A 54,864-nucleotide genomic window follows, 5' to 3' on the forward strand; every position below is an offset into this window, starting at 1 on the left:
GTTCACCGAGCTGCGGGGGCGGTAGCGGGCCACGTAGCCATTGCTCAGGCTGCGAGCTTCGATCTCGGCCTCAGCGCGAGCAGGATCGTCAGCCCCTAAGGCGATGGTGCTCAGCAGGCTGTCGGCCACCGCCACCGTGTCCTCGATGTAGTTACCAGAAAGACCAGTATTTGCAGAGCTACAGGCTGTTAGAGCAAGGCTGAGGCAGAGCACCAGGGCTACGGCCAAGCGTGAAAAAAGCTGCTTCAGCCGCTGGCGGAAGGAGGGAAGCACAGCGGCCATGGGAGAAACGCGAATCCCCCCATCCTAGAAGCCGCCTCAGGGGGCCTTTACGCAGGCAGGCCCATGCGCTGGCTTGCCAAGCAGGGCACCAGGGTCTCAAGCAGCTCAATGGCCGGCAGATCGCGCTTGCTGCAGCTGGAGCGCTCCACCAACTCCACCAGACCATCAGCCGCTCCGCGACCCACCACTACCCGCCAGGGAATACCAATCAGATCGGCATCCTTAAACTTCACCCCAGCCCGCTCGCTGCGGTCATCCAGCAATACATCTACACCTGCTTCCTGGAGACGCAGATAGAGCTGCTCAGCCAAGCCGCTCTGCTCGGCTTCGGCCCAATTGGCCGCCACCACGATCACTTCGAAGGGCGCAATCGATACGGGCCAGCAGATGCCATTGCCATCGTGATGTTGCTCAACAGCCGCCTGGGCCAACCGGGAGACACCGATGCCGTAACAGCCCATCCACAGGGCTTCTTCCGAGCCAGCCTCATTGGTGAAACGGGCCTCAAGGGCCTCTGAATACTTGCGGCCCAGCTGGAAAATGTGTCCCACCTCAATGCCCCGACTGGCCTGGAGCTGCTGGGAGGGGTCGTGTTGGCAGCGATCACCTGGTTGGGCGGCCCGCAGATCAAGGCTCTCAGGGCAGGGGCAGAGGGAGCCCCAAGCCGCGCCTAATAGGTGGATATCGGTGCTGTTGGCACCACACACAAAGGAACTGAGCTCAGCCGCTGTTCTGTCAGCTAGTCGCAAGAAGTGCTTGGTCCAGTGACCGGAATTGCTCAGCAGCCCATCGGCTAAGTGGGGACCCATAAAGCCAAAGGGCAAGGGCAGCAGCCCTTCGCTGGCCGCGGCCTCCTTAGTAATTGGGGAAATGTCCAATAGCGCTCCATGCTCCGCTGAGCAGCGGGCCGTGACTGCATTGGCCAGCTTGACTTCGTTGAGTTGTTGATCGCCCCGCATGCTCACCAGCAGGGGCTGGGCGCTTTCATCTTCAAAACGGGCTAGCAACATCAACACCTTCACGGTCTGACAGGGCTCAATGCCATGGCCGGCGCAGAGATCTTCGATGCTGCTTTGTCCAGGGGTGGCAAATGGTTCACCCTCACCTCCAGCCCGCGGTCCACCCGGTAGGGAAATTGGGTCAGCGGCTAACGAAACAGCCCGCTCCTGGTTGGCGGCGTAGGCCCCATCGGAACTAGCCAGAATCAAATCCTCACCGGCCTCAGCCGTAACCATGAATTCCTGGCTGGCCGAGCCACCAATCGCCCCGCTGTCTGCCTCCACCGCGACAGCTCGCAAACCACAACGGGCAAAGATGCGTCTGTAGGCGCCATCCATAGCGGCGTAGGTTTGCCGCAAGGACTCCTCATTGGCATGGAAGGAGTAAGCATCTTTCATGATGAATTCGCGACCGCGCATTAAGCCGAAGCGGGGACGAATTTCATCGCGAAATTTGCTCTGTATCTGATATAAATTGACGGGCAACTGCCTATAAGAACGCAACAGATCGGTGGCCAGATATGTGATCACCTCCTCATGGGTAGGCCCCAGCCCCAACTCACGCCCCTGGCGATCCTCCAGGTGGAACATGATTCCCTCCCCTGCGGTGTAGCCGGCCCAACGGCCGCTGCGCTGCCACAACTCCGCCGGCTGAAGTTGGGGCAACAGGGTTTCGAGGGCTCCGGTGCCGTCCATCTCCTCACGCACCACCCGGGAAACCTTCTGGAGCACCCGCCACATCAAGGGGAGATAGGCGTAGATGCCCGAGGCAACCCGGCGGATGTAGCCGGCGCGAAGCAGCAGCTTGTGAGAGGGAATCTCAGCCTCCGACGGATCGTCGCGGAGCGTCACCAGCATCAGGCGGGAGACGCGCATGGCAGGAGCTTTCGATGAGGGCGGAACCTATCACCGACACCCAGCCAGGGGAGCCGGTATGGGGGTGACCACCGCTGCTGATTACCTGCAAAACCCCTGCTATGGTCTCGATCTGATCCCGTTAGTCCAAAAGCCGTCTCATGCCACCCCAGCCCAGTTCTGCAAATGGATTGGGGGCAATCGGGCTACCTGCTGGACTTGTTGTCCAGGCCGAACCCGCAGATGCTGGATCCGCCGAGATCGCTGAAGGCCTAATCGGTATTGATGAGGTCCAAAGGGCTCTCAACCGTTCTCGGGCGTCTGTATACCGCTATACAAATACTGATCCCCGCAACCTCAATCCGCCTTTCAACCCGCGCAAGTTGAATCCGGAATACCGCAGCGATCAAAAGGATCCGCTGATGTTCCATCCCAACGAGGTAGCCCGTTTTGCCCGCGACGTGCTGCGGATCAAGGAAGTAACGGTTGAGGTACTCAACTCACCCTCCACTGCCACCCAACAATTGTTGGGTTCGATCCTCGAAGAGTTGCGATCCATCCGATTGCGCCTAGACCATCTCGATGGTCGCCCTACAGACCTGAGTGCCCGCCGTGATCAACACGATCAAGGCTCCCGCCCTGCCGCCTAAAACATTGGCCTTACTAGTTGACCGGTCTTGCAAGTTGCACGGTTCAGTCTTGCTAGTTGCACAAGTCAATAGTTGTTCAATCCCCAATTTCTGAGCCACAGTGCCAGAATTGAAGAAGTCCCTTTGATTTTCTGAGTGGAATCGGTGCCTTATGCGCCCTTTCCCATTGCTATGGATTCTGTTCCCCGAGATTCCCAACCCTCTTCCATCCCCCATCTAGCCGAAGCGACCGCGCCAGAGCGCGATCTTGATGAGCAGGGTGAAGATCCATTCAGTACGGGCCCCCAAGCCCTTTCAGGCCTGCTGGGAAGCCTGATCGCCCTGGCCACGGCGGTGGTGCCGCTAGCCATGGTTGTAGCTGGAAGACCCTTCAGCTATTCGGCCCCGAGCTTCGAGAGCTCAGGGGCGGCGCTGCAGCAGAAAGCCCTCATAGCCGAGAGCCTGAAAAATCCTGGCCGGATCTCCAAAGCCAGCCGCGTTGACGAGAGCCGTTAGCCGCGCTTCGCCAATCGGGTGGAGGCCTTGGGTAAGAGGAGCGAGATCGTCAGGATCAGCGTTGAGGCCACTAGCCCGTTGGAAACCCATCCAGGCTGCCTCCACCTGGCTTTGCAGGGTTGATCGCTCCGGCGCCATCAAATCAATCAGCACGAGTTGGCCACCAGGCTCAAGGCTGCGGGCAAGGGCCGTAAGGAATGCAAGCTTGCTGCCATCGTCTGGCAAGGACTGCAACACCAGCACGGAAAGGGCGCCAGCAAAACATCCGTCGGCGTTGAGGTCCTCGACCGTGGTTTGACGCCAGCTGATCGACTCGACACCCAGTCGCTGTTGGGAAGCGTCGAGCATCTCAGCGGATGGATCGATTGCGGTGAGCTGCCAGTCCGGGCGCTGAGCCCTTGCCTCCACCAGCTCTGCTCCGGTGCCGCAGCCCGCCACCAACACAGCTGCGCCAGAGCTGCTGGCCCGAGGCGAGGCAGCCAGCAAAGCAACCGCCAAGCGAGCCAGGCTGGCGTATCCCGGAATCAGCTGCTGGACTATCAGGTCATAACCAAGAGGCAGGTCATAACCAAGAGGCAGGTCATAACCGAGGGGCGTTGACACAGCTCGCTCGCGAAGGTTCCGATGCTAGGCATTGGGACGGGCGTGACCTAAGTTGGGCGGCGCCCATTCCCCCAGCCCGACCGTGCCCACCATCCGTTTTGAACAGGAAGGCCAGACGGTCGGTTGCATCGAAGGTGCCAATCTCCGCAAGGCCGCCCTGGATGCGGGTATCAACCCTTACAAAGGTCTCAACAACGTCAACAACTGCGGTGGCATAGGCCAGTGCGGCACCTGCGTTATGGAGGTGATCGAGGGCATGCAAAACCTTTCCCCCCGCAGCGATGTCGAGGAGGTTTACCTCTCTGATCGCCCAGCCAATTTCCGCCTCAGCTGCCGCACCAGCGTCAACGGCGATGTCACCGTGCGCACCAAACCGACCAACGCCGTTGGCCAGGGTTCAAACAGCCTGGTGGGCGCCCTCAAGTCCCTAATCGGCATCAAATAAGCGGCCGGTACCCCAATCCGTAGCTCCGGATGAAGCTCTACAGCTATCCCCGCTGCAGTACCTGCCTCAAGGCAATCGCCTGGCTGACAGCCCGTCACCTAGCTGCCGAAACGCTGGACATCACCGAGCAGCCGCCCAGCCTCGCCGAACTTGAGCAGGCCTTTGCCCAGCTTGGCAGGCAGCGCCTGTTCAATACCAGCGGGCAGAGCTATCGGGCCTTGGGAGCCGCCGCGGTGCAGGCCATGGACGATCAGGCCGCTCTAGCAGCGCTGGCCGCGGACGGCAAATTGATCAAGCGGCCTTTTCTGGTCGCAAACGACGGACGCATCCTCACCGGCTTCAAGGAGCCGGAGTGGCTGGATCTTCTGGGCTAGCGGGGCCAGGGGCGGTCATCAACTGGTCGAGCTCCTGGATTAGGGCTTCGATTCCGGCCCTGTTGATCTGGCTGAGATAGGTGCCCTTGGCGCCGTCTATCAAGGTGCACAGCAGCTCCTGGGAGCGCTCCAGGGCCGAGCCGCTCTCGAGTGCCGCGGCCAGCTCCTCCCAGAACCGGTCGATGAACCGCTGCAATAAATCGAGCTGCACGTCATCGCGGCGGGAAAGCTGGTTGCCAGTGCTGCGGGAAAGCTCAAGGAGGCTGTCGACCATGCCGCTCGCTAGTTGGCGACTGATGCCGGTCTCGACCTGGAGCAGCGGCTGCAACTGGCGCAGCGGTGCTGGCACCACGGTGCGCTCCAGACTTTGACGCAGGCTGTATCCCAGCAAACCTTGCAGCTCCGGCGCGAGCTTCGGTGCCACCCGGCTCAGCAGCAGCGGCGCCCAGATCCTCACCAGCTCCACCAGCGCCCGCTCGTCGCTGCTGCTGGCCACGCTCTGATGGCTGCGCAGGGCTCGCAGCCGCTGGGGCCAGCGCCGCGAGCGAATCAAGCCCTGGGTGCCATCGAGGATCTGCAGCGACAGCACTTCAAACAGCTCCACCGCCAGCAGTGCTACTACCCCCCGGCTCACCACGGCCCGCAGCGGCTCAAAATTGACCAAGCCGGAGGTCTGCAGGCGCTCAAGCACCGGTACCAGCCGCAGCCAGCGCCAGAAGGGCAGCAGCAGGGGCAGGTCGCTCCAACGGCGCAACAGGGCATCACCCCAGCTGAGGCCAGGCAGCCGGCGCCGCAGCCGGATCAGCCGCAACAAGATGTCTAAAACAAAGACGCTCTGAAAAAGCAGCAGGTCGATGCGCCAGAAGTGGTCTGTGGGTCTGCCGTTTTCATCGATCGATCGCCAGTAGTTGGTGGCCACCAGCGGCAGCACCTGGTCGTTCCAGAAGCGCCGCTCCTGGCTCCAGCCGCTGGTTCGGATCCGCTCTGGACTCAGCAACAGGCTGGCGGCCTGTCGAGCGGAATCCCGGTCTGCCCGCTGCCGCAAGCGATTTTTGATTTTCTCCAGGGTTCCCGAGGCCTCAGACGCCAGAAAGGGATTGCTATCGATCAGCTGGGCCGTGAGTTGGGCCTGACGATTCAGCAGGAGCACCTGGCGGGGCTGCGGTGCCTGGCCGGCCGGCAGGGTTAGCAGGGCCGCATCGAGTTGGCGAAATTGCTCCAGGTAGGCCTGGGTCTCCCGGTGGGGCTCAATCCCCTTGATCGGATCCACCAGGGGGGTGACATCCGGGATCACGGTGAGGGGCACCACTAGGGGCACCGAGGGGATCGGGTAGAGGTTGCGCTGCAGCCAGAAGGTGCGCAGCGGCACGTAGGTGATGTCGAACGCCACCCACAGCAGGTTGACGCTGGCCCACACCGCCACAAAGCGGTCCCAACCCAGCATCCAGCGGCCTACAGGCTCAGCCGCTGCCGACTTGGTGCGATCTTGCCAGCGAGGGGACGCCATGGGCTTTGGCGGGGTGGTTGTTGTGCCTAATCTGCCCTGTCTGGTTCGGTGAACCTGAACAAAGGAGATCTGCTGTCTTGAGCCCTTCCAACAGTCCAGAGAGTGGTCAGGTTGTCAATGAGGAGGGCGGCAGTCCCAGCCCCTCCCTGATCCAGCCCGAACAGGCACCCCAAGAGAGCCCCTGGGCCTTCTGGCGCAGCGTCTTGATCACCTTGGCTGTGGCTCTAGGTATTCGCCAGTTTCTGGTGGAAGCCCGCTACATCCCCTCGGGTTCGATGCTGCCAGGGCTGCAGCTTCAGGACCGCCTATTGGTGGAAAAGCTGAGCTATCGCCAGCGCTCGCCGCGGCGCGGCGAGATTGTGGTATTCCATTCTCCCCACCGCTTTGACCCGGTGCTGGCAGCTGGATCAAGCTCCAATCCCCTGCGTTGCCTGCTGGTGAATCTGCCGCTCCTGGGCAGCTTGCCAGGGGTTGCCAACCCTGCCTGCGATGCCTACATCAAGAGGGTTGTAGCCCTGCCCGGTGAGAGGGTTGTGGTGGATCCAAGGGGACACGTATTCATCGATGGCCAGCGGCTGGCCGAGCCCTACGTCCAAGGCGATTGCCCCGTAGATAGCCAGGGCATGGGTCCATGCCGAACCTTGAATGCCGTCGTTCCAGCTGGCCACGTGCTCACCCTGGGCGACAACCGGGCCAATAGCTGGGATGGCCGCTTCTGGCCTGGGGGAGCGTTCCTGCCCGAAAGCGAAATCATCGGTCGGGCCTTCTGGCGCTTTTACCCCTTCAACCAAACCGGTGCCCTTGGAGTTACAAGCTCCAGTGATCTGCCGGCTGCAGCCCGGTAGCCCGCACGGCACCGCATACCGACTGGCCCAAGCGAGGCTGGTTGGCTGCCATCGACAAGGACTCACCCCGCTCCCAGCTCCAGGGGTGCTGGGGGTCAAACAGGAGCCAGCGGCGAGTTCCCTGGCTTAATTGCTCGGGGGGCAGCCCCAGCAACTCGGAGCCTCCCCAGCTCAGGGCCTGCCAGAGCAGCTCCACGCTCCAGCCGCGGCGCCGCACCAGCTCTTGCCACAACAGCGGCAGCACAAGCCCATGGCGGGCGCCATGGCCGGCCACTCCGGCCCGCCGCTGATCCAGGGGGAGCAGTTGTTCTTCCGCATCAAGCGGCAGATGGTGCACGGCCACGGCGGTAAGTAGCCGCTGCTCTAGGCCAGCGAGCAAGCCCAGTCGATCAGCGGGAGTTCCCAAGCTGGGCCGCAGCCGCCAGCCCTCCTCGGTGGGGTGGAGATTGCCGCTATCAGCAAGCAGGTGCCACCAGCTGACGCTGGCCAGGGGCCGAGTGGGGGCCTGGGCCAATAGATCCACCCCAGCGGCTGTGGATAGGTTCATCAGCCGCATAGCCACAGTCGAACGAGCCTGAGCAAGGCTGAGCAGGCTCTGCAGCGGCAGGGTTTCGCTGAGCTCCGGATCATGGGGCCAGCCCGCCCTCAGAGCATCAACCCCCTCGCGCACGAAGCCACCGCAGCTAAGGCCGGCATCACGCGGGGCCACCAGCACGGGCCGGCTGCCCATCTCCCCCAGCAGCAGGCCCCGCTCCAGCAAAGCCAACGGTGGCTGCTGTTCAGCGCAGGCCAAACCAATGGCACCGGCAGCGATTTGATCGGCATGGGGGGCCAGCTCCTGATCGGCACCATCCAGGCTGAAACTGCCCCAAAGCAGTAATTGCATCGGCTCGGCCCACTCCAAACCAAGCCGCTCCGGTCGATCACGCCAGGGAGTAGCCCAGGGCAGCAGGGCCACGGTGCCGTAGCCGCCAGCAGCAGCGGCGGCCGCCAAGCTGGCCAGATCTTCCGCTCGCCCGCCGCAAGGTTGCTCCAGCACGCTGTGGGGGTCAACCAGCACTGGGGCCAGTAGCCAGGTATGGGCGTCGGTGGGGCTAAGGCCAAGGGCCTGGGCCCGCTGGCTAGCGCCTTCGCCCCAGAGGAGCAGCTCGCCACCCCTATCGATCAGGGCATCTGCTCTAGTGATCGGCTGACCAGGACCGGTGAGCAGCTGAACCTGGTGAAGCCAGAGGGGGAGCATCAAAACTCAGAGGGCACCGGCGGCGGTGCGATCCAACACGCCCCCAAGATGGGTGGTGAGGTTCATGGCGGCCACCACAGGACGGCCAGCTGGACCCTCGGGGTAATCGATCACCGTGACACCGCCATTGCCCTGCTTGATGGCCCAGATGTCAGCGGGTTGCAGGCCCAGCAGCCCGCACAGGATGGTCTTGTTGACCGCGTCGTGGGCTACCACCAGGGCCGTTTCATCGGCTCGGAGGCTGGCAGCGATGCGAGCCCAGGTCGTTAAGGAGCGGTCCCATACCTCCTGGAGAGTCTCCCCCTCAGGCATCTGCACGGTGTGGGGTGCCCGCTTCCAATCGGCCAGCAGCTCGGGCCAACCGGCGGCAATCTCCTGCTCCAAGCGGCCCTCCCAGAGGCCGTGGCCGATCTCCACCAGGCCAGTGCTGCTGGTGAGGGGCACACCAGGATGGCTAGAGAGGATTGCCTCGGCCGTCTGGCGCGGCCTGGCCATGCAGCTGGTGTAAGCGCGATCGATGCTCACCGGTGCGAGAAAGCTGCCAGCGGCCTCGGCCTGGGAGCGTCCGTTGGCATTGAGGGGAATGTCGATCTGGCCCTGAAAGCGACCCTCTCGGTTCCAGTCGGTTTCGCCGTGACGCACCAACAGCAGTCGGGCGCCTGAAGCTTTAGGGGGCAGGGGCTCCCCAAGGTGGGCCACCCCATTGAGCGACTCCACCTGGACGCCGCCCTTGCTGACATTGAGCACAGAGATGGAACAGTTATCGACCCGCAGCCGGCGGAAGCCGCTGAGGGGCAGCTCCAGCAGGGCTAGTAATAGGCAACGCAAGATGGCGTTATGGGCCACCACGAGCACGGTCTGGGGAGGGGCCTGATCGTCAGCTAGCGCGGCGGCATGACGATCAAACAGAAAATGGCGGAACTGCTGGGCCTGGGCCATCAGCTCCTGCAAAGGCAGGTAAGAGCTGCCATCAGGGCGCTGCAGCTCAAGCAACTCAGGGGCCTGGCGCCATTGCTGCTCCTGCTCGGGGTAGCGCTCCCGCAACTCCTCTCGCAGCAGACCGCTCCAGGGGGCCAGATCAATTTCCAGCAGCCCTTCCGCCTGTTCGGCAACCAGGTCCTGGCCCTGCTCGGCTAGGAGCAGACGGGCGGTTTCAGCGGCCCGCCGCAAAGGGGAGCAGTAGGCAGCGGCGCAGGTCAAATCACGCAGGGCCGCTCCTGTGGCACAGGCCTGGCTCTGGCCAGTTGCCGTCAGGCTCGACAGGTCGTCGCGGCCCTGGATCCGATGCTCCACATTGAAGCTGCTCAGCCCATGGCGCACCAGCACAATCCGAAGGGGCACGGGCTCGTCGCTGCTTAGATCCCATCGTATGGGAGTGGTGCGGGCCAGAATCCCGACACCGGTGCGCCCTGGAGGCCCTGCGTTTGAACGCCAGTCCCCCCCCGCAACCCCGCCAGAACGCTGGATGGACCACTGGACTTGCCCTGCTGAGCCTGGTGCTCAGTGGCCTGCTTTGGATCACTGGCCTGGTGGACAGCCTGCAACGCCCATCTGTGGGCAATTCCCTGGAGCTGCGCCAACTGGAGCTGACCGCCTTGGCAGCACCAGCACTGCCGGCTGGCCTGCGCCAAGCCCTCACCGGCGCCAACCCCCTCGAGGCCCTGCGCCTTGATCTGCAGAAACAGTTGGATGGCAATCCCGTGCCGCCAGCACCGCAGCAAGAGCTGCAACTGGCCCTACTGGAGCTTCAGGCCGGCCAGGGAAGTGCGGCACGCCAGCGGTTACAAGAGCTAAACCACCAGGTGCCACCTGAGCAGCGCCTGCTGCTCAAGGCCTTGGTCGAACCACCATCCAGAGCCGCCAGCCGCGACCCAGAGCAAGCGGCACAGGACCAACTACTTAAGGGCTGGGGCCTGTCTCCCCTAAGCAGCCAACTGGTGTGCCAAGCCCTAAGCGATCCCCAAGTTGCTTGTGGAGATCGCGCCGCCCAGCAGGTAGCAGTGCTGCGCCTACTCGGAACCGCCGTACTTCCGGTGCTGCTGCTACTGCTGGGCTCAGCCCTGCTGCTGCGCGAGCTGTGGCTGCGCTGGCGCGGCAAGGCAGCCCCGCTCGCCCCCCTGGTAGGGCCACCACTCACCCTGGCGGAGGTGACCCTGCTGATCGCTGGCGGGTTCGTGGTGCTGGGCGAGCTGGTGATGCCCCTTGTGCTGGCGCCGCTGCTGCAGGGGCTGCTCAAACCGTTGTCCAGCCAGCCTGCCCTGCAACAGGGATTGCTGGTGTTGGGCCTCTACAGCGGCTTGATGGCAGCGCCACTTGTTTTGTTGTGGAGCCAGCTGCGACCCCACGGACCCGGGCCCCAGGGGGGCTGGTTGCAGTGGCACTGGCGGCCGCTGGCCAGTGCGCTGAGCCGAGCTTTGCTGCAGGTGTTGCTGGTGTTGCCGCTGGTAGCCCTGGTGGGATGGCTGTTGGAGCGTTTGGTTGGCGATCCCGGTGGCAGCAATCCCCTGCTTGAGCTCGTACTCAACAGCGCCAATCCCCTTGCACTGCTCTGTTTCGCCATCACTGCCCTGGTGCTGGCACCCCTATTTGAAGAAACCCTTTTCCGGGGGGTGCTGCTGCCTGTGCTGGCCCAGCGCTGGGGGGGGCCTGCTGCGGTGGTGGTGAGCGCCCTGCTTTTTGGTATCGCCCACCTCAGCCTGGGAGAACTGCCACCTTTATTCGTTTTGGGGCTAGGGCTGGGCTGGCTCCGGCTCCAGAGCGGACGGCTCGGGCCCAGTGTGCTGATGCACAGCCTCTGGAATGGCCTCACCTTTGCCAATTTGTTGTTACTTGCTGGCTAAGCGTCTGCCAGCTATTGCTGCCTGGCGCCAAGGATGGTTCAATCGCGCAGTGCTTTGCCCCTTCCCTTGGTTGCCTCCCTTTCGCCCCGGCAGGCTCCAGAGCGCAGCGTGACTGCAGGGGCTAATCCAAGTAGCAAGCTGCAGAAACGCACGCTCAAGCTGATCCAGGGTTCGCTCTCCGGCCGCAAACTTGAACGCCGCGCACCTTGGATCTCCAACCTGCACCGGGCCACCGATGGCACACTTGCTGGTCTGGGAATCTGCATGCTTGCCCTCAGTGCCCTAACCCTGCACTGGCAAAACCAATGGGGTGTTAGCTATCAGCAGATGGAGTCGTCCCAGGTGCTGGAGCACAAGCTGCAGGAATCAGCTGCCCTGCTGGAACAGCACCACCTCGGCGCCGTGAAGCGACCTGGCTGGCTGGTACCCACCAGCAGCGAAAAACTCATTTACCTGCCGGCCCCGAGCGTGGCCTCAGCTGAACCCGGCTTGCCACTGCTAAGCAACTTGCCCCTGCGCCAGATCAGGACTGGCTACTGATGGCAATAATTTAATGAACAGCAGCCGTCAGCGCGGTCCGGTTCGGGCTCCTCGCAGCTCCCAGCAACGGGTGGTAGCCATCCAACCAGTGCCCGCTGGACGCCTGTTCGCTGTTTACGGCTTGCTCTGTGCCGGTTTAGTTGGCCTGGCGGGTCGGCTGGCCTGGCTCCAGGTGGTGGATGCCACCAACCTGCAGACCCGGGCCCATGCCATCCAGACCCAAACCACCAAGCCCATTGGCAAGCGGCGCACGATCGTTGATCGCAACGGCCGTCTAGTGGCTCTCGATGAGCAGCGCTTCACGCTCTGGGCCCATCCCCGTTATTTCAATTTCCCAGGCGACGACCCCCAGAAGATCCGCACGGCAGATGAGGTGGCCGGAAAATTGGCGGCCGTACTCGCCCAGCCCAAGCCAGCCCTACTGCAAACCATGGCCGGCCGGCCCAGCGGCGTGAAGCTGCGCACCGACCTCGACCCTGAAACGGCAGAACGGGTAAGGCAACTGGGCATTAGTGGTCTTGATCTGGAGGCCTATCCACACCGCATCTATCCCCAGGGCTCCCTTTTCGCCAACGTGGTGGGTTTTCTCAACCTGGAACGCGTTCCCCAGGCTGGCCTGGAGCAAAGCCGCGACAGTGATCTCAAGCGCCAGGAGACTGCCGTGCAGATGCGCCGCGGCGCTGATGGCACCCCCTTACCAGCCGGCCTAACGGCCGGCTCCCTCTACGGCGACGACCTGCGCCTACAGCTCACCCTTGACTCCCGTTTGCAACAGGTAGCCCTTCAGGCCCTGGCAAAGCAGGTGAAGAAGTGGAACGCCAAGCGCGGCGCGGCACTGGTAATGGACGTGCGCAATGGCGAAATGCTGGCCCTGGCTTCCACACCCACCTACGACCCCAATAAGTTCTGGACCTTTAATCCCGGGCTGTTCCGCGAATGGTCTGTGCAGGACCTCTACGAACCTGGCTCCACCTTCAAGCCGATCAACCTGGCGGTGGCACTGCAGGAAAAAGCCATTGATGCCAATGGTCGCGTTGCCGACACCGGCCAGCTCAGCATCGGCGGTTGGCCGATCTTCAACCACGACAAACGGGCTCACGGCTTAATCGATTTTCCCACCGTTTTGCAGGTGTCGAGCAACGTCGGCATGGTGAAGGCCATGGCCCAGGTGAAGCGAGATCGCTTCTGGCACTGGCTGCGAACGATGGGGATTGACGAAACCCCCGACACCGACCTACCAGGGGCGGTGGCAGGCGAGCTCAAGTCGCGCAAGGACTTCACCGGCCAGGCGATCGAATCTGCTGTTGCCGCCTTTGGCCAGGGGTTTTCCCTCACCCCGCTGAAGTTGCTGCAACTGCACGCCATGCTTGCCAACGGCGGCCGTCTGGTGAGTCCGCACATCACCCGCGGACTGCGCTCCGGCGATGCCCTAGCCAGCACACCCGAAGGCAGTGGTCTCCAGTTGCTTGATCCAGGCGTCACCCGCACGGTGATGGCCTGGATGGAATCGGTGGTGGACAACAGCAGCGGCCTGGGTATGAAGATTCCCGGTTACCGCATCGGCGGCAAGACCGGCACCGCCCAGAAGGCTGAACGTGGCGTCTACATCCCTGGGGCCCTGATCACCAGCTTTGTGGGCCACCTGCCCATCGACGATCCCCGCTATGTGGTGCTGGTGGTGGTGGATGAGCCCAAGGGAGGCAATACCTTCGGTTCCACGGTGGCAGCGCCAGTAGCTCGCCAGATCATCGATGCCCTGCTGGTGCTGGAGCGGATTCCCCCTTCCCACCCGAAGGAGCTGCAGAAAGCAGTCGCCAAGCCCCGCGCCTAAGCGCCTGTGGCCGTTCCCTGAAGGAAGGGCATCGCCGCTGGGATAACCCGAAAACACTGGCTAGCGTGATTGCACACCGGGTCGATGCTCCTCCATCAGCCCCCCTCTTCCAGCCAATGGCCAACCTGCTCGATCAACTCGCCGCCATGACCGTGGTGGTGGCCGACACCGGTGACATCGACGCGATCAAGCAGTTCACGCCCCGCGACGCGACCACCAACCCCTCGCTGATCCTGGCGGCAGCCCAGATCCCCACCTACCAGAATCTGATCGACCTCTCCTTGCAGGAGTCGCGCCAGGTGATGGGTGCCGATGCCGGCGCCGATGCGGTGGTTCGCGAAGCCCTCGATGAAATTTGCATCACCTTCGGAAAGGAGATCCTCAAGATCGTGCCGGGGCGTGTTTCCACTGAAGTTGACGCCCGCCTCAGTTACGACACCGAGGCAACGATCACCAAGGCCCGCAAACTAATAGGCCTCTACAACCAAGCCGGCATCAGCAACGACCGGGTACTGATCAAGGTGGCCTCCACCTGGGAAGGTATCCGCGCAGCTGAACAACTGGAACGGGAAGGTATCCACTGCAACCTCACACTCCTCTTCGGGTTTGCCCAGGCCGTCGCCTGCGCGGAGGCCGGCGTCACCCTGATCTCTCCATTCGTGGGGAGGATCCTCGATTGGTACAAAAAGAGCAGCGGCCGTGACGGCTATCCAGGTCCAGAAGATCCCGGTGTGATCTCCGTAACCCAAATCTTCAACTACTTCAAGACCTACGACTACAAAACGGAGGTGATGGGGGCCAGCTTCCGCAACATTGAAGAGATCATTGAACTGGCCGGTTGCGACCTTCTGACGATTTCGCCGGCGCTGCTTGATCAGCTGCGCCACACCGATGGCGAGCTAGAGCGCAAGCTCAACTCCTTCGACCCCGCCCCCACCGACGCCCAGATCCACCTCGACGAAGATAGTTTCCGTCAGATGCTGGCCGCCGATCCAATGGCCACCGAGAAACTCGATGAGGGCATCCGTGGTTTCTGCAAGGCCATCGAAACCCTCGAGGCCCAGCTAGCCCAGCGCCTTGCCGAACTCGAAGGCGCTGCTGCCCTTGTGGGGACTGGCTTAACCGAGGTGGGCCACACTGGCCATTAAGTACAGAATGTTGGCCTAGTGAACGCCCTCGACACCATGCGCGCCTTGGCCAGCAACGGTGAGGTTGTCAAGCTTGAGCCCGGAGAGCTGATTTTTAGCTCTGGAGATGCCGGCGACTGCATGTTTGGCTTACTTGAAGGATCGGTCCAGCTCAGCTGGAACGGCGACCAAGGCCACGAACAGATCAACGCCGGCGATGTATTCGGGGCAGGCGCACTGGTGACGAGTGATCACCGCCGCTACGGCAATGCCAAAGCCCTAACCGCCTGCAAGGTGCTGGTGATGAACAGGGAAAAGTTTTTGTTTGCCGTGCAGGAATCGCCGATGTTTGCGATTGAGCTGCTCGGATCAATCGACCAGCGGCTGCGACAACTCAAGGACTGCACCAAGATCTGACCCGACCTTCAATTGCGCTGAAACAGCAGTCTCCGGATCACACGCTGGGCAATATCGCCATATCCCATCTCGCCGGAAAGGATCTGGGCTATCCGCTGGGGAGCAGTAGGCCGCTTTATGCCGAGTTGATAGCCAACCCGCGGCACCCGGTAGAACACCTGGGCGATGCGCTTGCCCCAGCCCATCGAGGCGCCCCACTCAGCCCGCATCCGATTGGTGTAGCCCACTAGGGCCTGACTATCACCGGCTAGCCAGGGAATCAGAGCTTCGGCGGCCCGGCAGCCGCTGATAAGGGCAGGCCGTAGCCCTTCGGCCAGGAAGGGGTCGCAGAGGGAGGCGGCATCGCCCACCACCACCAACCCGTCATTGGCACCCTGGCCATGCAGGGGGTGGTGGCCATCCCAGATGCGAAGGCGACCAGGCTGGCGAACGCCTGCATGCGGCGGCAGGCCGAGGCTGGGCAGCAGCTGGCTTAGCACCGCCTCGGCATTAGCGGGGTCTCGGCCAATGAAGGTGCCCACGCCAATGCTGTAGCCACCCTTGCGGGGGAAGGTCCAGCAAAAACCGTGGCGCACCAGGCCAAATTCAAAGCGGGCCGTGCTCGGGTCGCTCACCTCGCAATCCACCTCCACCGACACTGTTTCGGCGTAGCGGGGCTGGCTTGGACCAAGGCCATGGCGAGCCGCCAACAGGGAGCCTGAGCCATCGGCGATGACCACGGACCGGGCCTTTAGCTGCAGCGCTTTCCCCTCCGGCCCGCGGGCCTGAAGCTGCCAGCAATCGCCTGCCCGCTGCAGGCTTTCCACCGCTACCCCAGTCAGAAAAGTAGCTCCAGCGGTCTGGGCCTGCTCCACCAAATAAGCATCGAGCACGGAGCGGCGCACGATCCAGAAGGGCGAATCACCGGGCAGGACCGCCGTAACCGGGTCGCCCAGGCACCAGGTGAAGCGCACCTGGTCAATCACCGAATCAACGGCAGGGCTGAGATCGAAGGGAAATAGCCCCTGCATCGAGGCCGCCATGCCACCGCCGCAGGGCTTGGATCGGGGGAAGCTGGCTCGCTCTAGCAGCAGCACCTCTAAACCGCCAGCGGCTAGGTGGAAGGCAGCAGCAGCGCCAGCCGCACCAGCGCCGACCACCGCCACATCAGCCACGCCAGCCGGCGAGCTGGTCACACCTTGAGGATGTCAGCTTCCTTAGTAACCAGAAGCTTCTCAAGCTCAGCGATGAATTTATCGGTGAGCTTCTGCACCTTCTCCTGTTCGTCGCGGCTCTGATCTTCGGAGAGATCGCCGTCTTTTTCCTGCTTCTTTACCCTGTCGATGGCGTCACGGCGCACGTTGCGCAGGGCAACCTTGCCCTCCTCGGCGTATTTGGCAGCCAGCTTGCAGAAATCCTTACGGCGCTCTTCAGTGAGGGGTGGGATGTTGATCCTGATCACCTTGCCGTCGTTGTTGCAGGTGAGACCCAGGTCACTCATGGAAATGGCCTTTTCGATCAGGCCCATCGAACCGCCATCAAAGGGCTGGATCTGAATCGTTTGGGAATCGGGGGTGGAGATGGTGGCGAGGGATTTCAGCGGCGTTTCAGCGCCGTAATACTCCACGGAAATCTTGTCGAGCAGGGAGGGGTTGGCTCGACCGGTACGGATGGTGTTGAAGGTGCGTTGGGTCGATTCCAACGACTTGCGCATGCTGGCTTCCAAATCCATGGCTGGCGTCAGGGGTGAATACGGGTACCAATCGGGTCTCCGGCCACGGCTCGGCCGATGTTGCCAGGGCCGAACAGGTCAAACACCACGATTGGGATGGAGTTGTCCTTGCAGAGGGCAATGGCGGTGCCGTCCATCACCTCCAGCTCGGAGCTGAGCACCTCCAGGAAGGAGAGACTCTCGAAGCGCACCGCATCGGCGTGCTTATTGGGGTCTTTGTTGTAGACCCCATCCACTTTGGTGGCCTTGAACACCACATCGGCGCCGATTTCAGCAGCCCGTAGGGCGGCGGTGGTGTCGGTGGTGAAAAAGGGATTGCCGGTGCCAGCAGCGAAGATCACCACCCGGCCCTTTTCCATGTGGCGGATCGCCTTACGGCGGATGTAGGGCTCGGCCACCTCCTGCATCGAGATGGCGCTCTGCACCCGGGTTGGCACACCGGCCCGCTCCAGGCCGTCCTGAAGGGTGATGGCATTCATCACCGTGGCCAGCATGCCGACATAGTCGGCGGTGGCCCGATCCATGCCAGCGGCCGATCCCTTCAGGCCGCGGAAGATGTTGCCCCCGCCCACCACGATCGCCAACTGGGTGCCACCGGCAACGCAGGCAGCCACATCGGAAGCAATCGACTGCACGATCTCAGGATCGATGCCATAGCCCTGCTCACCCATCAGCGCTTCGCCGCTGAGCTTGAGGAGAACGCGCTTGAAGCCCATTGATACCCCTGATCTGCCGGAGCGTAGCAACGGCCTTGCGAATTAACCTGCCGCCGCGGCCAGGTTCAGAACTCAATCCCCCGTTGAGCCTTGACCCCTTGCTCCCTGAAGGGGTGCCGCACCAGCTTCATTTCGGTCACCAGGTCGGCCCGCTCCAGCAGCTGCGGCGGCGCGCCCCGGCCCGTCAGGGCAACGTGAGTGAGTTCCGGCCGCAGGTCCAGTCCGGCAAGCACCTGTTCAATCCCCAGGTAACCCAGCTTGAGGGCGACGTTTACCTCGTCGAGCACTACCAGCTTGCGACTGGCATCCGCGAGGTAGGCCAACGACTGCTCCCAGGCCTGCTGCACCAGCTGCCGATCACGATCCCGGTCTTGGGTTTCCCAGGTGAAGCCTTCGCCCAGGGCGTGCCAGTGCAGTGCCTCCCCAAACAGCTCCAGGGCTTTTGCCTCCCCGGGCTGCCAGCCCCCTTTGATGAACTGCACCACCGCCACCTGGTCGCCATGACCCAGGGTGCGCAGCGCCAGGCCAAGGGCCGCCGTGGTTTTGCCCTTGCCATCGCCGGTGAACACGAGCACCAGGCCCTTTTCCAAGTTGCGCTCACCAACCCGTTGTTGCTGCACCTCCTTGCGACGGGCCATGCGGCGGCGATAGCCGTCCTGATCAGCTTCTGGCGCCAGATCACCGCCGGGACCCAGCTCCGCCGCTGCCTCATCAAGGCTTGAGGCTTGGTCGCTGGAGTGCTGATTCATGGAGTTAGCAAAGCGGTGACACCACTGTGGCGGTGACGGGCCAGGGCCGCATCCACCGCCTGCTGCTGGTCGCGCCGGGTGATCCAGTGGTGATAGGTGCGGGTATGAATAGCCACCGAGTGGCCCATCATCCGGGCCGCGACCGTGTCCGGTAGGCCGATATGAATGGTTCGCACCGCCCAGGCATGGCGCAGGTCGTAGGGGGTGATCGGCAACTCGTAGCGGCGAAACTGCTCAGCCACCCGGCGGCCCACCTGCTGCAGGGTCGTCTGGCGCAGGTCGGTTGCCACCTCTGGCAGGGGCGGCTGGGAACCCCCCAGCTGCTCCAAGCCGAAATGCTCCACCCAATCGGGCTGGAACGGCCACACCTGATGTTCACCGGTCTTGGAGGTGGGCAGCACCCGAATCACCCGGTCACCACCAGGGGCAAGGGCCGAAAGATCACAAAAGAACACCTCGTGATTGCGCAAGCCGTAGGTGGCCATCAAGCCGTAGGCCAGGCGCCAGGCCGGATTGGGGATCTGCTCGGCCCACAACAAAATCTGAGGATCACCCGGAAGCCGCCGGAACTGGGCCGCATGTAGGCCATAACCAGCAGCCCTCTCACTCCAGTTATCGGGCAGGTCGAGCTCAAAGTGGCGAGCCAGGGCGGCCAGGGCGGTGCCGCACTGCTGGCGGCTGCGACTGCTGGCGGCATAGCTCTCTAGCGCCATTTCAAGTAGGGGCAGACCCAAGGGCAGGTCGCTCTCGGCCGCAACGGCCGCCAGGCGCCGCAGGTAGGGCAGGTAGGCGCTGCTCCAGGTGGTGCGACAACCAGCAGGGTTGCGGCGGCGGCGCGGATCGGCAAAAAACGCTGCTTCAAAAGCTGCCAACCCCAGCAAATCGCCCGCGGCGGGCTGAGTAGCTGCCGGCAACCATGAAGTTGAGGGTGAAGGTGAAGTTGAAGTTGAAGGTGGCTGAGCTTGTTGAACCCCCCAGGCACTCCATGCGAAGCGCCCTTGCTGCAGCTGACGCAACACCTCTTTAAGCCGCTCCCTAGCCAGCTCAAGACCAGCAGTATCGGCAGGCAGCCCGAGACTGATGCGCTGCACCGGGTGGCGGCCCGAGCCCCGGCGACAGGGAAGGGGTCCGCGCAGGCCCAACCTTTGACCGCGCAGCTCTATGCGCAAGGAGACTCCGGCTTGGGCTAGGGCTTGGTTTGCCTGGGCGAGGCCGATCTGCAAGTTGGCCAAGGCTTCAGTGGAAACTGCTGAGCTGGCATCTGCCCTAGCCAGATCCAGCTCCACCGCTGCTTTTGCCATGGGCCCAGCACAGAGGCTGATGTTCCAGCACACAACTTGACGTTATCGATCCTGCGCCTTGGTCGCTAGGGGAGGAGCGGCAGCGTTACGCTCTCATCCTCTGAGCCGCGTGGAACGAGGGCATGGCCAAAGTTGGCGTGCTGCTGCTGAACCTCGGTGGACCCGAGCGTATCCAGGACGTTGGGCCGTTTCTTTACAACCTGTTTTCCGATCCGGAAATCATTCGGTTGCCCAATCCAGCCCTACAAAAACCGTTGGCCTGGTTGATTAGTACCCTGCGAGCTGGCAAGTCCCAGGAGGCGTACCGCTCCATCGGTGGTGGTTCACCGCTGCGGCGTATCACCGAGCAACAGGCCCGCGAACTGCAGAGCGAACTGCGCACTCGCGGCATCGAAGCCACCAGCTATGTGGCGATGCGCTACTGGCATCCCTTCACCGAGTCGGCTGTGGCCGACATCAAGGCCGACGGGGTTGAGGAGGTGGTAGTGCTGCCCCTCTATCCCCACTTCTCGATCAGCACCAGCGGTTCGAGTTTCCGCGAGCTGCAACGATTGCGCCAGGCCGACAGTTGCTTTTCCCGGCTGCCGATCCGCTGCATTCGCAGCTACTACGACGACCCCGGCTACGTGGGTGCCATGGCCGGCCTGATTGCCCGCGAAATCCAGGCTTGCCCCGAGCCCTCAAAAGCCCATGTGTTTTTTAGTGCCCATGGGGTGCCTAAGAGCTATGTGGAGGAGGCGGGCGACCCCTACCAAAAAGAGATCGAAGCCTGCGCCCAGCTGATCATGGAGCGACTTGATAGTGATCTGGGCTTCGCCAATCCCTTCACGCTCGCCTACCAGAGCCGGGTAGGTCCGGTGGAGTGGCTTAGGCCTTACACAGATGATGCCCTGCAGGATCTCGGCGCCGCTGGCATCAAGGATTTGGTGGTGGTGCCGATCAGTTTCGTCAGCGAGCACATTGAGACCCTCGAGGAGATCGATATCGAATACCGGGAGATAGCGACCGAGGCAGGCATCATCAATTTCCGGCGTGTGCCAGCCCTAGACACCACCCCGGCCTTCATCAACGGCTTGGCCGATCTGGTGCAGCAGGCCATGGCTGGGCCCGAGGTGAACCTCGACCAGGCCGCCGAATTGCCCAGCAAGGTGAAGCTCTACCCCCAGGACAAATGGGCCTGGGGCTGGAACAACAGCTCTGAAGTTTGGAATGGGCGCTTGGCGATGGTGGGATTTTCCGCTTTCCTGCTGGAGCTACTCAGTGGAAAGGGACCCCTGCATGCGCTGGGCCTGCTCTGAGCGCCCTCTAATGCAGAGCCGTCTAATGCGGGCCGGACTGACCGCGGCGGCGGTCGTGTTCAGCGGCAGCGCCTGCCTGCTGCTGTCCAGCTCTGCGGGGCTGGCCCAGAGTCGCTGGCAGATGGGGGTTTTTCCCGTCACCAGCTTCCTGGCCTACACCAGCCATTTCGGTACCCGCACCGGCCCCTGGGGTCGGGTTGAGCCCCATTACGGCCTTGATATCGCGGCGCCCATGGGATCGCCGATCCGCAACTGGTGGGCTGGCTCAGTGCAGGACGTGATCAACGACGGAGGCTGCGGCTTGGGGCTGGTGATTCGTTCGGGCGATTACGAGCACATCTACTGCCATTTGTCCGGCCGGGTTTCAGGCGGCACCTACAGCAGTGGTCAGGTGCTGCTGCGCCAGGGCCAGGGCGTACGCACGGGGCAACTAATCGGCCATGTGGGCATGAGCGGCCGCACTACTGGTCCACACCTGCATTGGGGCATGCGCCATGGCGGTCGCTGGCTAGACCCAGCCCAGATCCTGCGAGCTATGGCAGCCGGCAGGCGCCAGCAACCAGGTCGGGCAACTGCCCCGAAAGCGCCGCCGGCAACTAGGGTTGCCGTAATCCGTTAACCGCCAAGTTGATTGGCCTGCAGCAGCCGTGACGCTGACGCCCCTCGCCTCTGCGGCCCAGTCCGCTACCGCCACAACCAGTGGTGATGACACTGTTTCTGAAGCTTTTGCTCCTCAGCGAGTAAACGGCGGCTATGCCCTGATGGATGCCCTGCATCGCCATGGAGTGCGCCACATCTTTGGCTATCCCGGCGGCGCGATCCTGCCCATCTATGACGAACTGCACAAGGCAGAATCCCGTGGCTGGTTGAAGCACATCCTCGTGCGCCATGAGCAGGGCGGCACCCATGCGGCCGATGCCTACGCGCGAGCCACCGGCGAAGTTGGCGTCTGCTTTGGAACTTCGGGGCCTGGCGCCACCAACCTGGTCACCGGTATCGCCACCGCCCAGATGGACTCGGTGCCGATGGTGGTGATCACCGGGCAGGTGCCGCGGGCCTCGATTGGCACCGACGCCTTCCAGGAAACCGACATCTTCGGCATAACCCTGCCGATCGTGAAGCACTCCTGGGTGGTGCGCGATCCCCGCGACATCGGCAGGATCGTGGCTGAAGCCTTTTTGATTGCAGCCAGTGGCAGGCCCGGCCCTGTGCTGATTGACGTGCCCAAGGACGTCGGTCTGGAGGAATTTGACTACACGCCGGTGGCTCCGGGCTCGGCGATCCCAGCTGGATTCAAGTTGCCACCCAGCCCCGACCCCGAGGCCGTTGCCGCGGCTCTGGCCTTGATCCGCCAAGCCCGTCGCCCCCTGCTCTACGTCGGTGGCGGAGCCATCAGCAGCGGGGCCCATGGCGCCGTGAAACAGCTGGCCGAACGCTTCCGCCTGCCTGTAACCACAACCTTGATGGGTAAGGGAGCCTTCGATGAGAAGCACCCCCAATCGGTGGGCATGCTCGGCATGCATGGCACCGCCTATGCCAATTTCGCAGTCACAGAGTGCGATCTGCTGATTGCCACCGGTGCCCGTTTCGATGACCGGGTCACAGGCCGGCTGGATGGCTTTGCGCCCCGGGCCCAGGTGATCCACATCGATATCGACGCGGCGGAGATGGGCAAAACCCGCCTACCCGATGTGGCCTTGGTGGCCGATGTCCAGGCCGCGCTAGCAGCCCTTCTGGCTGCCTCAGCCCAGGACAGCTCGGAGGGCCGCACCGAAGCCTGGTTGCAGCGCATCGACAGCTGGAAGCAGAACTATCCCCTGGTGGTGCCCGATCCGGAGGGAGACATCGCCCCCCAGGAAGTGGTTGTCGCCCTGAGGGAGCTGGCACCAGATGCCTTCTACACCACAGATGTGGGCCAACACCAGATGTGGGCCGCCCAATTTCTACACAATGGCCCCCGGCGCTGGATCAGCTCGGCGGGCCTTGGCACGATGGGATTCGGCATGCCCGCAGCCATGGGCGTGCAGACCGCCTTCCCGGATGAGAAGGTGATCTGTGTTGCCGGCGACGCCAGCATCCTGATGAACATTCAGGAACTGGGCACTCTCAGCCAATACAACCTGCCGGTGAAGGTGGTGGTGATTAACAACGGCTGGCAGGGCATGGTGCGCCAGTGGCAGGAGAGCTTCTACGGAGAGCGCTACTCGGCCTCGGAAATGACCAATGGCATGCCTAATTTCGCAGCTCTAGCGGAATCCTTCGGCGTTCGGGGCGTGCGCATCGACGAACGGGCCAACCTGCGCCAGCAACTGCAGGAGGCCCTTGACCATCCCGGGCCTGCCTTCATCGATGTCAAGGTGCGCCGCAACGAGAACTGCTATCCGATGGTTCCCCCCGGCGCCAGCAACGCTCAGATGGTGGGGCTGCCATCCCATCCAGAGCTAGCTATCGACACGAGCCGCCATTGCCACTCCTGCGGTAGCACCACCGAAAGTGCCCACCTTTTCTGCCCCAGCTGCGGCGCCAAGCTTTGAGATGGCTCGCCGCATTGCTGGCGGTTCTATTGGTGTGGCCTGGAGCCGCCTTGGCGGCCGAGGTGCTGCAAGTGCGGGGGGCAACCCTGCTCCAGCTAGGCGACCAAAACCGTAGCTACACGGTGCAGCTGGCCTGTGTGGAGGTAGCTGAAGCTCAGCAGGCTGAGGCAGTGGCTTGGCTTCGCCAAGCCGTTCCTCGCCACACCCGCGTCAATTTGCGGCCGATGGGACAAAACCAGGGTGTGCTGTTGGCAAGGGTTCAGCCGCTTGCTTCCGTGCGTGGCAGCACAAACCAAGCAGCAGATCTTGGCAACGGTTTAATCGCAGCTGGTCTGGCTCAAGCCGACTCACACGCCAGCGCCGACTGTGCCAACGTCGCAGCTTGAATGAGGCCACTTATCTGCCCATGAGTCTGAATCGCACCGCCAAGGGCATAGTGCTAGTGCCCTCCCTGCTGCTGGGGGGAGCCTTCCTGGCGGCGGGGGTATGGAGTGAGGGCCCCGCGGCGAGTAATAAAACCCTGGCCCTTAGCTTGGGCGGATTGTTGATGGCGGCTGGGCTACTGGCCCAACTCCTACCGGAGAGCAAGCCAGAGTCTTCCGACTCCGACTGATCTCCAGTCAAAGGGCAAGTTTGATCTCCAGTCAAAGGGCAAGCTAGTTACTTCTTGGGCTGGGCTTTGGTGGCCTGGGCTGTGTACTGGGCGATCACTTCGTCCACAAATTTTTTGTCGTCGGCGGTGATCTTGGCGTAACAGCCCTGCTTAACCCGGCCCACAATCTGCACAATGCTGCCGTTGACAATCTGGGCGGCTTCAAGCTTGCCGCTGCCAGCTATCTGACCGCCATGGGCAGCGGTCACCACGTAGGTGATCGCCTTGGCATTGGAGATAACGGCGTTCTGCACGGCCAATTTTTGCTCTACCGCCAGCTCACAGACGTTGACGGCGGCGGCGAGAGCCAGATCGTTCATGGTCTCCAGGCTGACTGGCTTGGCCGCAGCGGCGGCGGCCCCAGGCGACTGGGCGAAGACAGGAGCTCCCAGCAGAGTGGTGGTACTTAGGGCGGAAGCAGCGATCCAGGCGAGGGAAAAGCGAGACACAGAAACTTGCGAGCAACGAAAAAGCTTCACCCCACTGTGCCACCTATTTCGAACCAGCGGCAGGGGGTGTGGGGCCTGCATCGCTGGCTTCACAGTTAAGACAACGCCCCAAGAAGGCGCCAGATTCAGGGTGGCTGCCAACTACCCATGCCAACAGCCGCGAACTGCTCGTCGTGCCGTTCGCGGCAGTTGGTATCGGGGCGATCGCCGAGGTGGGCGGCAAAAACGCCTCCCTAGGCGAAATGATCCGCGAGCTCGCGGGCCAGGGTGTGCGGGTGCCTGGAGGCTTCGCCACCACAGCCGCCGCCTACCGCCACCTACTGCGCAGCAACGACCTCAGCACTCCACTGCAGGACCTACTCCAAAACCTGGATGCTGATGATCTCGGTGCCCTGCAGGCCGCCGGCAAGGCCGCCCGCAACCTGCTGCTGAACACCACCCTGCCCGCCGACCTCAGCGAAGCGATCCTGGCCGCCTATCGAGAGCTGGCAACACCAGATGGCGTTTTGCCAGCGGTAGCAGTGCGCTCGAGCGCCACAGCCGAAGACCTGCCCGATGCCAGCTTTGCTGGCCAGCAGGAGACCTTCCTCAATATTCAGGGCGAAGCTGCCCTGCTGCAGGCCTGCCGGCGTTGCTACGCGTCGCTGTTCACCGACCGGGCCATCTCCTACCGCCAGCTCAATGGTTTTGACCATCTGGAGGTCGCCCTTTCGATCGGCGTGCAGCGGATGGTGCGCTCCGACCTGGCCTGCGCCGGGGTGATGTTCAGCATCGACACCGAGACAGGCTTCCGCGACGCGGTGCTGCTCACCGCCGCCTACGGCCTCGGTGAAAACGTTGTTCAGGGCGCCGTTAACCCCGATGAAGTGCTGATTTTTAAGCCAACGCTTGAGCAGGGCTTTGCGCCGATCCTCAGCAAGCGACTGGGCAGCAAGGCGATCCGGATGGTGTACGGGGAAGCGGGGATCACCGTGACAAACGAGCCCGTGCCGGAAGCCGAGTGCAACCGCTTCGCCCTCAGCGATGACGAGTGCCTCACCCTGGCCCGCTGGGCCTGCCAAATCGAGCGTCACTACAGCGCTAAGCGTGGCGCCCCCACGCCGATGGACATCGAGTGGGCAAAAGATGGCCTCACAGGCGAGCTGTTCATCCTCCAAGCCCGTCCGGAAACCGTGCAGTCGCGGCAGCAGCAGGCGGTGCTGCGCAGCTGGCACCTGGAGCCCCATCAGGCGCAAACCCTGGTGAGCGGCCGCGCCATCGGCGCCTCGGTGAGCAGCGGCGTAGCCCGGGTGATTAAGGATCCCGGCGAAATCAGCCGTTTTGAGGCTGGCGACCTACTGATCACCGAACGCACCGACCCCGACTGGGAACCAATCCTCAAACGAGCCAGCGGCGTGGTGACCGACCAGGGCGGCCGCACCTGCCATGCGGCGATCATTGCCCGCGAGATGGGCATTACGGCCATCGTCGGCACCGGCGATGGCACCCAGCGCATCCATGACGGCGACGCCATCACGATCAGCTGCTGCGAAGGCGATGTCGGCCGGGTGTACCGGGGCAACCTGCCGTTCAGCGTCACGGAGCAGGCCATTGACGATTTGCCCGCCACCCGGACCCGCATCCTTATCAATGTGGGCAATCCGGAGGAGGCCTTCAACCTCGCGGCCATTCCCTGCGACGGGGTGGGCCTGGCCAGGCTGGAGTTCATCATCGCCAATCACATCAAGGTGCACCCGCTGGCCCTGCTCCAGCCTGAGCGGGTTGCTGACGCCCAGCAGCGGCAGCAGATAGCCCGGTTAACGGCCGGCCACACCAGCCCCGCCGAGTACTACGTGGATCTACTGGCCCAGGGCATGGCCCGCATTGCAGCGGCTTTCTATCCCAGGCCGGTGATCCTGCGCTTTTCCGACTTCAAGAGCAATGAATACGCTCGCCTGCTTGGGGGAGCTGCGTTTGAACCCAACGAGGAGAACCCGATGCTCGGCTGGCGGGGCGCCTCCCGCTATTACGCCCCCGCCTTCCGCGCTGCTTTTGCCCTCGAATGCCAGGCCCTTAAACGGGTGCGCGATGCCATGGGACTCACCAATGTGATCCCGATGGTGCCTTTCTGCCGCACCCCCGAGGAGGGGGATCGGGTGTTGGCCGAAATGGCCCGCTCCGGCCTGGTGCGGGGTGAAAACGGGCTTGAGGTGTATGTGATGTGCGAGCTACCAAGCAACGTGATCGCGGCAGAGGCGTTTGCGGAGCGCTTCGATGGCTTCTCGATCGGCTCCAACGACCTCACCCAGCTCACCCTGGGGCTGGATCGCGATTCAGCCTTGGTGGCTGAGTTGTTTGACGAGCGCCATCCGGCCGTGAAGGCCATGATTCGCCTGGCAATCCAAAGCGCCAAACGCTGCGGCCGCAAGATCGGTATCTGCGGCCAAGCCCCCAGCGACTACCCCGATTTCGCTCGCTTCCTGGTGGAGGAGGGCATTGATTCGATCAGTCTCAACCCCGACGCCGTGATCGCCACCCGCCTGGAGGTGGCCAGGATCGAGGCCAGATTGGCCTGAGCCGCCAACCGCGTCTCTCAGCCGATCCGCCGCAGCGGCGGTCCCTGACTGGGTTGAATCTGGGCCGGTAGCTGCTGGCTGCTGATCGACTCCAGGGTGGTCATGTTGTAGCTGGTGTAGGTCGTGCGTCCCGCGCCATCACCCTGGGGCCAGAAGGCATCGATCACGGTGAGGGTCTGCACTGGAGCCGTGCTGTCCTGCAGCCGGCGGCGCGGACCGCTGCCCAGGGCGCCGAGGTTGAGCAGGTCCAGTTGACCCACCCGGCCTGGGAAGAAGGCGTGATGGTGGCCGCTGATGTAGGCATGGGCGCCGGTGCGCTCCAGCAATTGGCGCAGGGCCTCGCTCTGCTGCAACACCTCGCCAGGCCGGTCCCGGCCCTCTCCTACGGCCAGCAGCGGCAAGTGGCCAAGCACCAGTCGCAACCGGGCCGATTGGGCCTCGGGGCTGCGCAGCTGGCGCTCGGCCCAGGCCACCTGTTCGGCGGGCAGGGCGGCCGAGGAGGCATCCCACACCAGCAGGAAAAGGTCGTTCTGACGCACGCTGTAAGCGAAGGGAAAGCGGCTGGCATCAACAAACTTCAACCCCAAGGCATTCTGCTGGCCGCGCCAATAACGCTCGGCCTCCTGGCGATCGAGCTCAAATATGTAGTGGCCCCCAGAACGGGCGGAAGAGGCGTCGTGGTTGCCCATGGTGATCGCCACCGGCAGCCCAGCCCGCTCCAAAGGTGCCAGCAGTTGGCGATGGAAGGAGGCCCACATGGCGCTGAGGTGTACCCGGCTGAGGCCCTGCTTCTGGCCCGCCACCATGTCGCCGCCGCAGAGCACCAGATCGGGTTTCCAGCTGGGGATCAGTTCAACGGCCCGCAGCACCTCCGACAGGTAGCTGGTGGAGCCGTAGCTGCTGTTGAGATCGCTGATCGCCACCAGGCGCAGGTCGCCCCGGGGCGGCAGCAGCGGTTTGGCACCGCCTCTAGGGGCGGCAGCGGCCTCAGGGCTCAGGCCTGATGCCGCAAGGGCGGCCACTCCCAAGCCAGCCAAGCTGAGGAAGCCACGTCGGGAGACGAACGCACCAGGCCAGGTGACCATCGGCCAGGTGAGGTTCTTCGGCGTGCTGCGCTGGAACATACCCATGGTTTAGCGCCCCGCCTAGGCAGACAGACGCCAGAGCAAGGTGCCGTGGGCCGTGGCTCGCAGCACACAAAGGACCGCCAGGGCCATGCAAAGGGGGCAGTGGGTAATCGACAAAGAATCGACGCCGCATCGACCTCCAGCCTGGCAGCCCAATTCAATTTCAGGCGCAGTGGAGCCAAGACTGCTGAAATAACGCCATGAATTGCGCCCGGCTCCCGTGCAGGCGCCCCCTTGGAGTCGGTAGTGCTGCGCCTGAGCGAATTGAAGCTGCCCCTCGACCACAGCGAGGCCGACCTGGCGGCGGCAGTGCTGAGGCGCCTGCGGCTCGCCCCCGATCAACTACTTGGGTTGCGGCTGGTTAAGCGCAGCGTTGATGCCCGCAAGAGCGCGGCGATCACCCTCGTTTACAGCCTGGATCTGGATTTGGACCTTGATGCCCGTGCCGAGGCCCGGCTCCTGAAGCGCTTTGCCGGCGACCCCCATCTGCGGCCCAGCCCCGACACGACTTATCACCCCGTAGTAAGCGGAGCCAACGCAGGAAAGCTGCGACCAGTGGTGGTGGGAGCTGGTCCCTGCGGCTATTTCGCGGCCCTGCTGCTGGCCCAGATGGGGTTTCGTCCCCTATTGCTGGAGCGGGGCAAGGCGGTCAAGGAGCGCAGCGCCGACACCTTCGGCTTTTGGAAGGGGAGCGCTGACTTCAATCCCGAATCGAATGCCCAATTTGGCGAGGGTGGGGCTGGCACCTTCTCCGACGGCAAGCTTTACAGCCAGGTGAGCGAAGCCAAGCCCTACGTGCGCAAGGTGCTGGAGGAGCTAGTTGCCGCAGGCGCTAACCCTGACATTCTCACCCTGCACCACCCCCACATCGGCACCTACAAACTGGCCACGGTGGTGCGGGGGTTGCGGCAGCGAATCGAGGCCCTAGGGGGCGAGGTGCGCTTCGAGTGCCGGGTAGACGGCCTGGAGCTAAATCCCGTGGACCGCTCCATTCAGGGTCTGCAGCTCGATAGCGGCGAACGAATTGCCGCCAGCCAGGTGGTGCTGGCCCTTGGCCACAGTGCCCGGGACAGCTTTGAGATGTTGAAAACCGCCGGCGTGGCGATGCAGCCCAAGCCTTTCGCCGTTGGTCTACGCATCGAACACCCCCAGAGCCTGATTGACAGGGCCCGCTGGGGGCAGGCCGCCGGCCACCCCCGCCTGGGCCCAGCTGAATACAAGCTGGTGCATCACTGCCGTGAGACAACCAACTTGGGCCGCAGTGTCTACAGCTTTTGCATGTGCCCGGGGGGATTGGTGGTGGGGGCTACCTCGGAGCCAGGTCGAGTAGTCACCAATGGCATGAGCCAGCACACCCGCAACGAACGCAATGCCAACAGCGGCATCGTGGTGGGTATCGAGCTAGCCGATCTGAAGCCCTACGGGGAAAGAGACGACGATCCCCTCGCCGGCGTTGCTTTTCAGCGCTATTGGGAGGGGCGCGCCTTTGTTACAGGCGGATCTAACTACCAAGCACCTGCCCAGCGGGTTGGAGATTTCCTCGCCAACCGCCCAAGTCAGGGCAGTGGCGGAGTGATTCCTTCATACCAACCAGGAGTTTGCTATGGGAATTTGGCTGGCTGCCTACCGGAGTTCGTTCTGACAGCTATCCGAGAGGCCCTGCCCGCCTTCGATCGCCGCATTCCAGGCTTCCTAATGGGCGATGCCCTGCTCACCGGTGTAGAGACCCGCACCTCGTCGCCCGTGCGGCTACCCAGAGATGAAATAACCCTGGAGTGTGGCAACACCCCAGGGTTATACCCAGCCGGCGAGGGAGCTGGTTATGCCGGCGGAATCCTCTCGGCAGCAATTGATGGCATCAAAGTGGCCGAACAGGTAGCCCTGTCAATCACTCTTCCTCGTCCTCAGCACCCAGTGGTACCAAGCGAATCTGTTTGCGACCCAACTTGATTTCGAACTCATCGCCAGGCTTGAGGTCAAGCATGCCTGTATAAGCCTTGCCGACCATCAAGTTGCCGTTGAATTGGACCTTGGTGTTGAAGCTGAGTTTGCGGCCGCCCTTCCCGGTTTTGGCTGCACCGCCAAAATCGACTCCCTTGGCATTCAAGAGAGCCTCGTAGAAGGCTGTGAAATTCAGCCGTTCCGAACCGTCTTTTTTGTGGGAGACATAGCCGCAAGCGCGAACCAAGTCAGACTTGCTCACATCCCCGAGTTCTTTGACCTTGGCGAGAAGGTCGACACCAGTGAGCATTGATGATAGTTATGCAACTTCTGCATTATTGCGCAGAAACAGGCCCGAATGCAAGCTACGCGGCTTTGATTGAAGGCGAATCTAGCTCGAAACAGCGCCAAGATTCAAGCCTGAGAAACAATGCCGCTCCACTGCACCGCCTTCACCTGATCGCGCCGCCAGGAGTGAAAAAGCAGTGGTTCGCTGGCTGTGCAAAGAGGGCAGCGGCCAATTTGCGCCGTGGGCACCCCAAGTCGCTCCAGTTGGAGCTGGGCGGCAAGGCGAATATCAAGGCGGTCTTTCATAGGGTCTGGATCGGCCTGCAGAGCGCCGCACTGACGCAACTGCTCAAGCAGAACAGGCAGCAAAGACGCATCAGGGGTGGCGGCTAGAGACGCCGCAACCTGTTCAGACACCAGCCGCTGCACTTGGTAGGAGCCACCGCCGATCGCTGGTCCTAGGGCCACCAGCAGCTCGGCCGGCCGACTGCCTCCATCCACCAGCTGCTGCACGGCGCGCTCGAGGATGCCTCCAGCCACACCGCGCCAACCAGCGTGGCAAGCCGCCACCCGGCCAGTAGCGGGATCAGCAATCAGCACCGGGGTGCAGTCAGCGCCACAAGCCCAGAGGCTTTGGCCGCCGGCATCACTAATAAGACCATCGGCCTCGGGAAAGGGATCGGCGCTGGCCTGGCTGGCTGGCAAAACCACGGCACTGTGCACCTGGCGCAGACGGTGCACACTCACCCCAGCGCTCACATAAGCCGCCAGCACCTCAGGCCCCCGTCCCTGCCATTGACGTGTAAAGAAGCCATGCTCAAACGACTGGAGCAGGTCGCACTGGAGGTAGTAGCCGCCATAGGTACCTACCCAGGTCCAGCCGGGCAAGGAATTGAAGTCCCGGTCGGGACGATCAAAGGGGGGATCAACCGCTTCGGCCATCGTGGGGAATCAAGCGTCGGGAAGATCGCGCAGCAACCAGAAGCCTTCAAAGCGCTGGTCCTGCTCGCTGGCCTGAACGGCAAGGAACTGAAGGCCACCGGCCTGCTCTCGGGCGGCAGCAAAAGCGGCAGTGGCCACCTCTGCCTCCTCAGCCGGCAAGTTGGTGAGCAGCCAGCGATCCTCAAGGCCTGCCTCAAGTACTAGCTGCGGTCCACTGATCTCAAGCCGCACGGGTTCGAGCCCAGCCAGCCAGCCGGCTAGGGCCAGGGCCCTGGTGGAGCTGAATAGGCGAATGCCCGGCACCGGCAGCTCGGCAGCCCCCGCCTCCGGTAGGGGTACGAGGCCCGCAAAGCCAACCTCCCACTCCGATGCAGCGGCTAGGACACCCAAGGGCAAGGTGGCCCAGGCCCAGCTGTCTCCCCGCGCCTCTTCCGGCAAGGGCACCGCAATCGGTCGCAAAGCCTGGGGAGGCGGTGCTAACGGGCCCGCCATGTAGCCGGGCTCCTGGGGATACACCAGGCGCTCGCGCTCCTGCAGCCAGTTGACTAGGGCGTAGGTACGGCGGCTGGCCACCAGCTCCAATCCCAGCCCCTCAGCCGCCCGCTGCACCATGGTGCGCATTGAGCCTCGCCAGCAGCGCAGCCGCCGAGGCGGCCCAAAACCCTGGGCGGCAGCACCAGCCAATGCTGCCTCCAGAGCCTCCCTCAGCCAGATCGAATTAACGCTGGTGGCAGGGCAGGCCTGGGCCCAGCGGAAGGTTTCGCTCGCTACCTCCCCTGGTCCGGGCACCTCAGGGGTGGAACAGATCAGCAGCTCCCAGCGCTTTTTGCCATCTTCTTCAAGGATGGGGCGAGAGTAGTAGTCGAGCTCCCAATCTGGAGCGGCCTGCTTCATCCGGCCCCTTGTTCTTGCTGGCGCAGCACGGAGCGGGCCCGGTTGGCCCGCTCTGGAGCCTCAGCCATCACCTTGTCTCGATCAATCAGCAGTTCACCGGGCTGTCCCTCGAGAAGGGCGGTATTGAGGGCGATGCGGCCTCGGCCCGGATCCAGCTCGGTGATCAGGGCCTTGACCCGGTCTCCCTGGCCAAAAACCTCACGCAGGTCCCGCAGCTGACCACCACTAATTGCCGATTGGTGCAACAAACCGCTCACACCGCCTAGATCGACAAACAAGCCATAGGGCTTAATTGCCACCACCTGGCCTTCAACCAGCTGACCAACCTCCAGGTTTTGGAATAGGGCTGCAGTGGCAGCTTTCTTCTCCGACAACACCAACTTGCGGGTCTCTGGATTGACCTCTAGGAAAGCGGCACCAAGGGTCTTACCCACCAAAGCCTCATGGTTTTCGCCCTCCTGCAGCTGGGAACGGGGGATGAAGCCGCGCAATCCCTCAAGTTCACAGGTGACACCACCTCGATTGAAGCCGTTCACTTTGACCTGCACCACCTTGCCCTCCTTCTCCAAGAGCCTCACCTTCTCCCAGCTCTGGCGCAGGGCCAAGGCACGGGCGCTGATGGTCACCATGCCATCGGCGTTTTGCTCGCCGGTGACGAGCACATCCACCTCCAGCCCCTTGGGAAAGGTCTCCTTGAGGTTGGTGATCACCCCCAGGCCGCACTCTTTCTTGGGCATGAAACCCGGCGCCTTGCCGCCGATATCCACGTAAACGCCATCGCTTTCGACACCGATCACGGTGCCGCGCACCACCTCTCCAGTGGTGCCATGGGGCTCGTGGTCGTCGAGAGCCGCCAGAAAGGCTTCTTCGTCAAAGTCGAAATCGTCGACGCTCCGCGCCGTGGGCTTGGTGCTGGGCTCTCCGGCAACAGCAGCCTTGGGAGCACGCTTCTGACTCGGGTCAGGGCCCAGCAGGTCGGCCATGGTGAGGCCCTCCATGGACCCCAGGTCAAACAGCTCGTCGTCGTTTCGGACAGGAGTGCTGGCAGGTGCCGCAACCCGGTTAACGGGAGCGAGCTGAGCGGGAGCCTGGGGAGCTGAGGCAAGCGCAGGCTCAGTCGCAGACGGCTGCGGGGCTGGCTCGTCCTTGCGGATCATCAACACCTGGGGCGGCTTACGCAGGGGCGCCAGCGGCTGGGGGCGTGCAGGCACTGGGCGCGCAGGACCAGGGGGCACGGGCCGGGATGAGGATGAGGGCGGTTGACTGCCGGTACCGGCCATCTCCACTAAGGGCTGAGAGCCCCACACTGTAGTGATCAGTCCTCAAAAAATGCCCCAGCAGCGCCACCTTGAGCAGCTGGCCTGGCCGCAGGTTCAGGAGCTTGCAGCCCAGCCAGGAAGCACTGTTGTCTGGCCCTGGGGGGCGGTCGAGCAACACGGCCCCCAACTGCCGCTCGGAACGGATGGTCTGTTTGCTGAGCGAGTGCTAGACGCAGTTTTGGTAGCGCTGGAGCCAAGCCTGCCCATCGTGCGGCTGCCGCTGCAGAGCATCGGCTTCTCCCCAGAGCACCGTGGTTTCAGTGGCACCATCAGCCTCCCCCCCCAGGTCCTGATCGAGCAACTGGTGGCCGTAGGCCACGAACTGGCCAGCACAGGTTTTCAGCGCCTGGTGTTGTTTAACGGACACGGAGGCCAGATATCCCTGCTTCAGACCGCCGCGCGCCAGCTGCGGGCGGAGCGGCCCGAGCTAGCCGTGCTGCCCTGCTTTTTATGGAGTGGTCCCGAGGGGATCGCCGAGCTCATCCCCGAGCCGGAGCGCTCCGACGGGCTGCACGCGGGCCTGGCGGAAACCAGCCTGATGCTGCACCTCGCCCCCCAGCTGGTGGGCGAGCAGCGCCCCTGCGATGGCAAGCGAGGCGAGGTCATCCCCGCGGGTTGGAGCCTGGAAGGGGCCGCCCCGCTTGCCTGGCTCAGCCAGGAACTCAGCCTGACCGGAGTGGTTGGCGACGCCCGCGGCGCTTCTGCAGCCCTGGGAGCCCAACTTTTTGACCGGTTGGTGGCAGGTTGGCAGCACCGCTTCGAAACCCTGCTGGCCAGCCCCTGGCCAGGCCTAGGGACGGTCAAAGTTCGGTAGGGAGTGGTTACAGTCTCAAGATCAGATCCAACAGCGCGGCTGCCATGACAACTCTTGCTCCTCACAATGTTTCCGAGGCGTTTCCTGCAGACCAACTGCCCGACTTCAGCACTGATACCTACAAGGACGCCTACAGCCGCATCAACGCGATCGTGATTGAAGGCGAGCAGGAAGCTCACGACAATTACATCTCTATCGGTGGGCTGCTCCCTGACCAAGCTGAGGAGCTGACCAAATTGGCCCGCATGGAGCTGAAGCACATGAAGGGCTTCACAGCTTGCGCCAATAACCTCGGCGTCACTGCTGACATGCCGTTTGCTAAGGAGTTCTTCTCTCCCCTGCACAACAACTTTCAGAAGGCTTTAGCTGAAGGCAAGGTCACAACCTGTCTTTTGATTCAGGCCATTTTGATTGAAGCATTTGCAATTTCGGCCTATCATATCTATATTCCTGTAGCTGATCCATTTGCCCGCAAGATCACCGAAGGTGTAGTCAAAGATGAGTACACACACCTTAATTACGGTCAGGAATGGCTGAAAGCCAACCTTGAAACGGTGCGAGGGGAGCTGGAGCAGGCAAACCGTGAGAATCTCCCCTTGGTGCGCAAGATGCTCGAGCAGGTCGCGGGTGACGCGGCTGTTCTGCAAATGGACCAGGAGGATTTGATGGCCGATTTCCTCACCTCCTACCAAGAGGCTCTGCTCGAAGTTGGCTTCACTTCCAGGGAGATCGCCAAAATGGCAGCTGCTGCATTGATCGGCTGAAGCCCCCTGCCAGGCGTGTCGTGGCAAGATGTAGCGTCCGCGACATCCTCTGGGGTTGCCCATGTTCGGCCTGATCGGTCACTCCACAAGCTTCGAGGCTGCCCGCGAAAAGGCTCGCACTCTTGGCTTTGAGGAGTTTGCCGAGGGTGACCTCGACGTCTGGTGTAGTGCCCCTCCTCAACTTGTGGAGCATCTTCAGGTCACCAGCGCCACAGGCAAGACCATAGAAGGGGCATACATCGACTCCTGCTTCGTGCCAGAAATGCTGAGTCGGTTTAAAACCGCTCGCCGCAAGGTGCTCAGCGCCATGGAGCTAGCTCAAAAAAATGGTATCGATATCACCGCTTTGGGCGGATTTACCTCGATCATTTTTGAAAATTTCAACCTGCTCAAGGAGCAGCAAATCCGCTCCACCACCTTGGAATGGGAGCGATTCACTACCGGAAACACCCACACCGCCTGGGTGATTTGTCGCCAAGTTGAAACCAATGCCCCCAAGCTCGGTATCGATCTGAGCCAAGCCCGGGTTGCAGTCATCGGGGCTACCGGCGATATCGGCAGCGCTGTATGCCGCTGGCTGAGCCAGCGCACTGGAGTCAAGGAGCTTTTGTTGGTCGCCCGCCAGCCCCAACCCTTACTGGATCTACAGCAGGAGCTTGGCGGCGGCCGGATCCTCAAGCTGGAGGAGGCCCTGCCGGAAGCAGATGTGGTGGTTTGGGTGGCCAGCTTGCCCCAAACGCTGAGCATCGATGCTGCCAGCCTTAAGTCGCCCTGCCTGATGATCGACGGCGGCTATCCGAAAAACCTAGACACCAAGGCCAGTGGCAACGGCATCCATGTATTGAAGGGGGGCATCGTTGAGTTTTTCAGCGACATCACCTGGCAAATGATGGAAATGGCTGAAATGGACAACCCCAAACGTCAGATGTTTGCCTGTTTCGCCGAGGCCATCCTGCTGGAGTTCGAAGGTATCCACACCAACTTCAGCTGGGGGCGCAACAACATCAGCCTCGACAAGATGGATCTGATCGGTGCCGCTTCCCTGCGCCATGGCTTCCAGGCCCTGGGGTTGTCCGCCCAGATCGATCCCACCCCGGCCTTGACTACTGCCTGAATACCTTTCGTCCCCTTGCCCATAGCCGCCATGGCCCGCCGCGCCTTGCTGGAGTTCGAAAAACCCCTCGTTGAGCTCGAAGAGCAAATCGAGCAGATTCGCCAGTTGGCTCGCGACTCGGAGGTGGATGTGAGTCAGCAGCTGCTACAGCTCGAGACCCTGGCCACCAGGCGTCGCAAAGACATCTTCGATGCCCTGACGCCCTCCCAGAAGATCCAGGTGGCCCGCCACCCCCAGCGGCCCAGCACCCTGGATTACATCCAGGTGATTACTGATGAGTGGCTGGAGCTGCATGGCGACCGCCGTGGCAGTGACGACCAGGCCCTAGTGGGTGGGGTTGGCAGGATCGGTGAGCAGGGTGTGGTGCTGTTCGGACATCAAAAAGGACGCGACACCAAGGAAAATGTCGCCCGCAACTTCGGCATGGCATCCCCAGGGGGCTATCGCAAGGCGATGCGGCTAATGGAGCATGCCGATCGCTTTCGCCTGCCGATCTTGAGTTTCATCGATACGCCGGGGGCCTACGCGGGGGTGCTGGCCGAGGAGCAGGGGCAGGGTGAAGCGATCGCCGTCAATCTGCGTGAGATGTTCCGGCTGCGGGTGCCGATTCTTGCCACGGTGATCGGCGAAGGCGGATCTGGTGGCGCCCTGGGAATCGGCGTCGCCGACAGGCTGCTGATGTTCGAGCACAGCGTTTACACAGTGGCCAGCCCAGAGGCCTGCGCCTCGATCCTGTGGCGGGACGCAGGCAAGGCCTCCACTGCCGCTGAGGCTCTCAAGATCACAGGCCCTGATCTTCTCAAGCTCGGCATCGTTGACCTGGTGTTGCCCGAGCCTGCCGGCGGCAACCACTCGGCTCCTCTCCAGGCCGCTGAGACCCTGAAATCTGCCCTACTGGAGCAACTCAGCCAACTGCAGGGCCTAAGTGAATCCCAATTGATCGAGCAGCGCTACGCCAAATTCCGCCGCATGGGAAGGGTGCTCGACAGCGAGTCCCCAATTGCTTCCCCCAGCTCTTAAGATTTGCTTCAGGTCCCGTTGCCTCCCAGAGCCTGCCTTTGCCTGATTCAGCACCTGTTGCTCTGATCACCGGCGCCTCGCGAGGCATAGGTGCAGCAGCAGCCCACAAGTTTGCCGCTGCCGGCTACGATTTGCTCCTGCTCGCCAGGACTACTGCCGACCTCGATTCGCTTGCGACGGATCTAAAGCCAACTGGCAGGAGAATCGAATCCATCGGCCTCGATCTCGCCGAGCCTGCCACTATTGCTCCCGGACTGGAAGACCTCTGCGGCCGAGGCCTCACACCTACTGTTGTAATTAACAATGCCGGCGTTGCCTATACAGGCTCCTTGGCAGAGATGCCCTTGGAGCAATGGCAACGGTTGATGCAGCTCAATCTCAGTGCTGTATTTCAGGTGTGCCAGTCGCTGCTTCCAAGACTCAGGCAGGCTGGCGGCGGACATATCATCAATCTGAACAGCCATGCAGCCCACCAAGCCTTCCCCGACTGGGGCGCTTACTGCGTTAGCAAGGCCGCTCTCCTCTCCCTTAGTCGATGCCTTGCCGTCGAAGAACGCCCCTTTGGCATACGGGTAAGCACCCTTACCCTAGGTGCGGTGAATACGCCTCTCTGGGAGAGCGAAAACGTCCACAGCACGTTCGATCGCCGTGCCATGCTTGACGTTGAAAGGGCATCTGAAGCCCTGCTGTACTTGGCCCAACAGCCAGCCACCTCAGTGGTGGAAGATCTCACCCTCATGCCGGCCGCCGGCGCGCTTTGAGCCCCCCTATGACTTCCACCCTGCCGTCCAGCATTCCTTCGCGCCCCATTACACCCGATTCGGCTCCCCTGCCCATAAGTCTGCGAATCCGTGAGCGTCTTGACGCGGCAGGAGTTGCTTATCTCGCAAACGACAACATTTCTGACCACCTGCGCGATGGTGAGCTCGAGCAGTTGGAGATTGAGGTGGCGGGCAAGGTTCGAGAATTGCTACGTAGTCTCGTCATCGATATAGACAAAGATCACAACACCGAGGAGACAGCTGAGCGTGTCGCCCGGATGTATCTGCACGAAGTCTTTAAGGGGCGCTACCACGAGCAGCCAAAGATCGCCAGTTTCCCAAATGTCAAAAAGCTGGATGAAATTTATACCGTTGGTCCCATTACCGTTCGCTCAGCCTGTTCTCACCACTTGGTGCCCATTTTGGGCAATTGCTGGATTGGTATCAAGCCAGGCGATCGGGTGATTGGCCTGTCCAAATTCTCTAGAGTTGCCGATTGGGTATTCTCAAGGCCTCATATTCAGGAAGAAGCTGTAATGATCTTGGCCGATGAGATCGAGCGTCTTTGCGAGCCCCAAGGTCTGGCGATTCTGGTAAAAGCCCAGCACTACTGCATGAAGTGGCGTGGTGTGAAGGAGCCCCAAACCAGCATGGTCAATTCTGTGGTGCGAGGCGATTTCCGTATAGATCCAAGCCTTAAGGCTGAATTTTTCGAGCTGGTTAAGCAGCAGGAGTGCATGCTTTCTACCTAAAGCGAAAGCTTTAGGTAGAAAGTCACCTTCCCCGAAGACCAACCTCCCCGAAAATCAACCTCAGGGTTTGCTGCCAATTGGTCCAATGGCCGGAGAAGCCTGCCGGCTAGAGCCACCCCCTTGGGCTGGCAGCGCTATCACCACCATTACCTGGGCTGAAACGTCTTGAAGCTGCAAGACGTAGCTCGGCCCTGTGGCGCCGTCAATCAGCAGCCACTGGTTGGCACCAGGGCTACGCCGGTACCAGTGAAACGCTGAGGGTGGCAATGCGGCCAAAACGTCGGCTACGGCCGTGGCCTGTAGGACTGCCCCCTGCACGGCTTCACCCTGGAGCACCAGCTGCTGCAAACCATCGATTTGCTGCTGAACTGCACTCTCCTGTTGCAGATCCGTATTGATCTGCTGGCGCAGTGCACGGATCTGGGACTGGGGGTCGGCACTCACCCCTGGTACGCAGGAAAGCTGGCCATCCACCAGCTGGCAGCCCACTAGGTCCTGGGCCCGTACCGGTGCCAGCGGGCCTAGTCCTAAACCTGAGCCAATGGTCAACGCCAGGGCCCAGAGGGATGGACGAAGAAGCGCAGATGTACGAAACAAACCCATCAAGAAGGGGCAAGACCCACCGATCTTGACTGGGAAGGCCCAGGGAGGCCAGCAACCCGTACCGCAGCCACTAGTGCGGCAACCTGATCGAGATCCTTATTGCCTGGGCTTAGCTCCACGCCGCTGGAGGCATCGAGGCCTGTGGGGCGCAGCTGGGTAAGCACTCCCGGCACCCGGTCGGCCCGAATGCCCCCCGCCAGCCACCAGGGAAGAACTGGCGTAAAACCCTGCAGCCACTCAATCGGAATGCGGTGGCCGGTACCGCCCAACTGGTCGGGCACCCAGGCATCGAGAAGCAAGGCATCCACCACCAGGGCGTAGTCAGCGGCCCGCTGCAGATCTTCCGGCCTGCGAATCCTCAGGGCTTTCCAGATCTCACAGCCCAAGCGGGAGCGCAGCTGGCCGCAGAGCTGGGGTGTTTCTGAGCCGTGCAACTGCACCACATCATGACCCTGTCCCAGCTCTAGTTGGGCCCACTGCTGATCGAGCGGATCGGCCACCACCAGCACACCGCGGCAGCCAGGCGCCGCGGCCCGCATCGCCCCAAAAAGCGCCGGCCGGTGTTCAGCCTCAAGGAAGCGAGGCGAGCCCGGCACCCCGATCACGCCGATCGCATCCACCCCCAGTTGGGCCACCGCTGCGGCCTGGTCCGTTTCCCGCAACCCACAGATCTTCAGCAGGGGGGATGCCATGGCGAGGGCAAAGGCTCTCACCCCTTTCTAGGATCAGACACCAAGACAGAGGGCAGTGGGAGAAGGCTGGCAAATTTTCAAAATTCGGGGCATCCCCCTACGGATCCACCCCAGTTGGTTTGTGATCTTGGTGCTTGCCACCGCGGCCTTCCAACAGCAATACAGCCTCACCCTCAAAGATCCGATGAGTGCCCCGGTGCTCTGGGGCCTGGGGCTGGTTACGGCAATGTTGCTGTTCGTTTCGGTGCTCCTACACGAATTGGGCCACTCCCTGGTGGCCCTGGCCCAGGGGGTTGAGGTGCGCAGCATCACCTTGTTCTTGCTGGGCGGCGTAGCCAGCGTGGAGCGCGAGTGCAGCACCGCCCGCGGCGCCCTGCTGGTGGCAGCTGCTGGCCCTGCCGTAAGCCTGGTACTGGGCGTGGGCCTGCTGGCCGCGACCCATCCAGCCGCCCATCTCTCCCCCCTGCTGGGCGCCATGGTTTCAGAACTGGGCACCCTCAACATGGTGCTGGCCCTGTTCAACCTGTTGCCCGGCCTACCGCTGGATGGGGGCTTGATTGTGAAGGCCCTGGTGTGGCAGGCGAGCGGTAGCCAGCGGCGCGGCGTGGAGGTTGCCAACAGCTGTGGGCGCTTCCTTTCCCTGCTGGCCATTGGCATGGGCACAGTGGTGTTGCTGCGCGGAGGGGGCCTCAGCGGCGCCTGGTTGATGCTGCTGGGCTGGTTTGGACTTGGGGCCTCGCGCAATCAGCGCCAAATGCTCGCCTTACAGCAAACCCTCAAAGAACTAAAAGTACGGGATGCGGCTGGGCGGCGATTTCGGGTGCTTGAGGCGGCAGGTCGGTTACGGGAACTGAGCCAGATGCGTGTCTCCCAAGCCAGCGAGGTCGACCAAGGTGACTGGCTGCTGGTCTGCGATCGCGGCCGCTGGCAGGGCTTCATCGACGACAAGCCCCTGCAACAACTGCCAGTGCAGCGTTGGGATACGGACAGCATCGGCGACCACATCCAGCCCCTCTCGAGCCTGCCCTCCATCCGGGAGTCGGCACCGCTGTGGCAAGCGGTGCAGCAACTCGAGGAAAGCGGCCGCAACCGGCTGCTGGTGCTAAGCCCAGCCGGCCTCCCCTGCGGCACCATCGAACGCCCCGAGCTCGGCGAGGCGGTGCTTGCCAAGTTGGGCCTGCGCCTGCCCACTCCCATGCTTGAGGCCGCCCGTCGCCAAGGCACCTATCCACTTGGCCTGGCCTTAGCCCAGGTGGTGCGCTCCATGGTGGCCTCTGGTGAAGCAAGCGAGGAGGGGCCAGCCAAAGCCAGCCCGTAACTGGCCTCGGTCGCTGCAATCTGTTCCCATTCCTCGCTGCTGAGGGGGATGGTCCTGTTACCGGCCGCCGCCGCAGGCAGCTCAGCCTGGGCCGCTTGGATCAAACGCAGCTCCAGCTCAGTGCGGTCAACGGGCAGAACTGGCAATTGGGGTGGCGGCCCGCCAAACACAAGCTTCCATAAGTCGGCGGGTGGCTCCAAAAGAATCGAGCCGTGCTGCAGCAGGCAGCCGCGGCGCCAGAGCTGGGCGCTGCCAACCCGCTTGACTCCGCTGGCGTGCCCTAGATCCGCAGCCGTACTGGTGGCAAAGCAGCTGCTGGGTTGTGGGCTGGCGGCCTGGCGGCCTGCCTGCAATGGCAGTCCCAATCCGGCAAAGCAATTCACAAGCCAGGCGCAAGCGCTGCCGTACGTCTCCTGACGCGATAGGGGGGGATCAGGCCACACCAGGGCGTAGGTGAGCTCTCCGGCGTGGAGCACGGCACGGCCGCCACTTGGTCGCCGCACCAAATCGATCACCCCCGCCGCTGCCAGCGCCTGCCAATGGGGTTCTATGCAGCGCTGGTGAAACCCCAGCGACAGGGTCGGGTGCTGCCAGGAGTAGAGCCGAAAGGCCGGTGCCCGTTGGTCCAGCAGCAGGCTGTCTATCGCCATCTGCCTGGCTCCCGGATGGCAGCTGCTGGGCAGCAGCCGCATGGCTGGGAGGGTAGATGCTGGAGAGTGATCCATTCCGCCAGGTTGCTCTGATGTTGTGGAGCCTGTTGCCCTATCTGCCCCTTGGCCTGCTGGCGGGTCTGCTGTCGGGAGTGCTGGGCATCGGCGGTGGGCTGGTGTTTTCACCCCTATTGCTGCTAACCGGACTTGATCCGCACCAGGCCCTGGCCACCAGCACCCTGGCGATCGTGCCCACCACCCTGGGTGGCACCTGGGCCCACCTGCGCAACCGCAGCCTTCCCTGGCGCGGGGGCTTGGCGATTGTGCTGGGTGCAGGCCTCGGTGCAGGCCTGTTCAGCCAGGTTGGGCTGGTGCTCCATGGCTGGATGTTGCTCGCAATGCAGGCGTTGATGTATGGAGGACTGGCCTTGAGCTTTCGCCCCCCGTCGGCGCAGGCTGCCATCGATACCGCCAGCTTGAAGCTGGCGGGTTTGACAGCCACCGGCATGGTCGCAGGCATGGCCACCGGCTTGCTCGGTCTCGGCGGTGGCCTGGTGATGGTTCCCCTGATGGTGCAGCTGATGCAGGTGCCAATTCACCTGGCAATCCGCTTCAGCACCCTGGCGGTGCTCACCTCCGCCTCAGTCGCCTCAACCACCTTCCTGCTGGATGGCCGAGCACTGCTGCCGATCGGGATGCTCCTAGGAGGCACAGCAGCTGTAGCCGCCCACTGGTCGGCCGCCAGGCTGGATCGGGTCAGCGACGGTCAGCTGACGTGGCTACTGCGGGCTTTAACTTTCATACTTGCGCTCGACAGCGGTCGCAGGGCCCTGGCACTACTACTGAGCCGCCCCGGCTGAAAGTGGCGCCCAGAAGCCTCCGTCTAGCTCGTAGCCAAGCACCGCAGCCATCTGGGCTAAGCCCTGACGGCAACTCAAACCGTGCAGGCGCGCCCAGGCGTCAAGGCTGAAAAGCCTGTGGGTGATCCAAAGCTCCAGGGACTCGGGGGCAAAACGGATGCCCTCCGTGCGGCTGAATTGGTGGGGCAGCACCATCGCCACGTGGCGGGTGAGTTGGCCGCCGCCACGCTCCAGCAGCAGGGGCAGCCAGGGAGCTTCCGCATCGGCCCGCAGGGACCAAAGCCGCAACTCGGCAATTTCCGACAGCTCCCGGGGGTCGTCGTCGGCACGGGGCCAATTGAAGTGAAGCTCCAGGGAACCAGCCTGCTGGACAAGGGCATCAGGGCTAAGGCTGAACCAGGGCTGGAGAGCTGCAAGATCCAACTGGCGGATCTGGCTCTCGGAAATCTCCACAGGGGCCATCAAGAGCTGTGACAGCAGGGCGGGACAAGCTGGACCGTAGCCACCTAAGGGCAAAGAATGGGGCGAATCCAGTTGCTTGCTGCCCTCCCATGGTTTCCACTCTCAGCCAGGCCGAAGTGCTGATTGCCCTGGTGGTGGCCGCCCATGCGGGCGTGCTGGCCGTTCGCCTCTGCTTCAGCCTTTACAAAGCCTGAGAAGCTGGCCATTGCTCCTTGGCAAGCCTTACCCCTTGGCAAGTTGCACCTGGCTAGCTAAAAGCATCTAGGCCCCAGCGGGGTTTGATCCCTCGTTGCCCCCATGCCGCCTCTCCACCCATCCAGTTATCAGGCCAGCCAAAATCTGCCCTTGCGGCGAGAAAGAAAGCCGCTTTCTGGTGCGGATTCCAGGCCTGCTTCCCTCCGCAAGCCAGGGTCGCTACCCGATCCTGCGTCTCAGCCTGATCCCCAGATAATTACTGGCGGTGAAGCAGCCGCACTGCAAGCCCTCTCAAGTGAGCGGCAAGAATTGCTCTGCAGCGTGATCGGACTGGCTCTCAAGGTTGGCCTTGTTGTGGTCGCTGGCGTCAGCCTGGTACGACTTGCCACCGCTTATCAGGAGCGGATGGAGCGCCAGGGTGAGCTCTCAGCGGTGCTCGGCCTTGAACGGGCCAAACTCTCCAAAGCACGCGAACGCTTTGACCATCTGTTCATGGTGGAAGGGGAGCAGCGGCTGATCCGCGAGCAAAATCAGTGGATTGCCCCCAATCGCCTTCGGGTGGTTTGGCAGCAGCCCACCCCGTAGGTTGGGGCACCTGTCTCAATTCACTTGATGGCCGCAATAGCAGCCGCCGGAACGGTTTTGATCACCGGCACCACCTCAGGGGTGGGCCTCAATGCCGCAAGTGCCCTCGCCAAACGCGGCTGGCATGTGGTGACGGCCAACCGTGATCCCGTTAAAGCCGCTGCTGCCGCAGCCAGCCTGGGGATTCCTGCAGAACAGCTCAGTCATCTGCGTTTTGACCTCGGCGATCTCGACAGCGTTCGGGTGGGAGTCGAAACTTTGGTGGCGTCACTGGGACGCCCCTTGGATGCCCTGGTGATCAATGCGGCTGTCTACAAACCGCGGCTAAAGCAGCCCGAGCGCTCCCCGCAGGGCTACGAAATATCGATGGCCACCAATCACCTGGGGCACTTTTTACTGATTCAGCTACTGCTGGGTGACTTGCAGCGCTCAAGCCACCCCTCGCGGCGGGTGGTGATTCTTGGCACCGTGACGGCCAACTCCAAGGAACTGGGCGGCAAGATTCCGATTCCAGCTCCAGCGGACCTGGGCGACTGTGCCGGCTTCAAGGCCGGATTTAAGGCCCCTATCGCCATGGCCAACGGCAAGGCCTTCAAACCTGGCAAGGCCTACAAAGACAGCAAGCTCTGCAACATGATCACGACCCAGGAGCTGCATCGTCGTCTGCACGAAAGCACCGGCATCGTTTTCAGCTCGCTATACCCAGGCTGCGTTGCCGACTCGCCCCTTTTCCGCAGCACGCCGCAGGCGTTTCAGACTATTTTTCCTTGGTTCCAGAAAAATATCACCGGCGGATATGTAAGCCAGGCATTGGCAGGAGATCGGGTTGGCCAGGTGGTGGCCGATCCAGATTTTTCCGCCTCGGGTGTGCACTGGAGCTGGGGCAACCGCCAAACCAAAGGGGGACGGCAATTCAGTCAGGAGCTCTCCGACAAGGCCAGCAACCCTGAAACGGCGCAGACCTTGTGGGAGGAATCAATGAAGTTGGTGGGGCTGACGCCGGCCTAAAAGCGGCGGCGGAAGGCATCGTCGCTGCGGCTGGATGCTTCTTCAGCGAGGCTCAATTTCCAGACGTTGCGGCTAAGGCGGCGGGCCTTGAGGCCGCCTCGCTCAACCGTTTCACTGGTGGGGCGGGCACCAAGCAGCTGACTCACCTCGGAAGTGCTGAGGGGTGCCCCGGTCTGGACGGCCAGCTGGGTGAGCTCGAGGCGTTGCCGCAAAGCAGCCAGATCGGCCTGGCCACCGTCTTCGGCCTCCGACCAAAGCCATGGCAGGTCGTGGGCCGAACCGGCCATCTTCTGCATCAATCCCATACCGATGAAAGCCAGTGCTTGCTCCGGCTTGACTCCCTGGGCTGCTGCCTGGGCCATCCATTCAGGCATCGAAGCACTGTTGACAGTGTCTCCAGCGGGCATGGGTTCGGCCTGGGCAGCCTGGCTGCGAGTGGAGCTAGAAGCGGTGCGGCGGGTGGCCATGGACGTCCCCTGAACGTTGGCCGGACGGTACCGGCTCAGCCGCGATGGGCAAGGGGCAGGGGGCTTCAGGGTTAAGATCCAGCCGCAGCAAAGCCGATGTGAGGGCTAGCTGTTCGAAGGATTTTCCCTTGCCATCCCGCCTTCCCTCCCGAGACGAACTGGCGCTGCGCCGGCGTCGGGAGATGGCGCTTGGCTCAAGCTCAAGTGGCGGCACCCAGATCACTGGCACCCGGGTGGGCAGCGACAGCTCAGGGGCCAGTTGTGTGATTACCACCGACAGTGAGGGCTCCCGGCTGGCACGCCAATCCAGCCATGTGCAGTCGATTGAGCTGCGCACATACGTATTTCTTGATTCGCTGCAGCCCCAGCTAGCTGCCTACATGGGCACGGTTAGCCAGGGCTTCCTGCCCATTCCCGGTGACGCCTGCTTGTGGCTGGAGGTATCTCCGGGCATGGCTGTGCACCGGGTCACCGACATTGCCCTCAAGGCCAGCACGGTGCGGCTTGGCCAGATGATCGTGGAGCGGGCCTTCGGCTCCTTGGCGCTCTACCACCGTGATCAGAGCAACGTCCTCCACTCCGGCGACGTTGTGCTTGAGGCCATCGGCAGCCGGGTGGAGCTCCGCAGCCGTTGCGAGGTCAGCTGGACCGAGATCATCCGGGCGATCACCCCAGACCACGCCGTGCTGATCAATCGCCAGAACCGGCGCGGATCGATGATTCAAGCGGGGATGAGCATGTTCATCCTGGAAACCGAGCCCGCCGGTTACGTGCTGATCGCAGCCAATGAGGCAGAAAAGGCTTCCAACATCACTGTGGTGGACGTGAAAGCCGTGGGCGCCTTTGGCCGTCTAACCCTGGCGGGGCGGGAGGGTGATGTGGAGGAGGCAGCCGCCGCCGCGATGCGGGCTATCAGTCATATCAACAACAAGGCCAGCTGACCCAGGGGCTTGCTCTGACAATTGAGCTACTGGCAATTGAGTTATTGGCAATTGAGCATTAGTTGCTCAGCTCCAGCAGGCGGAGCAACTTCGGGGCAAGCGCCCGAGCTGCCTTGCCGCGGCTGCCGAGCTTGGCCTTGAGGTGGGTGCCCATCAGGGCGTAGGAGCATCCTGCCTCGCGCACATAAAAAAGGCTGTCGTAACCAGGGCCATGACCCTGGGGAGCGCGCAATATCTGGCCGCGGCAGATCCCCTCGGCCTCGGCCCTGGTGGTGCCGGATGGATCGGCCAGGGCCATGGCGCTGCGGAAGCTGGCTCCGCGATAAAGGCTCTCGCCTAGTTCTTTCAACAGACGGTGAATCCGCTCGTGGTCGGTGGGGGCGTATCGGGCCGAAAAAACACCCGGAGCTCCATCCAGGGCATCCACCTCGATGCCTGAGTCGTCGGCGAGGGCCCAGTGGCCGGTGATGCGGGCAACAGCCTCGGCTTTGAGACGGGCATTAGCGAGGTAGGTCGCTCCCGTTTCTTCAATATCGAGACCGGGCGGCTGGGGCAGGACATCCAGCTCAACCAGCTCAAGCATCGCGCCGATTTCGGCCACCTTGTGGGGGTTGCCACTGGCCACGACCAGGATCGGCATTCAGCAGGAATCGGGGCAAGTCATTGTCCCCCAAGGAGGTGTCTATTTCCTGCAGCAGACCTACGGTTGGTAAACGCCTTGGCCCCCGCGTGATTGGGTTCCAGGGGTGACCGATGGACCCAAGCCTGATTCTGCAGAACCTGGTCAGCCCACCGGTGCTGTTTTTTTTCCTTGGCGTGACCGCCGTACTGGTGGGATCGGATCTGGAAATTCCAGCCCCAATCCCAAAGCTGTTCTCCCTCTATTTGTTGCTCGCCATCGGATTCAAAGGTGGCTTGGAGCTGGAGCACAGCGGTCTCGGTGGCCAAGTGCTGCCCACGATCGCCGCCGCCATGGCGATGTCGCTACTGGTGCCTCTCTACAGCTATCTGGTGCTTAAAACCAGGCTGGATGGGTTTAATGCTGCCGCCATTGCCGCCACCTACGGATCGATCAGCGCGGTGACCTTCATCACCGCCGAGAGCTTTCTGGAAACCCAGAACCTGCCCTTCGATGGCTTCATGGTGGCTGCCCTGGCCCTGATGGAATCGCCGGCCATCATTGTGGGACTGCTGCTGGTCAAATTGGCAGCCCCCACCCAGCAAGCAGCGGGGCCGAAGATGGGCTGGAGCTCCGTGCTGCGGGAGTCATTTTTAAATAGCTCGGTATTTCTGCTGGTAGGGAGTCTGGCGATTGGCTTATTGGTTGCAGCTTTCAGCCCAGCCAGCATCGACAAAATGCTGCCATTCACCGACAAACTTTTCTATGGAGCCCTCAGCTTCTTCCTGTTGGACATGGGGATCGTTGCGGCCCAACGGATCCGAGATTTACGACAAGCGGGAGCCTTTCTGATCGGCTTTTCGGTGTTGATGCCACTTTTTAATGCCCTAGTAGGCACCCTGATCGCCCGAGGTCTGGGCCTTGGACCTGGTAATGCTCTGCTGTTTGTGGTGCTGTGCGCTAGCGCCTCCTACATCGCGGTACCAGCAGCGATGCGAATGACAGTGCCGCAGGCCAATCCCAGTTTGTATATATCTACAGCGCTGGGAGTCACATTTCCCTTCAACATCATTGTTGGCATTCCCCTCTACATGGCCATGATTAAGGCCTTGCTTCCCACTGCCGGATAAATCAATGAAACGCCTCGAACTGATCCTCAGCGAGCGGGAGTTGGACGCGGTGATCCAGGCAATGGAAATAGCGGGTGTGCCCGGTTACTCCGTAGTCAGGCACGTCACCGGCAAGGGTCCGCATGGCTCCGTGTCCGAGGGCATGGAATTCAGCGGTCTAGGCGCCAATGCCCATGTGATCGTGTTCTGCGAAGCGGATTTGCTGGATGCACTGCGGGCTGCCCTGCGCCCCCTTTTGACCTACTACGGCGGAGTGGCGTACGTCACAGACGCCGAGGCCCTCTAGATGCTGGGCAAGCAAATTTTGATCAAAACGGGTTTGGTGGGGCTGGAACCCCTTGCCAGCACTGCAATGGCAAGCATTGCCTAACGTTTTGTGATGCACTGATCAGCCTGCCTTATCTAAAGGCGACGCAACAGTGATGGTCGGTTCCGGCTGAATGGCTTGACGGGGGGTTTGGCTGCCGACCATGGTTGCGAGCGAACATTCAACCCCACCTCCACCAGGAGCAGGTAATGGCAACTGAATCCATGGGCATCGCCCTCGGCATGATCGAAACTCGGGGGCTGGTGCCCGCGATCGAGGCGGCTGACGCCATGACCAAGGCCGCCGAAGTGCGCCTGATCGGTCGTGAATTCGTCGGCGGCGGTTACGTCACCGTGATGGTGCGCGGTGAAACCGGCGCCGTCAACGCAGCTGTGCGCGCCGGGGCCGACGCCTGCGAGCGCGTGGGCGACGGTCTTGTGGCAGCGCACATCATTGCGCGCCCCCACCGCGAAGTGGAGCCTGCCCTGGGCAACGGCAACTACGCCGGTCAAAAGGACTGAGTCGCTCAGCGCCTGACGCGTTGATCTATCTCAATCCCTTACCCGCCCAAATCGGAGAAACTCCATGAGCAAGAAGTACGAATCCGGGGTCAAGGAGTACCGCGACACCTATTGGACTCCTGATTACATCCCCCTAGACACCGACCTGCTGGCGTGCTTCAAGTGCACCGGCCAAGAAGGTGTTCCCAGGGAAGAGGTTGCCGCTGCTGTGGCCGCTGAATCCTCAACCGGCACCTGGTCCGCCGTGTGGTCCGAGCTCCTCACCGACCTCGACTTTTACAAAGGCCGCTGCTACCGCATCGAAGACGTTCCTGGCGACAAGGAAGCCTTCTATGCCTTCATCGCCTATCCCCTCGACCTGTTCGAAGAAGGCTCCATCACCAATGTGCTGACCTCCTTGGTCGGCAACGTGTTCGGCTTCAAGGCCCTGCGCCACCTGCGTCTGGAAGACATCCGCTTCCCGATGGCGTTCATCAAGACCTGCATGGGTCCCCCGAACGGCATCGTGGTTGAGCGCGACCGTATGAACAAGTACGGCCGTCCTCTCCTGGGCTGCACCATCAAGCCGAAGCTCGGCCTGAGCGGTAAGAACTACGGCCGGGTTGTCTATGAGTGCCTACGCGGCGGTCTGGACTTCACCAAGGACGACGAAAACATCAACTCCCAGCCTTTCCAGCGCTGGCAGAACCGTTTCGAGTTCGTTGCTGAAGCTACCAACTTGGCTCAGCAGGAAACAGGCGAGAAGAAGGGGCACTACCTCAACTGCACCGCTGCAACTCCTGAAGAGATGTATGAGCGCGCCGAGTTCGCTAAAGAACTGGGCCAGCCCATCATCATGCACGACTACATCACTGGTGGCTTCACCGCTAATACCGGTCTTGCCAAGTGGTGCCGCAAGAACGGCATGTTGCTGCACATTCACCGTGCCATGCACGCTGTGATTGACCGCCATCCCAAGCACGGTATTCACTTCCGAGTGCTGGCAAAGTGCCTGCGTCTCTCCGGTGGTGACCAGCTGCACACCGGCACGGTGGTCGGCAAGCTGGAGGGTGACCGCCAGTCGACCCTCGGCTATATCGACCAACTGCGCGAATCCTTCGTCCCCGAAGATCGCAGCCGCGGCAACTTCTTCGACCAAGATTGGGGCTCCATGGGCGGCGTGTTCGCCGTGGCCTCCGGCGGTATCCACTGCTGGCACATGCCCGCACTGGTTGCCATTTTTGGCGACGACTCGGTGCTGCAGTTCGGTGGTGGTACCCACGGTCACCCCTGGGGCTCAGCTGCTGGTGCTGCTGCTAACCGCGTGGCTCTCGAGGCCTGCGTCAAAGCCCGTAACGCCGGTCGTGAAATCGAGCGCGAAGGCCGCGACATCCTTCTGGAAGCAGCGAAGCACAGCCCTGAGCTAGCCATCGCCCTGGAGACCTGGAAGGAAATCAAGTTCGAGTTCGACACCGTCGACAAGCTCGACACCTGAAATCGTCAGTCTGAGATGGTGAGTGGGTCAGGCAACTTGCCTACTCACCTCCCAGAACGGAAGATTCAGATCTAGAGATTAAACTAATCTCTACGAACGAGATTAAGAGCCTTTCATATAAGGTTCAAACATTCCATCCACACAAGGATCCCCATGCCTTTCAAGAGCACCGTGGGTGACTATCAAACAGTCGCCACCCTGGAGACATTCGGCTTTCTACCGCCGATGACTCAGGACGAGATCTACGACCAAATCGCTTACATCATCGCCCAGGGTTGGAGCCCGCTCGTTGAGCATGTCCATCCCAGCAACTCCATGGCGACCTATTGGTCCTATTGGAAGCTGCCCTTCTTCGGCGAGAAGGATCTGGGTGTGATCGTGAATGAGCTTGAGGCTTGTCACCGCGCCTATCCCGACCACCACGTTCGCTTGGTGGGCTACGACGCTTATACCCAAAGCCAGGGTTCCTGCTTCGTGGTTTTCGAAGGACGCTGATCCCAGCCCTTCCGGGGCTCGAGCCATTGGCCTGAGCCCCAACTCTTTTCCTCTGCGGGCTAGTTCGCGCTGCGAACTGGTCAGCACCTTTTCAGATATTCCATTCGACGGGCGGACATGGCCAGCTCATCCAGCCGGGAAGCAGCTCTAGAGCGCCGCAAGGCCCTCACCAACGGTGGCAAAAAAGCCGCCAACCGGTTCACTTCCGGTCCGAGCCGTGTGCGCTCGGTTGAAGACGCTCGCCCCACCCGCACAGCCCCAGCGATGGAGGCCCCAGCATCGGTGGCCAAGGCTGCCCCGGCCGTGAACGCCCGGGGTGCTGCCTCCCAGCGCAGCCTTGCGGCACCCACCGGCTCCAGCCGGACGAGCCAAGCCCGTCCAATCGCAAATCCCAGCAGAGATTTGGTGCTTGCCCGACGGGAAGCCCTTTCCAAACGCGGCAAACGTGCCGACACCTCCAGCGACCGCACCCGCACGGACCTGGCCAAAATTGCACCAAAAGCCCAGGCACCTGCAGCGGAAGCCAAGTGCAAATGCCAGGGCGAAACCGCTGCTGCACCGGCCCTAACAAGCCTCAGTAATCGCACTAGCCAAACAACTAGTAGTGGTGCCGATCGCCGTGCCACAGCCAAGCGGCTCTCCCAACTGGATCCCAGCCGGGCCCTTGTGCTCGCCCGCAGAGAAGCTCTCTCGAAGCGTGGTAAGTCAGCTAACGCGCCCAAGAGCACTACAGCCGCGTCGGTATCCCGCCAGGGCAATCCTGATATGAGCGCCCGCGAACTTTCCCAGAAGGTGCGTGAACTGCGGGCCAAGGTTGGCAGCGCTGGTTCCAGCAGAGCTGGCGGCACCCGCCCCTCTGGCCCAAACCGCCACGGCGCCAAACAGGCAGCAGCCGCAGAAGCCCACTGGAAAGTGGGCGTGAGCGAAACCAGCTCTGGCCAGGTGGTGACCGGAACCCAGGCCAATCGCTCAGAGAAAACCACTGGTAACGAAGCAGCTACCTGCCGTGCCATTACGGGCACCGAGTATCTCGGCGCCGAAGTGTTCCAGACCTTCTGCCAGAGCGCTCCGGTGGCAAGCCAGCCAGCCAAGGTTCGCGTCAGCGCCACCACCCACGGCAACCGGGTCACTGGTAATGAGGTCGGTCGCTCTGAAAAGGTGACCGGCGATGAGCCCGGTACCTGCAAAAACATCACTGGAACCGAATACGTTTCCGCCAATCAGTCAGCAGCCTTCTGCGGCACCTCCACCCCCAGCCCTAGTCCGCGCAAGGTTGGGCGGAGCCAGACCCAAGGCGGCCAGGCTGTTTCCGGTGTGATGGTTGGTCGCTCAAACCTTGTCACGGGTGACGAACCCGGCTCGGGCAAGCAGCTCACCGGCTCCCAGTACATATCCGATCAAGGCCAGGTGACCGGACGCGCACCTACCAAGGTTGCAAGCTTGCATACCCTTCGGGGCACGGGCATCACTGGCACCCATGTGGGCCGCAGCGAGCATGTCACCGGTGATGAGCCCGGCAGCTGCCGCCTGGTAACTGGTGATGAATACGTCGGCAGCCAGCAATACGCCGATTTCTGCGGCAGTAAGCCCGAGCCGGAGGCCGCCAAGGTGGGCTTCAGCGTCACCAATCGGGCCCAGGTTGTCAGCGGAACCCACACTGGCCGCTCCTCCAATGTCACCGGCGATGAGCCCGGCACCTGCAAGGTCGTAACCGGCACGCCCTACGCCGGCCTTGAGCAGGCAGGGGATTTCTGTAACAGCAAGTCTGTCGCCGAAATTCGTCAGCGCACTCCGGTGCGGGGCTCTAACCGCATGAGTGGCATACAACCAGGCATTGGCGGTGTCCTCACCGGTGCCGGCCGCGGGGCCTGCGAATCCGTCACCGGCACTCCCTATATCGGTGGCGATCAACTCGCCAAGGTCTGCGGTGCAGCCGCAGCCCAGGACTCCGACTTCCCCCAACCCCTGGCGGGTAGTCAGCCCTGGCAGCAATTCAGCATCCAATCCCCGGCTCGCTCAGCCCAGGTGGGGCGAGAACCAGCTGGGGCGGTAACCGGCACCAGCTACGAGCAGGGCAGCAGGATTACCGGCCCTTTTGACCTGGCCGGTGACATGGTCACCGGCACCGAGCAATTCCGTTTCGACCGTCGCGGCAGCAGCCAAATCGCCCGGGGCCCCATTGAGGTTCCTGTGAGTGTTGACGAGGATGCCCGTCCAACCTCCAGGGTTACCGGCGAAGGCATTTCTGCTGGCTTGAAGATCACTGGTGATGACTGGGATCGAGGTGATCGGGTCACCGGCACCGAGGGTGTTTCAGCTCGGCGCCGCAACCCCACCCGGCCAGGCTCGAAGACCTCGATGCCGGCCGCCCTCCAGCCGAAGCGCAACGAGGAGCGTCCCGAGCCGATCTGCCGTGTCACCGGTTCCAGCGGCAGTACCACTGCCGGCTCCCTGATCACGGTTTCCGGCGGCGCCCGCGGTTGATTTCCTGATGCCCCGACGCCCTCTTGCCACTGCCTATCGCCCGCTGGCTCCGACGGCTCCCCGCCGTCGGCCAGGTGCCGCTGTCGCGAGCGAGCTAGTGGCGACTGGCTTGCATCCGCTTAGCGATGGCCAGCTCAATGGGGTCCTGAGGGCCTACGAAGACCAGGTGAAAGGGGCATTTGATCGCATTGTGCCCTTGCTCAAGCGCCTCTCAGCCCTGCAGCACGAGGCTGATTTCATCGAGCAGGCCCAGCGGCTGGCTAGGGCCGAACTGGGCTTCGAGTTGCCGCTGCCCATTCTCGAAAAGGCCTGGGTGAGCCAGCTCGACATGCGCACCTTGTTCGCCTGGTGTGTATTTGAAACCTACGAACAAACCAGCGACGCTTTCTTTCAGCACGATCCCCTAGGAGGCAAGCCTGGCAGTCCCGCAGCCGAGGCCTTCAATGAGTTTCTACTGGCCTGTGGATTCCACCTACTCGACGCAACCCCATGCGCTGACGGGCGCCTGGCCCATGCCATGGCCTACGCCCTGCGAATTCCATTCAGTTCGGTGCGGCGGCGTTCCCATGCCGGTGCCCTGTTTGACGTTGAAAACACGGTCAACCGTTGGGTTAAAACGGAACATCGCCGCTACCGCGAAGGTCAGCCCAATTCGGCGCACGAAGACACCCGTTACCTCAAGGTGGTGCTCTACCACTTCAGCTCAAAAGATCCCCTGCATGAGGGCTGTGCTGCGCACGGCAGCGATGACGCCTTGGCTGCCTCCTGTGGCCTAGCCCGCCTCAAGGATTTCCAGCAGGCCGTCGAAAACAGCTTCTGCTGTGGTGCCTCAGTAGATCTGTTGCTACTCGGCATCGACACCGACACAGACACGATTCGCGTGCATGTGCCGGGCATTGATGGCAGCACCAATCTGGAAAGCTGGCTGGATGCCCAAGCGGCCTATGAGTCCACCCGCCATCTCAATGCGGTTGAGGGCCGTGCCCGCATTCAATCGCTGGTGGAGCAGGCAGCGGCCAGCAGTCCCGATCCGGGCATGGTGAAGCTGATTGCTCGCTTGATCGAGAACAACATCTCCCAAATCGATTACGTGCGCCAGTACCACCGAGGCAGCTACGGCGATGCTGGCCATGCGGAGCGCTTTATCGGTGTGGGCATAGGCTTCAAGGAGATCCACCTGCGCAATCTCACCTATTTCGCCTATATGGACACGGTGGAGGAGGGAGCGCCGGATTTAGATGTAGGCATCAAGATTTTCAAGGGCTTGAACGTTTCTCGGGGCCTGCCTGTGCCAGTGGTCGTG

57 protein-coding genes and 1 pseudogene (1 of these 58 only partly in view) are annotated in these 54,864 nt (G+C 62.4%); 35 read left to right on the forward strand and 23 right to left on the reverse strand.

Annotation, left to right across the window (positions count from 1 at the left end; genetic code table 11):
- Both KBY99_RS03075 and KBY99_RS03080 read right to left on the reverse strand, forming a co-directional pair.
- On the reverse strand, positions 1-282 hold a 282-nt coding region (locus KBY99_RS03075; protein WP_254997297.1), incomplete at its 3' end, for a photosystem II protein Psb27.
- Between the two features lie 47 nt (positions 283-329).
- On the reverse strand, positions 330-2,156 hold the full coding sequence (locus KBY99_RS03080; RefSeq protein ID WP_254997299.1) for a proline--tRNA ligase: 1,827 nt from the start codon (positions 2,154-2,156) through the stop codon (positions 330-332).
- A 140-nt stretch (positions 2,157-2,296) separates the two neighbouring features.
- On the opposite strand from KBY99_RS03080, the gene KBY99_RS03085 reads away from it, so the two are divergent.
- Positions 2,297-2,785, forward strand: coding sequence for a hypothetical protein (locus KBY99_RS03085; protein WP_241518203.1), 489 nt, complete (start codon positions 2,297-2,299; stop codon positions 2,783-2,785).
- Between the two features lie 399 nt (positions 2,786-3,184).
- Here KBY99_RS03085 and KBY99_RS03090 read toward each other — a convergent pair whose 3' ends face one another.
- The gene (locus KBY99_RS03090; RefSeq protein WP_254997301.1) at positions 3,185-3,883 is read right to left on the reverse strand and encodes a class I SAM-dependent methyltransferase; all 699 of its coding nucleotides are present in this window, start codon (positions 3,881-3,883) and stop codon (positions 3,185-3,187) included.
- Positions 3,884-3,965: 82 nt separating this feature from the next.
- Between KBY99_RS03090 and KBY99_RS03095 the strand changes: the two genes are divergently transcribed.
- Positions 3,966-4,328, forward strand: coding sequence for a 2Fe-2S iron-sulfur cluster-binding protein (locus KBY99_RS03095; protein ID WP_106502554.1), 363 nt, complete (start codon positions 3,966-3,968; stop codon positions 4,326-4,328).
- Between the two features lie 29 nt (positions 4,329-4,357).
- Positions 4,358-4,702, forward strand: a complete 345-nt coding sequence (locus tag KBY99_RS03100) for a Spx/MgsR family RNA polymerase-binding regulatory protein (RefSeq protein WP_254997302.1) — start codon at positions 4,358-4,360, stop codon at positions 4,700-4,702.
- Here the strand turns inward: KBY99_RS03100 and KBY99_RS03105 are convergent.
- Complete coding sequence (locus KBY99_RS03105) at positions 4,668-6,209, reverse strand: hypothetical protein (protein ID WP_254997304.1); 1,542 nt, start codon at positions 6,207-6,209, stop codon at positions 4,668-4,670. The genes KBY99_RS03100 and KBY99_RS03105 overlap by 35 nt on opposite strands.
- A 77-nt stretch (positions 6,210-6,286) precedes the next feature.
- Between KBY99_RS03105 and lepB the strand changes: the two genes are divergently transcribed.
- Entirely contained in the window at positions 6,287-7,054 is a 768-nt protein-coding gene (gene lepB, locus KBY99_RS03110; RefSeq protein ID WP_409996523.1) for a signal peptidase I, read from the forward strand.
- Here lepB and KBY99_RS03115 read toward each other — a convergent pair.
- Complete coding sequence (locus KBY99_RS03115) at positions 7,017-8,294, reverse strand: dihydroorotase (protein ID WP_254997306.1); 1,278 nt, start codon at positions 8,292-8,294, stop codon at positions 7,017-7,019. The two genes, lepB and KBY99_RS03115, sit on opposite strands and share 38 nt — an antisense overlap.
- 6 nt (positions 8,295-8,300) lie before the next feature.
- Positions 8,301-9,635 (reverse strand): histidine phosphatase family protein, encoded by a 1,335-nt coding sequence (locus KBY99_RS03120; protein WP_254997308.1) that lies wholly within the window; start codon positions 9,633-9,635, stop codon positions 8,301-8,303.
- Between the two features lie 83 nt (positions 9,636-9,718).
- Here KBY99_RS03120 and KBY99_RS03125 point away from each other — a divergent pair, with 83 nt between their 5' ends.
- The 5 genes and pseudogenes from KBY99_RS03125 to KBY99_RS03145 all read left to right on the forward strand — a co-directional run bounded on the left by KBY99_RS03125 (position 9,719) and on the right by KBY99_RS03145 (position 15,049).
- Positions 9,719-11,134, forward strand: coding sequence for a CPBP family intramembrane glutamic endopeptidase (locus KBY99_RS03125; RefSeq protein ID WP_254997310.1), 1,416 nt, complete (start codon positions 9,719-9,721; stop codon positions 11,132-11,134).
- Between the two features lie 66 nt (positions 11,135-11,200).
- Positions 11,201-11,674 (forward strand): hypothetical protein, encoded by a 474-nt coding sequence (locus tag KBY99_RS03130; RefSeq protein WP_254997311.1) that lies wholly within the window; start codon positions 11,201-11,203, stop codon positions 11,672-11,674.
- A 13-nt stretch (positions 11,675-11,687) separates the two neighbouring features.
- Entirely contained in the window at positions 11,688-13,505 is a 1,818-nt protein-coding gene (locus KBY99_RS03135; RefSeq protein WP_254997314.1) for a peptidoglycan D,D-transpeptidase FtsI family protein, read from the forward strand.
- A gap of 116 nt (positions 13,506-13,621) precedes the next feature.
- A pseudogene (locus KBY99_RS03140) lies at positions 13,622-14,608 on the forward strand (transaldolase); the annotation flags it as partial.
- 63 nt (positions 14,609-14,671) lie between these two features.
- Positions 14,672-15,049 (forward strand): Crp/Fnr family transcriptional regulator, encoded by a 378-nt coding sequence (locus KBY99_RS03145; protein ID WP_254941153.1) that lies wholly within the window; start codon positions 14,672-14,674, stop codon positions 15,047-15,049.
- Between the two features lie 8 nt (positions 15,050-15,057).
- Here the strand turns inward: KBY99_RS03145 and KBY99_RS03150 are convergent, their stop codons facing one another.
- From KBY99_RS03150 to KBY99_RS03170, 5 genes are all read right to left on the reverse strand, one after another.
- On the reverse strand, positions 15,058-16,224 hold the full coding sequence (locus KBY99_RS03150) for an NAD(P)/FAD-dependent oxidoreductase (RefSeq protein WP_254997315.1): 1,167 nt from the start codon (positions 16,222-16,224) through the stop codon (positions 15,058-15,060).
- The gene (gene frr, locus KBY99_RS03155; protein WP_254937042.1) at positions 16,221-16,760 is read right to left on the reverse strand and encodes a ribosome recycling factor; all 540 of its coding nucleotides are present in this window, start codon (positions 16,758-16,760) and stop codon (positions 16,221-16,223) included. Before frr ends, KBY99_RS03150 begins: the two co-directional genes overlap by 4 nt.
- Positions 16,761-16,768: 8 nt before the next feature.
- Entirely contained in the window at positions 16,769-17,476 is a 708-nt protein-coding gene (pyrH, locus tag KBY99_RS03160) for a UMP kinase (RefSeq protein ID WP_106502448.1), read from the reverse strand.
- A 65-nt stretch (positions 17,477-17,541) separates the two neighbouring features.
- Complete coding sequence (cobO, locus tag KBY99_RS03165; protein WP_254997316.1) at positions 17,542-18,225, reverse strand: cob(I)yrinic acid a,c-diamide adenosyltransferase; 684 nt, start codon at positions 18,223-18,225, stop codon at positions 17,542-17,544.
- Positions 18,222-19,526 carry a site-specific integrase gene (locus tag KBY99_RS03170; RefSeq protein ID WP_254997318.1) on the reverse strand — a complete coding sequence of 435 codons (1,305 nt, stop codon included), beginning with the start codon at positions 19,524-19,526 and terminating at the stop codon, positions 18,222-18,224. The genes cobO and KBY99_RS03170 overlap by 4 nt, the downstream gene beginning before the upstream one ends.
- Before the next feature lie 122 nt (positions 19,527-19,648).
- Between KBY99_RS03170 and hemH the strand changes: the two genes are divergently transcribed.
- The 5 genes from hemH (at position 19,649) to KBY99_RS03195 (ending at position 23,971) form a co-directional block, all read left to right on the forward strand.
- Positions 19,649-20,824, forward strand: a complete 1,176-nt coding sequence (gene hemH, locus KBY99_RS03175) for a ferrochelatase (RefSeq protein WP_254997319.1) — start codon at positions 19,649-19,651, stop codon at positions 20,822-20,824.
- Positions 20,825-20,834: 10 nt separating this feature from the next.
- The gene (locus KBY99_RS03180) at positions 20,835-21,443 is read left to right on the forward strand and encodes a M23 family metallopeptidase (protein WP_254997320.1); all 609 of its coding nucleotides are present in this window, start codon (positions 20,835-20,837) and stop codon (positions 21,441-21,443) included.
- A 142-nt stretch (positions 21,444-21,585) separates the two neighbouring features.
- On the forward strand, positions 21,586-23,358 hold the full coding sequence (gene ilvB / locus KBY99_RS03185; RefSeq protein ID WP_396111739.1) for a biosynthetic-type acetolactate synthase large subunit: 1,773 nt from the start codon (positions 21,586-21,588) through the stop codon (positions 23,356-23,358).
- Between the two features lie 14 nt (positions 23,359-23,372).
- Positions 23,373-23,744 carry a hypothetical protein gene (locus KBY99_RS03190; RefSeq protein ID WP_254997321.1) on the forward strand — a complete coding sequence of 124 codons (372 nt, stop codon included), beginning with the start codon at positions 23,373-23,375 and terminating at the stop codon, positions 23,742-23,744.
- Between the two features lie 20 nt (positions 23,745-23,764).
- Positions 23,765-23,971, forward strand: a complete 207-nt coding sequence (locus tag KBY99_RS03195) for a GIVxVP protein (protein WP_254930967.1) — start codon at positions 23,765-23,767, stop codon at positions 23,969-23,971.
- 47 nt (positions 23,972-24,018) lie between these two features.
- Here KBY99_RS03195 and KBY99_RS03200 read toward each other — a convergent pair whose 3' ends face one another.
- Positions 24,019-24,459 carry a hypothetical protein gene (locus KBY99_RS03200; RefSeq protein WP_254997322.1) on the reverse strand — a complete coding sequence of 147 codons (441 nt, stop codon included), beginning with the start codon at positions 24,457-24,459 and terminating at the stop codon, positions 24,019-24,021.
- 173 nt (positions 24,460-24,632) lie between these two features.
- Between KBY99_RS03200 and ppsA the strand changes: the two genes are divergently transcribed.
- Complete coding sequence (gene ppsA / locus KBY99_RS03205; RefSeq protein ID WP_254997324.1) at positions 24,633-27,014, forward strand: phosphoenolpyruvate synthase; 2,382 nt, start codon at positions 24,633-24,635, stop codon at positions 27,012-27,014.
- Between the two features lie 17 nt (positions 27,015-27,031).
- Here ppsA and KBY99_RS03210 read toward each other — a convergent pair whose 3' ends face one another.
- Positions 27,032-28,138: a metallophosphoesterase family protein gene (locus KBY99_RS03210; protein WP_254997325.1), complete on the reverse strand. Its 1,107-nt coding sequence runs from the start codon at positions 28,136-28,138 to the stop codon at positions 27,032-27,034.
- A 249-nt stretch (positions 28,139-28,387) separates the two neighbouring features.
- On the opposite strand from KBY99_RS03210, the gene KBY99_RS03215 reads away from it, so the two are divergent.
- Positions 28,388-30,091, forward strand: coding sequence for an NAD(P)/FAD-dependent oxidoreductase (locus tag KBY99_RS03215; protein ID WP_254997608.1), 1,704 nt, complete (start codon positions 28,388-28,390; stop codon positions 30,089-30,091).
- On the opposite strand, the gene KBY99_RS03220 is transcribed toward KBY99_RS03215, so the two are convergent.
- The 4 genes from KBY99_RS03220 to KBY99_RS03235 form a co-directional block, all read right to left on the reverse strand.
- Positions 30,030-30,392 carry an AbrB family transcriptional regulator gene (locus KBY99_RS03220; protein WP_254941143.1) on the reverse strand — a complete coding sequence of 121 codons (363 nt, stop codon included), beginning with the start codon at positions 30,390-30,392 and terminating at the stop codon, positions 30,030-30,032. The two genes, KBY99_RS03215 and KBY99_RS03220, sit on opposite strands and share 62 nt — an antisense overlap.
- Positions 30,393-30,496: 104 nt before the next feature.
- Complete coding sequence (gene pgeF, locus KBY99_RS03225; protein ID WP_254997327.1) at positions 30,497-31,312, reverse strand: peptidoglycan editing factor PgeF; 816 nt, start codon at positions 31,310-31,312, stop codon at positions 30,497-30,499.
- A gap of 9 nt (positions 31,313-31,321) precedes the next feature.
- Positions 31,322-32,206: a Tab2/Atab2 family RNA-binding protein gene (locus KBY99_RS03230; RefSeq protein WP_254997329.1), complete on the reverse strand. Its 885-nt coding sequence runs from the start codon at positions 32,204-32,206 to the stop codon at positions 31,322-31,324.
- Entirely contained in the window at positions 32,203-33,486 is a 1,284-nt protein-coding gene (locus tag KBY99_RS03235; RefSeq protein ID WP_254997609.1) for a S1 RNA-binding domain-containing protein, read from the reverse strand. Before KBY99_RS03235 ends, KBY99_RS03230 begins: the two co-directional genes overlap by 4 nt.
- A 49-nt stretch (positions 33,487-33,535) precedes the next feature.
- On the opposite strand from KBY99_RS03235, the gene KBY99_RS03240 reads away from it, so the two are divergent.
- The 6 genes from KBY99_RS03240 to folE all read left to right on the forward strand — a co-directional run bounded on the left by KBY99_RS03240 (position 33,536) and on the right by folE (position 38,750).
- Positions 33,536-34,339: a creatininase family protein gene (locus KBY99_RS03240; RefSeq protein ID WP_254997330.1), complete on the forward strand. Its 804-nt coding sequence runs from the start codon at positions 33,536-33,538 to the stop codon at positions 34,337-34,339.
- 44 nt (positions 34,340-34,383) lie between these two features.
- Positions 34,384-35,103: an aldehyde oxygenase (deformylating) gene (locus tag KBY99_RS03245; protein ID WP_254941138.1), complete on the forward strand. Its 720-nt coding sequence runs from the start codon at positions 34,384-34,386 to the stop codon at positions 35,101-35,103.
- 61 nt (positions 35,104-35,164) lie between these two features.
- Positions 35,165-36,217 (forward strand): long-chain acyl-[acyl-carrier-protein] reductase, encoded by a 1,053-nt coding sequence (locus tag KBY99_RS03250; RefSeq protein WP_254997331.1) that lies wholly within the window; start codon positions 35,165-35,167, stop codon positions 36,215-36,217.
- Positions 36,218-36,247: 30 nt separating this feature from the next.
- A complete protein-coding gene (locus KBY99_RS03255) occupies positions 36,248-37,237 on the forward strand; it encodes an acetyl-CoA carboxylase carboxyltransferase subunit alpha (RefSeq protein ID WP_254997333.1) in 990 nt (329 codons plus the stop codon).
- Between the two features lie 38 nt (positions 37,238-37,275).
- Positions 37,276-37,998, forward strand: a complete 723-nt coding sequence (locus KBY99_RS03260) for an SDR family oxidoreductase (RefSeq protein ID WP_254997334.1) — start codon at positions 37,276-37,278, stop codon at positions 37,996-37,998.
- A gap of 8 nt (positions 37,999-38,006) precedes the next feature.
- The gene (gene folE / locus KBY99_RS03265; RefSeq protein ID WP_254997335.1) at positions 38,007-38,750 is read left to right on the forward strand and encodes a GTP cyclohydrolase I; all 744 of its coding nucleotides are present in this window, start codon (positions 38,007-38,009) and stop codon (positions 38,748-38,750) included.
- 60 nt (positions 38,751-38,810) lie between these two features.
- Here folE and KBY99_RS03270 read toward each other — a convergent pair whose 3' ends face one another.
- Positions 38,811-39,299, reverse strand: a complete 489-nt coding sequence (locus KBY99_RS03270; RefSeq protein WP_254997336.1) for a hypothetical protein — start codon at positions 39,297-39,299, stop codon at positions 38,811-38,813.
- A gap of 53 nt (positions 39,300-39,352) precedes the next feature.
- The gene (locus KBY99_RS03275) at positions 39,353-40,045 is read right to left on the reverse strand and encodes a phosphoribosylanthranilate isomerase (RefSeq protein ID WP_254997338.1); all 693 of its coding nucleotides are present in this window, start codon (positions 40,043-40,045) and stop codon (positions 39,353-39,355) included.
- A gap of 55 nt (positions 40,046-40,100) precedes the next feature.
- Here KBY99_RS03275 and KBY99_RS03280 point away from each other — a divergent pair, with 55 nt between their 5' ends.
- Positions 40,101-41,363 (forward strand): site-2 protease family protein, encoded by a 1,263-nt coding sequence (locus tag KBY99_RS03280; RefSeq protein ID WP_254997339.1) that lies wholly within the window; start codon positions 40,101-40,103, stop codon positions 41,361-41,363.
- Here the strand turns inward: KBY99_RS03280 and KBY99_RS03285 are convergent.
- Positions 41,270-42,055 carry a lipoyl protein ligase domain-containing protein gene (locus KBY99_RS03285; protein ID WP_254997341.1) on the reverse strand — a complete coding sequence of 262 codons (786 nt, stop codon included), beginning with the start codon at positions 42,053-42,055 and terminating at the stop codon, positions 41,270-41,272. The genes KBY99_RS03280 and KBY99_RS03285 overlap by 94 nt on opposite strands.
- 14 nt (positions 42,056-42,069) lie before the next feature.
- On the opposite strand from KBY99_RS03285, the gene KBY99_RS03290 reads away from it, so the two are divergent.
- Positions 42,070-42,873, forward strand: a complete 804-nt coding sequence (locus KBY99_RS03290; RefSeq protein WP_254997343.1) for a sulfite exporter TauE/SafE family protein — start codon at positions 42,070-42,072, stop codon at positions 42,871-42,873.
- Here the strand turns inward: KBY99_RS03290 and KBY99_RS03295 are convergent.
- Positions 42,853-43,335: a CRR6 family NdhI maturation factor gene (locus KBY99_RS03295; RefSeq protein WP_254997346.1), complete on the reverse strand. Its 483-nt coding sequence runs from the start codon at positions 43,333-43,335 to the stop codon at positions 42,853-42,855. The genes KBY99_RS03290 and KBY99_RS03295 overlap by 21 nt on opposite strands.
- An 89-nt stretch (positions 43,336-43,424) precedes the next feature.
- Between KBY99_RS03295 and psaM the strand changes: the two genes are divergently transcribed.
- From psaM to KBY99_RS03310, 3 genes are all read left to right on the forward strand, one after another.
- Positions 43,425-43,529 carry a photosystem I reaction center subunit XII gene (gene psaM, locus KBY99_RS03300; RefSeq protein ID WP_106502470.1) on the forward strand — a complete coding sequence of 35 codons (105 nt, stop codon included), beginning with the start codon at positions 43,425-43,427 and terminating at the stop codon, positions 43,527-43,529.
- Positions 43,530-43,851: 322 nt separating this feature from the next.
- Positions 43,852-44,115 (forward strand): hypothetical protein, encoded by a 264-nt coding sequence (locus KBY99_RS03305; RefSeq protein WP_254997348.1) that lies wholly within the window; start codon positions 43,852-43,854, stop codon positions 44,113-44,115.
- A gap of 27 nt (positions 44,116-44,142) precedes the next feature.
- Positions 44,143-45,123 carry a protochlorophyllide reductase gene (locus KBY99_RS03310; protein WP_254997350.1) on the forward strand — a complete coding sequence of 327 codons (981 nt, stop codon included), beginning with the start codon at positions 44,143-44,145 and terminating at the stop codon, positions 45,121-45,123.
- Here the strand turns inward: KBY99_RS03310 and KBY99_RS03315 are convergent.
- Positions 45,120-45,590: a hypothetical protein gene (locus tag KBY99_RS03315; RefSeq protein ID WP_396111710.1), complete on the reverse strand. Its 471-nt coding sequence runs from the start codon at positions 45,588-45,590 to the stop codon at positions 45,120-45,122. The genes KBY99_RS03310 and KBY99_RS03315 overlap by 4 nt on opposite strands.
- 182 nt (positions 45,591-45,772) lie before the next feature.
- Between KBY99_RS03315 and KBY99_RS03320 the strand changes: the two genes are divergently transcribed.
- Positions 45,773-46,531: a BMC domain-containing protein gene (locus KBY99_RS03320; RefSeq protein WP_106502471.1), complete on the forward strand. Its 759-nt coding sequence runs from the start codon at positions 45,773-45,775 to the stop codon at positions 46,529-46,531.
- Between the two features lie 58 nt (positions 46,532-46,589).
- Here the strand turns inward: KBY99_RS03320 and KBY99_RS03325 are convergent, their stop codons facing one another.
- Positions 46,590-47,171: a non-canonical purine NTP pyrophosphatase gene (locus tag KBY99_RS03325; RefSeq protein ID WP_254997352.1), complete on the reverse strand. Its 582-nt coding sequence runs from the start codon at positions 47,169-47,171 to the stop codon at positions 46,590-46,592.
- A 113-nt stretch (positions 47,172-47,284) separates the two neighbouring features.
- Here KBY99_RS03325 and KBY99_RS03330 point away from each other — a divergent pair, with 113 nt between their 5' ends.
- The 7 genes from KBY99_RS03330 to KBY99_RS03360 all read left to right on the forward strand — a co-directional run.
- Positions 47,285-48,280: a sodium-dependent bicarbonate transport family permease gene (locus tag KBY99_RS03330; RefSeq protein ID WP_254997354.1), complete on the forward strand. Its 996-nt coding sequence runs from the start codon at positions 47,285-47,287 to the stop codon at positions 48,278-48,280.
- A gap of 4 nt (positions 48,281-48,284) precedes the next feature.
- Positions 48,285-48,566, forward strand: coding sequence for a P-II family nitrogen regulator (locus tag KBY99_RS03335; protein WP_106502474.1), 282 nt, complete (start codon positions 48,285-48,287; stop codon positions 48,564-48,566).
- A gap of 230 nt (positions 48,567-48,796) precedes the next feature.
- Entirely contained in the window at positions 48,797-49,108 is a 312-nt protein-coding gene (locus tag KBY99_RS03340) for a BMC domain-containing protein (protein WP_106502566.1), read from the forward strand.
- Positions 49,109-49,172: 64 nt separating this feature from the next.
- Positions 49,173-50,582, forward strand: a complete 1,410-nt coding sequence (locus KBY99_RS03345) for a form I ribulose bisphosphate carboxylase large subunit (protein ID WP_254997356.1) — start codon at positions 49,173-49,175, stop codon at positions 50,580-50,582.
- Between the two features lie 153 nt (positions 50,583-50,735).
- Positions 50,736-51,077, forward strand: a complete 342-nt coding sequence (locus KBY99_RS03350) for a ribulose bisphosphate carboxylase small subunit (RefSeq protein WP_254941125.1) — start codon at positions 50,736-50,738, stop codon at positions 51,075-51,077.
- 117 nt (positions 51,078-51,194) lie between these two features.
- Positions 51,195-53,561 (forward strand): CsoS2 family carboxysome shell protein, encoded by a 2,367-nt coding sequence (locus tag KBY99_RS03355; protein WP_254997360.1) that lies wholly within the window; start codon positions 51,195-51,197, stop codon positions 53,559-53,561.
- Positions 53,562-53,568: 7 nt separating this feature from the next.
- Positions 53,569-54,864: the 5' portion of a carboxysome shell carbonic anhydrase gene (locus KBY99_RS03360; RefSeq protein ID WP_254997362.1), read on the forward strand. The gene runs 210 nt beyond the window's last position; 1,296 of the gene's 1,506 nt are visible here — the first part of the coding sequence; it begins with the start codon at positions 53,569-53,571; its stop codon lies beyond the right edge, outside the window.

The organism is Cyanobium sp. Maggiore-St4-Cus, assembly GCF_024345615.1.
GTDB lineage: Bacteria > Cyanobacteriota > Cyanobacteriia > PCC-6307 > Cyanobiaceae > Cyanobium_A > Cyanobium_A usitatum.

What these genes read in the sequence shown, in the direction of transcription:
- KBY99_RS03080 (WP_254997299.1), bottom strand. Translation starts at nt 2,156, where the DNA reads ATGCGCGTCTCCCGCCTGATGCTGGTGACGCTCCGCGACGATCCGTCG.
- KBY99_RS03085 (WP_241518203.1), top strand. Translation starts at nt 2,297, where the DNA reads ATGCCACCCCAGCCCAGTTCTGCAAATGGATTGGGGGCAATCGGGCTA.
- KBY99_RS03100 (WP_254997302.1), top strand. Translation starts at nt 4,358, where the DNA reads ATGAAGCTCTACAGCTATCCCCGCTGCAGTACCTGCCTCAAGGCAATC.
- KBY99_RS03105 (WP_254997304.1), bottom strand. Translation starts at nt 6,209, where the DNA reads ATGGCGTCCCCTCGCTGGCAAGATCGCACCAAGTCGGCAGCGGCTGAG.
- KBY99_RS03115 (WP_254997306.1), bottom strand. Translation starts at nt 8,294, where the DNA reads ATGCTCCCCCTCTGGCTTCACCAGGTTCAGCTGCTCACCGGTCCTGGT.
- KBY99_RS03135 (WP_254997314.1), top strand. Translation starts at nt 11,688, where the DNA reads ATGAACAGCAGCCGTCAGCGCGGTCCGGTTCGGGCTCCTCGCAGCTCC.
- frr (WP_254937042.1), bottom strand. Translation starts at nt 16,760, where the DNA reads ATGGATTTGGAAGCCAGCATGCGCAAGTCGTTGGAATCGACCCAACGC.
- pyrH (WP_106502448.1), bottom strand. Translation starts at nt 17,476, where the DNA reads ATGGGCTTCAAGCGCGTTCTCCTCAAGCTCAGCGGCGAAGCGCTGATG.
- cobO (WP_254997316.1), bottom strand. Translation starts at nt 18,225, where the DNA reads ATGAATCAGCACTCCAGCGACCAAGCCTCAAGCCTTGATGAGGCAGCG.
- KBY99_RS03170 (WP_254997318.1), bottom strand. Translation starts at nt 19,526, where the DNA reads ATGGCAAAAGCAGCGGTGGAGCTGGATCTGGCTAGGGCAGATGCCAGC.
- hemH (WP_254997319.1), top strand. Translation starts at nt 19,649, where the DNA reads ATGGCCAAAGTTGGCGTGCTGCTGCTGAACCTCGGTGGACCCGAGCGT.
- KBY99_RS03180 (WP_254997320.1), top strand. Translation starts at nt 20,835, where the DNA reads ATGCAGAGCCGTCTAATGCGGGCCGGACTGACCGCGGCGGCGGTCGTG.
- ilvB (WP_396111739.1), top strand. Translation starts at nt 21,586, where the DNA reads ATGGATGCCCTGCATCGCCATGGAGTGCGCCACATCTTTGGCTATCCC.
- KBY99_RS03195 (WP_254930967.1), top strand. Translation starts at nt 23,765, where the DNA reads ATGAGTCTGAATCGCACCGCCAAGGGCATAGTGCTAGTGCCCTCCCTG.
- KBY99_RS03210 (WP_254997325.1), bottom strand. Translation starts at nt 28,138, where the DNA reads ATGTTCCAGCGCAGCACGCCGAAGAACCTCACCTGGCCGATGGTCACC.
- KBY99_RS03220 (WP_254941143.1), bottom strand. Translation starts at nt 30,392, where the DNA reads ATGCTCACTGGTGTCGACCTTCTCGCCAAGGTCAAAGAACTCGGGGAT.
- pgeF (WP_254997327.1), bottom strand. Translation starts at nt 31,312, where the DNA reads ATGGCCGAAGCGGTTGATCCCCCCTTTGATCGTCCCGACCGGGACTTC.
- KBY99_RS03230 (WP_254997329.1), bottom strand. Translation starts at nt 32,206, where the DNA reads ATGAAGCAGGCCGCTCCAGATTGGGAGCTCGACTACTACTCTCGCCCC.
- KBY99_RS03235 (WP_254997609.1), bottom strand. Translation starts at nt 33,486, where the DNA reads ATGGCCGGTACCGGCAGTCAACCGCCCTCATCCTCATCCCGGCCCGTG.
- KBY99_RS03240 (WP_254997330.1), top strand. Translation starts at nt 33,536, where the DNA reads ATGCCCCAGCAGCGCCACCTTGAGCAGCTGGCCTGGCCGCAGGTTCAG.
- KBY99_RS03245 (WP_254941138.1), top strand. Translation starts at nt 34,384, where the DNA reads ATGACAACTCTTGCTCCTCACAATGTTTCCGAGGCGTTTCCTGCAGAC.
- KBY99_RS03250 (WP_254997331.1), top strand. Translation starts at nt 35,165, where the DNA reads ATGTTCGGCCTGATCGGTCACTCCACAAGCTTCGAGGCTGCCCGCGAA.
- KBY99_RS03255 (WP_254997333.1), top strand. Translation starts at nt 36,248, where the DNA reads ATGGCCCGCCGCGCCTTGCTGGAGTTCGAAAAACCCCTCGTTGAGCTC.
- folE (WP_254997335.1), top strand. Translation starts at nt 38,007, where the DNA reads ATGACTTCCACCCTGCCGTCCAGCATTCCTTCGCGCCCCATTACACCC.
- KBY99_RS03275 (WP_254997338.1), bottom strand. Translation starts at nt 40,045, where the DNA reads ATGGCATCCCCCCTGCTGAAGATCTGTGGGTTGCGGGAAACGGACCAG.
- KBY99_RS03285 (WP_254997341.1), bottom strand. Translation starts at nt 42,055, where the DNA reads ATGCGGCTGCTGCCCAGCAGCTGCCATCCGGGAGCCAGGCAGATGGCG.
- KBY99_RS03290 (WP_254997343.1), top strand. Translation starts at nt 42,070, where the DNA reads ATGCTGGAGAGTGATCCATTCCGCCAGGTTGCTCTGATGTTGTGGAGC.
- KBY99_RS03295 (WP_254997346.1), bottom strand. Translation starts at nt 43,335, where the DNA reads ATGGCCCCTGTGGAGATTTCCGAGAGCCAGATCCGCCAGTTGGATCTT.
- psaM (WP_106502470.1), top strand. Translation starts at nt 43,425, where the DNA reads ATGGTTTCCACTCTCAGCCAGGCCGAAGTGCTGATTGCCCTGGTGGTG.
- KBY99_RS03310 (WP_254997350.1), top strand. Translation starts at nt 44,143, where the DNA reads ATGGCCGCAATAGCAGCCGCCGGAACGGTTTTGATCACCGGCACCACC.
- KBY99_RS03315 (WP_396111710.1), bottom strand. Translation starts at nt 45,590, where the DNA reads ATGGCCACCCGCCGCACCGCTTCTAGCTCCACTCGCAGCCAGGCTGCC.
- KBY99_RS03320 (WP_106502471.1), top strand. Translation starts at nt 45,773, where the DNA reads ATGGCGCTTGGCTCAAGCTCAAGTGGCGGCACCCAGATCACTGGCACC.
- KBY99_RS03325 (WP_254997352.1), bottom strand. Translation starts at nt 47,171, where the DNA reads ATGCCGATCCTGGTCGTGGCCAGTGGCAACCCCCACAAGGTGGCCGAA.
- KBY99_RS03330 (WP_254997354.1), top strand. Translation starts at nt 47,285, where the DNA reads ATGGACCCAAGCCTGATTCTGCAGAACCTGGTCAGCCCACCGGTGCTG.
- KBY99_RS03335 (WP_106502474.1), top strand. Translation starts at nt 48,285, where the DNA reads ATGAAACGCCTCGAACTGATCCTCAGCGAGCGGGAGTTGGACGCGGTG.
- KBY99_RS03340 (WP_106502566.1), top strand. Translation starts at nt 48,797, where the DNA reads ATGGCAACTGAATCCATGGGCATCGCCCTCGGCATGATCGAAACTCGG.
- KBY99_RS03345 (WP_254997356.1), top strand. Translation starts at nt 49,173, where the DNA reads ATGAGCAAGAAGTACGAATCCGGGGTCAAGGAGTACCGCGACACCTAT.
- KBY99_RS03350 (WP_254941125.1), top strand. Translation starts at nt 50,736, where the DNA reads ATGCCTTTCAAGAGCACCGTGGGTGACTATCAAACAGTCGCCACCCTG.
- KBY99_RS03355 (WP_254997360.1), top strand. Translation starts at nt 51,195, where the DNA reads ATGGCCAGCTCATCCAGCCGGGAAGCAGCTCTAGAGCGCCGCAAGGCC.